The organism is Tenacibaculum sp., from assembly GCF_048269885.1.
Classification (GTDB): Bacteria; Bacteroidota; Bacteroidia; order Flavobacteriales; family Flavobacteriaceae; genus Polaribacter.
Genome location: NZ_JBLWTZ010000021.1, coordinates 1 through 56,241 on the forward strand (window position 1 = coordinate 1; position 56,241 = coordinate 56,241).

55 protein-coding genes are annotated in these 56,241 nt (G+C 32.1%); 31 read left to right on the forward strand and 24 right to left on the reverse strand.

Annotated features, from left to right (window positions below; translation table 11 throughout):
* Positions 1-457: 457 nt before the first annotated feature.
* From ACN0WY_RS14220 to ACN0WY_RS14250, 7 genes are all read right to left on the reverse strand, one after another.
* Positions 458-1,576 carry an energy transducer TonB gene (locus ACN0WY_RS14220; protein WP_417800787.1) on the reverse strand — a complete coding sequence of 373 codons (1,119 nt, stop codon included), beginning with the start codon at positions 1,574-1,576 and terminating at the stop codon, positions 458-460.
* Positions 1,577-1,722: 146 nt separating this feature from the next.
* Positions 1,723-2,385 (reverse strand): energy transducer TonB, encoded by a 663-nt coding sequence (locus tag ACN0WY_RS14225; RefSeq protein ID WP_417800788.1) that lies wholly within the window; start codon positions 2,383-2,385, stop codon positions 1,723-1,725.
* Positions 2,386-2,461: 76 nt separating this feature from the next.
* Complete coding sequence (locus ACN0WY_RS14230; RefSeq protein WP_417800789.1) at positions 2,462-3,130, reverse strand: energy transducer TonB; 669 nt, start codon at positions 3,128-3,130, stop codon at positions 2,462-2,464.
* Positions 3,131-3,327: 197 nt separating this feature from the next.
* Positions 3,328-4,257 (reverse strand): peptidylprolyl isomerase, encoded by a 930-nt coding sequence (locus ACN0WY_RS14235; RefSeq protein WP_330487120.1) that lies wholly within the window; start codon positions 4,255-4,257, stop codon positions 3,328-3,330.
* Between the two features lie 109 nt (positions 4,258-4,366).
* Positions 4,367-5,923 carry a hypothetical protein gene (locus tag ACN0WY_RS14240; RefSeq protein ID WP_417800790.1) on the reverse strand — a complete coding sequence of 519 codons (1,557 nt, stop codon included), beginning with the start codon at positions 5,921-5,923 and terminating at the stop codon, positions 4,367-4,369.
* Positions 5,913-7,499 (reverse strand): peptide chain release factor 3, encoded by a 1,587-nt coding sequence (locus ACN0WY_RS14245; RefSeq protein WP_330487118.1) that lies wholly within the window; start codon positions 7,497-7,499, stop codon positions 5,913-5,915. Before ACN0WY_RS14245 ends, ACN0WY_RS14240 begins: the two co-directional genes overlap by 11 nt.
* An 89-nt stretch (positions 7,500-7,588) precedes the next feature.
* On the reverse strand, positions 7,589-8,995 hold the full coding sequence (locus ACN0WY_RS14250; RefSeq protein WP_417800791.1) for a hypothetical protein: 1,407 nt from the start codon (positions 8,993-8,995) through the stop codon (positions 7,589-7,591).
* 154 nt (positions 8,996-9,149) lie between these two features.
* Between ACN0WY_RS14250 and idi the strand changes: the two genes are divergently transcribed.
* The 3 genes from idi to ACN0WY_RS14265 are packed head-to-tail and all read left to right on the forward strand — an operon-like array spanning position 9,150 to position 11,064.
* Complete coding sequence (gene idi, locus ACN0WY_RS14255) at positions 9,150-9,671, forward strand: isopentenyl-diphosphate Delta-isomerase (protein WP_417800792.1); 522 nt, start codon at positions 9,150-9,152, stop codon at positions 9,669-9,671.
* Between the two features lies 1 nt (position 9,672).
* A complete protein-coding gene (locus tag ACN0WY_RS14260; RefSeq protein ID WP_330487115.1) occupies positions 9,673-10,086 on the forward strand; it encodes a 6-pyruvoyl trahydropterin synthase family protein in 414 nt (137 codons plus the stop codon).
* Positions 10,087-10,089: 3 nt separating this feature from the next.
* Complete coding sequence (locus ACN0WY_RS14265) at positions 10,090-11,064, forward strand: type I phosphomannose isomerase catalytic subunit (RefSeq protein WP_417800793.1); 975 nt, start codon at positions 10,090-10,092, stop codon at positions 11,062-11,064.
* 79 nt (positions 11,065-11,143) lie between these two features.
* Here the strand turns inward: ACN0WY_RS14265 and ACN0WY_RS14270 are convergent, their stop codons facing one another.
* Entirely contained in the window at positions 11,144-11,497 is a 354-nt protein-coding gene (locus tag ACN0WY_RS14270; RefSeq protein WP_330487113.1) for a hypothetical protein, read from the reverse strand.
* Positions 11,498-11,987: 490 nt separating this feature from the next.
* Here ACN0WY_RS14270 and kdsB point away from each other — a divergent pair, with 490 nt between their 5' ends.
* The 5 genes from kdsB (at position 11,988) to ACN0WY_RS14295 (ending at position 14,649) form a co-directional block, all read left to right on the forward strand.
* Positions 11,988-12,728 (forward strand): 3-deoxy-manno-octulosonate cytidylyltransferase, encoded by a 741-nt coding sequence (gene kdsB, locus ACN0WY_RS14275; RefSeq protein ID WP_417800794.1) that lies wholly within the window; start codon positions 11,988-11,990, stop codon positions 12,726-12,728.
* Positions 12,715-13,401, forward strand: coding sequence for an HAD family hydrolase (locus ACN0WY_RS14280; protein ID WP_330487111.1), 687 nt, complete (start codon positions 12,715-12,717; stop codon positions 13,399-13,401). The genes kdsB and ACN0WY_RS14280 overlap by 14 nt, the downstream gene beginning before the upstream one ends.
* Positions 13,402-14,028, forward strand: coding sequence for a CatA-like O-acetyltransferase (locus tag ACN0WY_RS14285; protein ID WP_417800795.1), 627 nt, complete (start codon positions 13,402-13,404; stop codon positions 14,026-14,028).
* A gap of 22 nt (positions 14,029-14,050) precedes the next feature.
* Positions 14,051-14,317, forward strand: a complete 267-nt coding sequence (locus tag ACN0WY_RS14290) for a hypothetical protein (RefSeq protein WP_330487109.1) — start codon at positions 14,051-14,053, stop codon at positions 14,315-14,317.
* 134 nt (positions 14,318-14,451) lie between these two features.
* Positions 14,452-14,649 carry a hypothetical protein gene (locus ACN0WY_RS14295; RefSeq protein ID WP_047789135.1) on the forward strand — a complete coding sequence of 66 codons (198 nt, stop codon included), beginning with the start codon at positions 14,452-14,454 and terminating at the stop codon, positions 14,647-14,649.
* A 30-nt stretch (positions 14,650-14,679) separates the two neighbouring features.
* Here ACN0WY_RS14295 and ACN0WY_RS14300 read toward each other — a convergent pair whose 3' ends face one another.
* Genes ACN0WY_RS14300 through ACN0WY_RS14315 form a run of 4 tightly spaced genes read right to left on the reverse strand, consistent with a single transcriptional unit; the run spans position 14,680 to position 17,751 of the window.
* Positions 14,680-15,144: a hypothetical protein gene (locus ACN0WY_RS14300; protein WP_330487108.1), complete on the reverse strand. Its 465-nt coding sequence runs from the start codon at positions 15,142-15,144 to the stop codon at positions 14,680-14,682.
* Positions 15,141-15,677: a hypothetical protein gene (locus tag ACN0WY_RS14305; RefSeq protein WP_417800796.1), complete on the reverse strand. Its 537-nt coding sequence runs from the start codon at positions 15,675-15,677 to the stop codon at positions 15,141-15,143. The genes ACN0WY_RS14300 and ACN0WY_RS14305 overlap by 4 nt, the downstream gene beginning before the upstream one ends.
* 33 nt (positions 15,678-15,710) lie before the next feature.
* Positions 15,711-16,256, reverse strand: a complete 546-nt coding sequence (locus ACN0WY_RS14310; protein WP_330487106.1) for an RNA polymerase sigma factor — start codon at positions 16,254-16,256, stop codon at positions 15,711-15,713.
* Between the two features lie 55 nt (positions 16,257-16,311).
* Positions 16,312-17,751 carry a TonB-dependent receptor gene (locus ACN0WY_RS14315; RefSeq protein WP_330487105.1) on the reverse strand — a complete coding sequence of 480 codons (1,440 nt, stop codon included), beginning with the start codon at positions 17,749-17,751 and terminating at the stop codon, positions 16,312-16,314.
* Positions 17,752-17,832: 81 nt separating this feature from the next.
* Between ACN0WY_RS14315 and ACN0WY_RS14320 the strand changes: the two genes are divergently transcribed.
* The 3 genes from ACN0WY_RS14320 (at position 17,833) to ACN0WY_RS14330 (ending at position 20,102) form a co-directional block, all read left to right on the forward strand.
* Positions 17,833-18,609 carry an MBL fold metallo-hydrolase gene (locus ACN0WY_RS14320; protein ID WP_330487104.1) on the forward strand — a complete coding sequence of 259 codons (777 nt, stop codon included), beginning with the start codon at positions 17,833-17,835 and terminating at the stop codon, positions 18,607-18,609.
* Between the two features lie 95 nt (positions 18,610-18,704).
* Positions 18,705-19,463 (forward strand): peroxide stress protein YaaA, encoded by a 759-nt coding sequence (gene yaaA / locus ACN0WY_RS14325; RefSeq protein ID WP_330487103.1) that lies wholly within the window; start codon positions 18,705-18,707, stop codon positions 19,461-19,463.
* Positions 19,464-20,102: a SanA/YdcF family protein gene (locus ACN0WY_RS14330; RefSeq protein WP_330487102.1), complete on the forward strand. Its 639-nt coding sequence runs from the start codon at positions 19,464-19,466 to the stop codon at positions 20,100-20,102.
* Positions 20,103-20,105: 3 nt separating this feature from the next.
* Here the strand turns inward: ACN0WY_RS14330 and ACN0WY_RS14335 are convergent, their stop codons facing one another.
* Together ACN0WY_RS14335 and ACN0WY_RS14340 are read right to left on the reverse strand one after the other, a co-directional pair.
* Positions 20,106-21,530, reverse strand: a complete 1,425-nt coding sequence (locus tag ACN0WY_RS14335; RefSeq protein WP_417800797.1) for an L-serine ammonia-lyase — start codon at positions 21,528-21,530, stop codon at positions 20,106-20,108.
* Between the two features lie 90 nt (positions 21,531-21,620).
* On the reverse strand, positions 21,621-21,962 hold the full coding sequence (locus ACN0WY_RS14340; RefSeq protein ID WP_330487100.1) for a DUF2853 family protein: 342 nt from the start codon (positions 21,960-21,962) through the stop codon (positions 21,621-21,623).
* A gap of 194 nt (positions 21,963-22,156) precedes the next feature.
* On the opposite strand from ACN0WY_RS14340, the gene ACN0WY_RS14345 reads away from it, so the two are divergent.
* From ACN0WY_RS14345 to ACN0WY_RS14360, 4 genes are all read left to right on the forward strand, one after another.
* Positions 22,157-23,527 (forward strand): tetratricopeptide repeat protein, encoded by a 1,371-nt coding sequence (locus tag ACN0WY_RS14345; protein ID WP_417800798.1) that lies wholly within the window; start codon positions 22,157-22,159, stop codon positions 23,525-23,527.
* A 351-nt stretch (positions 23,528-23,878) separates the two neighbouring features.
* Positions 23,879-24,862, forward strand: a complete 984-nt coding sequence (gene pfkA, locus ACN0WY_RS14350) for a 6-phosphofructokinase (protein WP_330487098.1) — start codon at positions 23,879-23,881, stop codon at positions 24,860-24,862.
* 23 nt (positions 24,863-24,885) lie between these two features.
* A complete protein-coding gene (gene gap, locus ACN0WY_RS14355; RefSeq protein ID WP_330487097.1) occupies positions 24,886-25,878 on the forward strand; it encodes a type I glyceraldehyde-3-phosphate dehydrogenase in 993 nt (330 codons plus the stop codon).
* Between the two features lie 221 nt (positions 25,879-26,099).
* A complete protein-coding gene (locus tag ACN0WY_RS14360; protein ID WP_330487096.1) occupies positions 26,100-26,462 on the forward strand; it encodes a methylglyoxal synthase in 363 nt (120 codons plus the stop codon).
* 107 nt (positions 26,463-26,569) lie between these two features.
* Here the strand turns inward: ACN0WY_RS14360 and ACN0WY_RS14365 are convergent, their stop codons facing one another.
* From ACN0WY_RS14365 to ACN0WY_RS14375, 3 genes are all read right to left on the reverse strand, one after another.
* On the reverse strand, positions 26,570-27,055 hold the full coding sequence (locus tag ACN0WY_RS14365) for a hypothetical protein (protein ID WP_330487095.1): 486 nt from the start codon (positions 27,053-27,055) through the stop codon (positions 26,570-26,572).
* Between the two features lie 89 nt (positions 27,056-27,144).
* Complete coding sequence (locus tag ACN0WY_RS14370) at positions 27,145-27,525, reverse strand: RidA family protein (RefSeq protein ID WP_330487094.1); 381 nt, start codon at positions 27,523-27,525, stop codon at positions 27,145-27,147.
* Between the two features lie 54 nt (positions 27,526-27,579).
* A complete protein-coding gene (locus ACN0WY_RS14375) occupies positions 27,580-30,282 on the reverse strand; it encodes a putative LPS assembly protein LptD (RefSeq protein WP_417800799.1) in 2,703 nt (900 codons plus the stop codon).
* Between the two features lie 94 nt (positions 30,283-30,376).
* Here ACN0WY_RS14375 and ACN0WY_RS14380 point away from each other — a divergent pair, with 94 nt between their 5' ends.
* From ACN0WY_RS14380 to ACN0WY_RS14440, 13 genes are all read left to right on the forward strand, one after another.
* Positions 30,377-31,567 carry an N-acetylmuramoyl-L-alanine amidase family protein gene (locus ACN0WY_RS14380; RefSeq protein WP_417800800.1) on the forward strand — a complete coding sequence of 397 codons (1,191 nt, stop codon included), beginning with the start codon at positions 30,377-30,379 and terminating at the stop codon, positions 31,565-31,567.
* 65 nt (positions 31,568-31,632) lie between these two features.
* Positions 31,633-32,598 (forward strand): MlaD family protein, encoded by a 966-nt coding sequence (locus tag ACN0WY_RS14385; RefSeq protein WP_330487091.1) that lies wholly within the window; start codon positions 31,633-31,635, stop codon positions 32,596-32,598.
* 45 nt (positions 32,599-32,643) lie between these two features.
* The gene (locus tag ACN0WY_RS14390; protein WP_417800801.1) at positions 32,644-33,963 is read left to right on the forward strand and encodes a 4Fe-4S dicluster domain-containing protein; all 1,320 of its coding nucleotides are present in this window, start codon (positions 32,644-32,646) and stop codon (positions 33,961-33,963) included.
* A gap of 98 nt (positions 33,964-34,061) precedes the next feature.
* Positions 34,062-34,841: a (Fe-S)-binding protein gene (locus tag ACN0WY_RS14395; protein ID WP_099216248.1), complete on the forward strand. Its 780-nt coding sequence runs from the start codon at positions 34,062-34,064 to the stop codon at positions 34,839-34,841.
* Between the two features lie 98 nt (positions 34,842-34,939).
* Positions 34,940-35,344 (forward strand): hypothetical protein, encoded by a 405-nt coding sequence (locus tag ACN0WY_RS14400; RefSeq protein ID WP_330487089.1) that lies wholly within the window; start codon positions 34,940-34,942, stop codon positions 35,342-35,344.
* Between the two features lie 81 nt (positions 35,345-35,425).
* Positions 35,426-36,379 (forward strand): 1,4-dihydroxy-2-naphthoate octaprenyltransferase, encoded by a 954-nt coding sequence (menA, locus tag ACN0WY_RS14405; RefSeq protein WP_417800813.1) that lies wholly within the window; start codon positions 35,426-35,428, stop codon positions 36,377-36,379.
* A gap of 22 nt (positions 36,380-36,401) precedes the next feature.
* Positions 36,402-37,220 (forward strand): DUF4349 domain-containing protein, encoded by an 819-nt coding sequence (locus tag ACN0WY_RS14410; RefSeq protein WP_417800802.1) that lies wholly within the window; start codon positions 36,402-36,404, stop codon positions 37,218-37,220.
* Positions 37,221-37,224: 4 nt separating this feature from the next.
* Positions 37,225-37,902 (forward strand): metal-dependent hydrolase, encoded by a 678-nt coding sequence (locus tag ACN0WY_RS14415; RefSeq protein ID WP_417800803.1) that lies wholly within the window; start codon positions 37,225-37,227, stop codon positions 37,900-37,902.
* Positions 37,903-37,930: 28 nt separating this feature from the next.
* Positions 37,931-38,449: an SRPBCC family protein gene (locus ACN0WY_RS14420; protein ID WP_330487086.1), complete on the forward strand. Its 519-nt coding sequence runs from the start codon at positions 37,931-37,933 to the stop codon at positions 38,447-38,449.
* Positions 38,450-38,460: 11 nt separating this feature from the next.
* Positions 38,461-39,498 carry an o-succinylbenzoate synthase gene (locus ACN0WY_RS14425; RefSeq protein ID WP_417800804.1) on the forward strand — a complete coding sequence of 346 codons (1,038 nt, stop codon included), beginning with the start codon at positions 38,461-38,463 and terminating at the stop codon, positions 39,496-39,498.
* 2 nt (positions 39,499-39,500) lie between these two features.
* Positions 39,501-40,442: a CPBP family intramembrane glutamic endopeptidase gene (locus ACN0WY_RS14430; RefSeq protein ID WP_417800805.1), complete on the forward strand. Its 942-nt coding sequence runs from the start codon at positions 39,501-39,503 to the stop codon at positions 40,440-40,442.
* Between the two features lie 13 nt (positions 40,443-40,455).
* Positions 40,456-41,511 carry an AMP-binding protein gene (locus tag ACN0WY_RS14435; RefSeq protein ID WP_417800806.1) on the forward strand — a complete coding sequence of 352 codons (1,056 nt, stop codon included), beginning with the start codon at positions 40,456-40,458 and terminating at the stop codon, positions 41,509-41,511.
* A gap of 99 nt (positions 41,512-41,610) precedes the next feature.
* Complete coding sequence (locus tag ACN0WY_RS14440) at positions 41,611-43,386, forward strand: YfbK domain-containing protein (RefSeq protein ID WP_417800807.1); 1,776 nt, start codon at positions 41,611-41,613, stop codon at positions 43,384-43,386.
* Positions 43,387-43,418: 32 nt separating this feature from the next.
* Here ACN0WY_RS14440 and ACN0WY_RS14445 read toward each other — a convergent pair whose 3' ends face one another.
* Positions 43,419-44,021, reverse strand: coding sequence for a hypothetical protein (locus tag ACN0WY_RS14445; protein ID WP_330487081.1), 603 nt, complete (start codon positions 44,019-44,021; stop codon positions 43,419-43,421).
* Positions 44,022-44,164: 143 nt separating this feature from the next.
* Here ACN0WY_RS14445 and ACN0WY_RS14450 point away from each other — a divergent pair, with 143 nt between their 5' ends.
* Positions 44,165-44,992 carry a hypothetical protein gene (locus tag ACN0WY_RS14450; RefSeq protein WP_417800808.1) on the forward strand — a complete coding sequence of 276 codons (828 nt, stop codon included), beginning with the start codon at positions 44,165-44,167 and terminating at the stop codon, positions 44,990-44,992.
* Positions 44,993-45,138: 146 nt separating this feature from the next.
* Here ACN0WY_RS14450 and ACN0WY_RS14455 read toward each other — a convergent pair whose 3' ends face one another.
* From ACN0WY_RS14455 to ACN0WY_RS14470, 4 genes are read right to left on the reverse strand one after another with little or no spacing between them, the layout of a single operon-like run.
* Complete coding sequence (locus tag ACN0WY_RS14455) at positions 45,139-45,861, reverse strand: YebC/PmpR family DNA-binding transcriptional regulator (protein WP_330487080.1); 723 nt, start codon at positions 45,859-45,861, stop codon at positions 45,139-45,141.
* 57 nt (positions 45,862-45,918) lie between these two features.
* The gene (locus ACN0WY_RS14460) at positions 45,919-47,910 is read right to left on the reverse strand and encodes a DUF3352 domain-containing protein (RefSeq protein WP_330487079.1); all 1,992 of its coding nucleotides are present in this window, start codon (positions 47,908-47,910) and stop codon (positions 45,919-45,921) included.
* A gap of 15 nt (positions 47,911-47,925) precedes the next feature.
* Positions 47,926-49,569, reverse strand: coding sequence for an acyl-CoA carboxylase subunit beta (locus tag ACN0WY_RS14465; protein WP_417800809.1), 1,644 nt, complete (start codon positions 49,567-49,569; stop codon positions 47,926-47,928).
* Between the two features lie 58 nt (positions 49,570-49,627).
* Complete coding sequence (locus tag ACN0WY_RS14470) at positions 49,628-51,106, reverse strand: helix-turn-helix domain-containing protein (RefSeq protein ID WP_417800814.1); 1,479 nt, start codon at positions 51,104-51,106, stop codon at positions 49,628-49,630.
* A gap of 156 nt (positions 51,107-51,262) precedes the next feature.
* Between ACN0WY_RS14470 and aceB the strand changes: the two genes are divergently transcribed.
* Both aceB and ACN0WY_RS14480 read left to right on the forward strand, forming a co-directional pair.
* The gene (aceB, locus tag ACN0WY_RS14475; protein WP_417800810.1) at positions 51,263-52,858 is read left to right on the forward strand and encodes a malate synthase A; all 1,596 of its coding nucleotides are present in this window, start codon (positions 51,263-51,265) and stop codon (positions 52,856-52,858) included.
* A gap of 175 nt (positions 52,859-53,033) precedes the next feature.
* The gene (locus tag ACN0WY_RS14480; protein ID WP_417800811.1) at positions 53,034-54,665 is read left to right on the forward strand and encodes an isocitrate lyase; all 1,632 of its coding nucleotides are present in this window, start codon (positions 53,034-53,036) and stop codon (positions 54,663-54,665) included.
* Between the two features lie 179 nt (positions 54,666-54,844).
* Here ACN0WY_RS14480 and ACN0WY_RS14485 read toward each other — a convergent pair whose 3' ends face one another.
* Together ACN0WY_RS14485 and ACN0WY_RS14490 are read right to left on the reverse strand one after the other, a co-directional pair.
* On the reverse strand, positions 54,845-55,222 hold the full coding sequence (locus ACN0WY_RS14485) for a cupin domain-containing protein (RefSeq protein ID WP_330487075.1): 378 nt from the start codon (positions 55,220-55,222) through the stop codon (positions 54,845-54,847).
* 11 nt (positions 55,223-55,233) lie between these two features.
* The gene (locus ACN0WY_RS14490; protein ID WP_417800812.1) at positions 55,234-56,193 is read right to left on the reverse strand and encodes a bifunctional helix-turn-helix transcriptional regulator/GNAT family N-acetyltransferase; all 960 of its coding nucleotides are present in this window, start codon (positions 56,191-56,193) and stop codon (positions 55,234-55,236) included.
* Between the last annotated feature and the right edge of the window lie 48 nt (positions 56,194-56,241).

Below are 56,241 nucleotides of genomic sequence, written 5' to 3' on the forward strand. Positions count from 1 at the left end.
GAAGGAAATCTCAGAGGAAGAAGCTAAAGAAAAAGAAGAAGTAGTACGCAAAGCGAATGAAAAACTTAGCGAGCTTGATAAAAAAATTCAAGAACAAAAAGAGAAAATCAAAAAAGATAAAGAGGCTTTAAAGAAGATTTTATTTCCAGAAGAGAAGTAGTAGTAACTTAAATAAGAATAAGTATAAAAGAGAAGAGATAGCAGTTAAAGTGTTATCTCTCTTTTTTGTTTTAAAAAGATACATCGCAAAGTGCTCTTCCTAGTTAAGGAAGTTTTTTTATCAACGAGAATAGATAAGTATTTTATGTTGAAGCGCAAATACACAAGAGCATGCAGTTTGGATTATGTAAATCAGAGAGGAACTTTGTAAAAAGGGATTTGCAAAGATATTTGTAGAAAAAAAAAGCTTCTAATTTTAATTAGAAGCTTTTTTATATAAACACTATAAGAGTTGTTATTATTCGTGTAATTTAAAGTTAACAGGAATGTAGTATTCAACATTTGCTGTTTTTCCATTATGCTCTCCAGGAATGAATTTTGGTAGTTTAGAAACCATTCTTTTAGCTTCTTCTTCTAATAATTGACCATTTTCAGGACCTTTCATTTTAATATTAGTTACCTCTCCTTTTTTGTCAATTATAAAACGTACCCAAACTCTACCTTCAATGTTTTGTTGAGCAGCTGCCGCTGGATAATTGAAGTTTCTTTGAATATGGCTAACCATTCTTTCATTAAAACATGTTAATTTTTGCATATCAGGAACTTTCGTACAAGCTTTAAACTGAGGAATACTCTGTACCTCTATAAACTTTACAAAATCAGTAATAACTTTTTCCTTTACCACATTAGAACTTTTCTTAGCAACAACTTTTTTCTTAACTGTAGAACTGTTATTAGTTGCTCCTGGTGCTTTAAATGTAATAGGAACTCCATATTTAACCTTAACTGTTTTCCCATTGTGTTTACCAGGGATAAACTTAGGAAGGTTATTGATAATTCTGCTAGCCTCTTTTTCTAAAGATTCACCACCTTTAGGACCACGCATTAAGATATCTTGAACATCACCTTGCTCATTTATAGTAAATTGTACCAATACTCTTCCTTGTATACCAGCATCAATAGCTTCTTGAGGATAGTTGAAGTTTTTAATGATGTGTTTAGTCATATTTGTTTCAAAACACTTCGCTTGCTTAATTAAAGGAACGTTGTTACATTTACTAAACAATGGAATTTCTTCAACTAAGTTAAAAGGAACTTTCTCAATAGTAGAAGAATTATCTTCCAATTCTAATTTACCAATTAACAAAGATTTCTTTTTAATATCAGCTACCTTTTGAGAAGAATTGATTCCTCCAATTGCAGAAACTGCTTCTTTGTTCTTACGAACAACACGCCTTCTGGTCGAAACTTCAATAGATAGTTGTTTTTTTGCACCATTATCGGTGTCTTCAATTGCACATTTTGTGATACTGTTTGGATCGGCGATTTGTTCATCTGGAGTAGTACATACTTCCTGTCCTACAGCCGCTAAAGAAAGTAGCATAGTCGCTACTACTAAGGGGAATTTTTTAATCATGTGTGCTCTATTTTAAGTGTTTGGTTTAGTTAATTAAACGTTAACTAACGCTGTAAATATAAATAAAAAATAGAATATAACAAATTTATTCTGTTATTCAGTTTACTAGAAAGTATTTTACCACTAAAAAAACTAATAAACACCTCTTATGGAACCCTAAAAATTATAGGCAAAGCATATTTAACATTAACAGCATTCCCTTTATGACTACCTGGAATAAATTGAGGGAGAGCAGCAATTAATCTATGAGCTTCCTCTTTTAAAAGAGCACTGTTTTCTGGCCCTTTTTTCTTTATATCAACTACATTTCCTTCTTTATTAATGGTAAATTGGACTAAAATTTTACCTTCAATTTTCTTACGTAAAGCTTCTTTAGGATAATCAAAATTTCTAACAATATGTTTTATCATTTCTCTTTCAAAACATTTTGATTGGTGTATGATTGGAATTTTTTTACAGTCATCAAACAAAGGAATTTGTTCCACTAGGTGAAAAGGAACTTTATCTAAACTAGTTAAAATATCTTCTTCGATTGTTAGTTTTTCAACAAGAGAGTTTTTGTTTTTAATTTGTTCAACCTCATTTGATTTTGTTGAAATACTATTAACTTTTCTAAGTTTACGGTGTCTTTTTCTTGTTGAAAGTTCTTTAATTTTAGTATTTTCAAGAGCTTCTTTTACATCGTCTATAGAGCATTTTGTAATGCTAATTGTATTCAAGTCTTGAATATTTTCATTAGGAGTTTCACATTTTTCTTGTGAATAAGAAAAAGATATTGAAAGAAAAAAAAGAATTAAGATAAGTCTCATTTGTATACTTTAAGGAAGAATTATTTGATGGTTGGCAAAAATAGAATTATCTAAAATTTAGCTAGGCTCTCTTATATTAATTTAATATTAAATTTATAGGAAAAGAATATGTTACGTCAACAGGAATCCCCTTTTCTTTCCCAGATTCTAACTGAGGTAACTTATTAATAATTCGACTAATTTCGTTAGTAATAACTTCACTTGGTTTTGAGCTTACCACTTGAATGTTTTTAGGAGCTCCGTATACATCTATAGTAAATTGAATTAAAATTCTACCATGTATGCCTTCTTCAGAAAATACTTCTGGATAATAGTTTTTTGAAAAATGTTTTTGCATGCTGTCTTTAAAACATTTTTTAGCCTTTTCATTAGAACTTTTTTTACACTTAGGAAATAAAGGAACTTGTTCAACAACAGAGAATAAAACTTCTTTAGTTTGAGTCTTTAAAGAGTTTTTGATCGCTAAATCATTGTTGGTTGTGATGATCGTAACTTTAGAAGAAGCACTCAAACTCGATTGATTTTTTTGAGGAGCTTTTCTTATTTTTTTTATTCTGTTTCTTGCAGTTAGTGTTTGGGTAGTTCTTTCTCTTGAATTTTGTTTTTCGTTAACAATATCACATTTATTTACATTTATAATATTTAAATCAATACGATTATCTTCAGGTGTAGTACAAACTTCTTGTGCGTTTAAAGCATTAAAGGAAAGTAGGAGTGACGCAAAAAAAAGTAAAGTTGTTTTCATAAGGCTTAAGAGGTTGTTTGGTGTTGTAAAAATCACCTTTTTTTGCGTTCATCTTCTTAAGGAATCATGATAAATCTATTAAATAAAATAGTCTTTAATGTTATGAATATTAATTTAACATTAAGCAAAATTAGATTAAAAATAAAGCCTTCATAATTTATGAAGGCTTTATTAATTATATAATATATTGTATGTTATTACTTTACATTCATTAACTCAACATCAAAGATTAACGTTGCGTTTGGAGGAATTACTCCACCTGCACCTTGAGCACCATATGCTAAGTCAGATGGAATAACTAAACGAGCTTTGTCTCCAACTTTTAATAGTTGAATACCCTCATCCCATCCAGGAATTACTTGCCCAACACCAATAGCAAAATCAATAGGTTGTTTACGTTTGTATGAAGAATCAAATACAGTTCCATCTAATAACTGACCTTTGTAGTGTACAGAAACCATAGCTCCTTTAGTAGCTTGTTTCCCATCTCCGTTTTGTAAGATCTTATAACGTAAACCGCTTGGAGTCTCATCGTACCCAGCAGCTACTTGATCTAATAATTCTTTTTGTTTAGCTTTTGCTTCAGCTTCACGTTTTTCACGAGCTCCTTCAAAAGTTCTAAAAGCTTCTACTGCATTAAAAGCTTCAGCAGCATCACCAACACGGATAATTTCTACGTCCATAGTATCGTCTTGAGCAATCGCATCAACAACATCTTGTCCTTCTACAACACTACCAAAAACAGTATGCTTACCGTCTAACCAAGGAGTAGCAACATGTGTAATGAAAAATTGAGAACCGTTTGTTCCAGGCCCTGCATTAGCCATTGATAATTTTCCTGGAGCATCGTGTTTTAATTCAGGGTGAATTTCATCATCAAATTTATAACCAGGATTTCCTGTTCCAGTTCCTTGTGGGCAACCACCTTGAACCATAAAATCGGCAATTACACGGTGAAACTTTAATCCATTGTAATAAGGAGTTCCTTGTGGTTTTGCTGAGTTTTCTAAATTTCCTTCTGCTAAAGCAACAAAGTTACCTACAGTTCCAGGAGTTTTTTCATATTCCAAGTTTACTAAAATATCACCTTTTGGAGTGGTGAACTTTGCATAAATTCCGTTATCCATTTTTCTCTTGTTTATTTATATATGTATGATTCCAGTGTCCAAAATTTAAGGGAAAAAAGAATCTTTTATTAAAATAGCTAAATCATTGTTTTTCTTAGCAATGACAAAGTTAGTTTTTTACTGATAAAGTTGAAAGGTTAAAGCTTAAACCTATGTTAATATTGTTTGAGTTAACATTCCCAAAAGGAGAATAATATCTACCTCCAGATGCAATTATAGAAACTTGATTTACGATATCATAACTCAATCCAAGTGTAGGGCGAATTATAATTCCTTCGTCAGTATCTACGCCAGCACCTCCACCAGCACCTGCCATAACTTCTATAAATCCACGTATTTTATTGTTAAAAAAATAAGGACTGTATACGCCACCACCCACTAATCCGTGAGCATACCCACCTGAACGGCCATCGTATGCAAAACCAGCTTCTCCAGCAATATATAACGAGTGATTTAAGTCATAGTTAACTTTAAAACCAATTAATTGCAAGTCAATTTTAGTAGCGTTATAAACATCATCGGTTTTTGCTACATCAATATAGCTTTGGTTTTGTATTTCAAAACGTAACCCTTTTGTAAGATAAGTACTGTTCTCTTCGGAAGATGTTCCGCCATTTAACCCGAAGTATTTTAAACCAAATCCGAAAGTATACGCTTCTAAATCACCAGCAATGGCACGATAATATCCACCATGACCACTAATGGCAATGTTTTTAAATAGTTTTAAGTCAAATCCTGCGGAAGGGTAGATCATCAATCCGCCTTCAGGAGCTACACGACCACCAGCAGCACCAATACCTAGTTTTCCGAAGAGATTAATGTACTTTGATTGATATGGATGATACCCTGCACCTACAAATAAATCCATAAAGCCAGCGCGTAGCCCTCTGTAAATTGCATCGGTGTGAGCAAATAGAAAAGTATTTTCATTCAAATATTTCTGATATTCAAAACCTAGTACATACAATATTTCATTTAAATCATCACCATTGTCTTTTTTGGAGCTTCCGATAGGTTTAAAGAAGTCAAAACGAATTTGCTGCGCATTTTTAACAACTGGTTTACTCCAAAAATTATCAGGAGAAAGGTTGTCTGCTACAAATTTTTGATGTGCTTTATCATAATCAGTAAAACGTAAAATACTTGGTATCTCTACAAAGAAAGAAACGGAGTTACTTTTTATTTCTCCTGATAAAAAATTAAGATGACTGTATTGTATTCCGAAGGAGTAATCGTTCTTTTTATATTGCAACCCTATATTGGGATTGATAAATCCACCGTCATTTACCAAGTAACGATACCCACCACCGCCACCAAAATGGAAGTTAGCATCTATATATAAGTTCTTGTGTAGTTGTTTGTTGATTCCTAATTCAGCTCCTAAAGTAAACAACCCTCCTTGGTCTCCAGTTACAGCGAAATGAAATCCAGCACCACCATATAGCCAATCGTTAATAGGAACTTGATAATGCAAACCGGTTAAACCCATTGTTGGTTTTAAACTAGGAAATTCATCCGAAGGCATTTCAACAGGAATAAAATTCAAACGAACCTTATTGTGCAACTCTTTTCCTTGTAAATTAGATAAACTCTCTTGACTGTGTGTTGAAAGAAAAGAGAAAATAGAGAAAAGAGAAAAGAGTATGTAGTTTTTTTTAGAACTCACTTGTGAAATGTAATTTTACGGTTGGATATTTTTGTTGCGTCATTTGAATAGTAAACGGAGAATCGGCTAAAAAAACTAGTTGTCCTTGTTTGTCCTTAGCTAAATAACGTTGTTTTACACGTTTAAACTCTTTGAATTCCTCATTCTTAGGGTCTTCTGGTTCTACCCAACAAGCTTTGTGTACCGCAATATTTTCATACGAACATTTAGCACCGTACTCATGTTCTAAACGGTATTGAATTACTTCATATTGTAGGGCTCCAACAGTACCAATAATTTTACGTCCGTTCATTTCTAAGGTAAATAATTGGGCAACTCCCTCATCCATTAATTGGTCTAGTCCTTTGTAGAGTTGTTTAGCCTTCATAGGGTCAGCGTTATTCACATAACGGAAATGTTCTGGTGAGAAGCTAGGAATTCCTTTAAAGTTTAATTGTTCTCCTTCGGTTAAGGTATCACCAATTTTAAAGTTTCCAGTATCGTGTAGTCCCACAATATCTCCAGGGAAAGATTCTTCTACAATTTCTTTCTTCTCAGCAAAGAAGGCATTCGGACTAGAGAATTTTACTTTTTTACCATTACGAACGTGAAGATAAGGTGTATTTCTTTTAAAAGTACCCGATACAATTTTTACGAAAGCTAAACGATCACGGTGTTTAGGATCCATGTTTGCATGAATCTTAAATACAAATCCAGTTAGTTTTTCTTCTTTAGAGTCAACCAAGCGTTCTTCTGCTTTTTTAGGTTGAGGATTAGGAGCGATATCAATAAAACAATCTAATAATTCTTTCACTCCAAAGTTGTTTAGAGCAGAACCAAAGAAAACAGGTTGTAAATCTCCATTAATATAAGCTTGTTGATCAAAATCTGGATATACTTCATTTACCAACTCTAATTCCTCACGAAGTGTATTCGCAGAATTTTCTCCAACAATTTTATCTAGCTCAGGGTTATCTATATCATCAAATTCAACACCCTCTGAGATGGTTTGTTTATGATCTCCAGAAAAAATATTTAATTTCTTTTCCCAAATATTATAGATTCCTTTAAAATCATATCCCATCCCAATAGGAAAACTTAATGGAGTTACTTTTAATCCGAGTTTTTGCTCAACTTCATCTAATAAATCAAAGGCATCTTTACCTTCACGATCTAACTTGTTGATAAAAACAATCATTGGAATTTTTCGCATGCGACAAACCTCTACTAATTTTTCGGTTTGTTCCTCAACTCCTTTAGCAACATCAATTACGACAATAACACTATCTACCGCAGTTAACGTTCTAAAAGTATCTTCTGCAAAATCCTTGTGACCTGGAGTGTCAAGAATATTTATTTTTTTGTTTTTGTAAATAAAAGCCAATACAGAAGTGGCGACAGAGATACCACGTTGGCGCTCAATTTCCATAAAATCGGAAGTTGCTCCTTTTTTAATTTTATTATTTTTAACCGCCCCGGCTTCTTGAATTGCCCCACCAAAAAGTAATAACTTTTCAGTTAAGGTTGTTTTACCAGCATCGGGATGTGATATAATTCCGAATGTACGTCTCTTCTGTATTTCTTCTAAAAAACTCATCTATAAATTTTAAGGTCGCAAAGATACATCGAAACCTTTAAAAGGTCAAGAAGGTTTTCAGAATCCTTTTTTTTACCCTATGAGAAAAACTACGCTAATTTTATAGGCGAATCTTTTAGTGCTTTCCAAAAATTAATAACTTCTAGAGGAGAATTCATTTCTTTATCTAAATTTTCTCTTTTGGTTTTTTGATACTTAGGAATTTCAATGTTTTTAAAATTTTCAAACTTAGCATTGCTACCGTTTTTTTCATCCTTACCTATTTCCCAAATAACATTTGTAGCAACACCATTATCTACAATTCTACAATAATAAGTTTTGTTGGTAACTAAAGTTTGCCCTACTACATAACTATGTTCAGTCATGAATTTCTTAGCTTGAACAGCGTTGTTACTATCAGTTATAATTTCATCGTAAGTTTTTTGCGCATGTTCAATAAAATCATTGGCTGTTTTAGCTACTGTTCCTATTTGGGGTTTTCCATAGCTAGATTCACTTGCAGACTGCCATTCACCATTGCTCTTTTTATTTTTTGGATCAACATTTGCCATTTCTTGATACAGACTTAGTTGTAGTGAAGCACCTAGCATAAAAACGGTAAAGCCTGCTTTGGCATACTCTTTTTGCTGTAGTGCACCTAGCATACCTTCTGCACCTGAAAGAAAGGTTTGATCATACTTTTGTAATAACTTAAAAAGAGCTTGGCGATCTTCTTTATCCTTAATATTACTTTGTTGCAAAGCAGGCACATATTCGTTCTTAATTTTTTGAACTAAATTAGTTATGGCACCGCTAATTGAATCAATTTTACTTTGTTGTATTTCTTGTTTAACTATTTTGGTAATTTGAGCGTATACCTCGTCAAAATAATCAGGAATTTTTGGTGGGAAAATCTCGTCTAAAATAGCATTAGCAATAGCTCCTCCTATAGCGCTTAGCATTCCAGAAGCAATACCTTTTCCAATAGAAACAGCAATACTTGTAACATTGAGTTTTAATGATAAGGAATCTAAATTAGAGTATAGCTTTGAAGGTGTTGTAAATTCATACTCTTGCAGTATGAGGCTACGATCGTTATTAAGCCCTATATTTTTGATTAAAAAGTATAAAATAGCTTTGTTAGTGGTAAGTTCATATACAAGAGTTCGTTTAGGGAAACTTTGAAATGCTTCTGATAGAAAAGTCATTCTACTACTCACGGTTACTTCGTTAGGTAGTAACGGGTATTCGTCGATAATACCTCTTTTAAGACAATTCATATTTGGTTCTAATTCTTTTGGAATACTAGGAACATCTTCTGGTTTAGCCACTTTAATTTCTGTCGTTAAGTTCTCTTCATCAATAGAAATTGATGGTGCACCAGGGAGTCTTTTTTGAATAAGAGTATTAACTTTTACAGTGTAATATTCTTTAGGTGTTTTTGGCTGTAAGTTACCATAAACTAATAAAATATCAGGATTGATAGCACTTAGCCTTTTTTGAGTTAATTGAATCATTTTAATTAAATTTTGCAGTGAATTAATTTAATTTTTCTAAGCTAAGAAAACTAAACAACAAGTTTTTTAATTTAGGTATAAGCGTTATGTTTTTATGCATAAACTGATTAAAATTAACTGATTTTCGTAAGTTTGCTTTTCATAAATTTTCTGTATGAAAGAGCAAGTAATTTTAGTTGACCAGCAAGACAACCCTATAGGGTTAATGGAAAAAATAGAAGCACATGAAAAAGCGTTATTGCATAGAGCGTTTTCGGTATTTGTTTTTAATAATAAAAACGAGTTAATGCTACAACAGCGAGCTGCTGAAAAATACCATTCTCCTATGTTATGGACGAATACTTGTTGTTCACATCAAAGAGATGGGGAAACAAATATTGAAGCAGGGAAACGTAGATTACAAGAAGAAATGGGGTTTTCGTGTGAATTGGAAGAAGTATTTTCTTTTATTTATAAAGCTCCGTTTGATAATGGTTTAACAGAACATGAATACGACCATGTAATGCTTGGTAGGTTTAACGACGAACCTATTGTAAACCCAGAGGAAGTAGCTTCATACAAGTGGATGCCTTTAGAAGAGGTTAAAAATGATATAGAAAGTCATCCAGAAAAGTATACAGCTTGGTTTAAAATAATTTTTAAAGAGTCTTACAGTAAAATAGCTAAGTTCATTTAATATGCCTAAAGTAACAGTTCACAGAAAAGCACATTTTAACGCTGCCCATAGGTTATTTAATCCTAAATGGTCTGATGAGAAAAATTATGAGGTTTTTGGAAAGTGCAGCAATCCTAATTATCATGGTCATAACTATGAGTTAATTGTTTCATTAACGGGTGAGATAGATCAAGAAACGGGATATGTATACGATTTAGGTAAGTTGAAAGATTTAATTAAGTTAAAAGTTGAAGATGCTTTAGATCATAAAAATTTAAACATTGAAGTAGAGGACTTTAAAGACGTTAATCCAACAGTAGAAAACATATCAGTGGTAATTTATAATAAGTTACGTGTAAGTATTCCAGAAAAATTAGACTTAGAAGTTACATTATACGAAACCCCAAGAAACTACGTAACTTATAGAGGTACATAATTTATGATAAACCAATTACTACGATTTACCCCAATTTTAAAACAAAAAATTTGGGGAGGAAAAAAACTGAACCAACTACTTCATAAAAATTCTGATGGATCCAATATTGGTGAAAGTTGGGAGATTTCTGATGTAGATGGAGATGAATCTGTTGTGAGTAATGCTAATCTAAAAGGAAGAACATTAAGAAGTCTTTTAAAAGAGCACAAGCACGATTTAGTAGGTACCTATGTCTATAACACTTTTGGAGAACAGTTTCCATTATTAATAAAGTTTATAGATGCTAAAGAAGTTTTAAGTATTCAAGTACATCCTGATGACAATTTAGCGGGGCTTCAAGAGTCTTTTGGAAAGACAGAGATGTGGTATGTAATGCAAGCCGATGACGAAGCGAATATTATTATAGGCTTTAAAGAAAACTCCAATAAAGAGGAATACATACAGCACCTTAATAGCAAAACTCTCTTAAATATTTTAAATGTAGATGAGGTAGCTAAAGGAGATGTTTATTTTGTACCACCAGGAAGGGTACACGCCATTGGTGCTGGTTTATTAATTGCAGAAATTCAGCAAACTTCAGACATAACTTATCGCATTTATGATTGGGATAGGAAAGATATAGACGGTAATTACCGAGAACTTCATACAAAAAAAGCCTTAGAAGCGATTGATTTCTCTGCGAAGAACTCCTATAAAACTGCGTATAAAAAACAAAAAAACATAGCGAATCAGGTAGTTACTTGTCCTTATTTTACAACAAACATACTTCCTGTAAAAGGAAAGACGAGGGTAGATTTATCTAAAAAAGATTGTTTTATAATTTACATGTGTGTAGAAGGAGAGGTAACATTTTTTTACAAAAACCAACAGGAGGTTGTAAGAAAAGGAGAAACAATTTTAGTACCAGCATGTATTGATGGAGTAGAAATTTTATCAGAACAGCACTCTTCTGAGTTATTAGAAACATATATAAAATAAGCTTAAGAGAAAATCTCCTAAGCTTATAACAAACTAAACGACTGCTCAATCGATTTTTAAAATCAATTTCACAAAATAATTAAGATGCTTTTTTAATGGTATAGCCAAAAGTAGCTGTACAGATAATATTTTGCTTCTTTTCATCTTTTTTAGATACCGTTATATTGAAAACAATCTCAGTATCACTCAATTTTTTGATATTATTTTTAATAATAAGCTTATCATTAAGGTAGGCGTTATGTAACAGATCAAATTCGATGCTGTTAAAACTAACATTAGAAGAATCTGGATAAAAGCTTAAAGAAGTATTTGCGCTAGATTCAATTTTATCGTATAAAACTGACGTTTTTAGCACCTTGTTTTTGCTAAGGTGTTTTTTGTTAACTATGAATTGATTTGGCTGACTGTTTAATGTAATGTTTAACGTTTTCATAATAAGTTTAAGGATTAAGTATTAGTAATTCCGGGTCTCTGTAAAATGGATTTTGCACTGAGTACATTACAGTTGAGGCTAAGTGTTTTCTAATAGAGTTTCGATACTTAAAAGTGTTCATAATGTTTAAAATTTAAAATATTAGTAAATAAAAAAGGTGCTTTTTTTAAAAAGCACCTTTGGTTAAATTTATATTAAAATTGATTATTTAAAATCGATGTTTAAATCTGTTTTTTAGAGTGCTTTTAGGTACGTATACATACTGTTTGTGCATGCGGGCAACACACATAATCGAATTGATCGTGTTAAAAATAAACGTGTATGTGCCTAAAAGCGCCTTCATAGAGAACCAAAAGTAGTAAAAGTTTTTAATAATGAAACAAAACTTAAAAATATTTATTGTTAAAGTTTTATCAATGTGAGTTTTATAAGTGCTTTATAATAGTAGTATAAATACGTATCTTTGATACGTAAACACTTATGATTATTTATGAAGATAATAGCCATGATTCCTGCACGATATAGTGCATCACGTTTTCCAGGCAAATTGATGAAAGATTTAGGAGGGAAACCTGTAATTGTACGAACTTATGAAGCAGCAGTAAAAGCTAGTTTATTTGATGAAGTATATGTAGTAACCGATTCGGAAGTAATTTACAATACTATAGATAAGATAGGGGGTAAGGTACTAATGAGTAAAAAAGAACACGAATGCGGTTCTGATAGAATAGCAGAAGCAGTGGAAAGTTTAGAGGTAGATATTGTGGTAAATGTACAAGGAGATGAGCCATTTATAGACACAGTGTCGCTATCAAAATTGATTAGTGTTTTTAAATCTGATAGTAAAAAAGAAATTGATTTAGCATCACTGAAAGTAAGAATGACGAATGCTGAGGATATTCAAAACCCCAATAACGTTAAGGTAATTACAGATATAAATAATTTTGCTATTTACTTTTCGAGAAGTGTCATTCCCTATCATAGAGATAAAGAAATAACAGTCAGTTACTATAAGCATAAAGGAGTTTATGCTTTTAGAAAAGAAGCATTGATCGATTTTTACCATACCCCTATGACACCTATAGAGGCTGCTGAAAAAATTGAATGTATTCGTTACTTAGAAGTAGGAAAAAGAATAAAAATGATAGAAACCTCGGTGGAGAGTATCGGTATAGATACCCCTGAAGATTTAGAAAAAGCCATAAAACAACTTGAAAATGAAAAACATTAAAATTATATCCTTTGACGCTGATGATACACTTTGGGTAAACGAAACTTATTTTCGTGATGCTGAAGATGATTTTGCACGATTGCTGTCTGATTACGAAACAGAGAATAAAATTCATCAAGAACTGTTTAAAAAAGAGATAGAAAACCTTAAAATTTATGGCTATGGAGTAAAAGGGTTTATGTTGTCAATGGTAGAATGCGCTCTTGAAATTTCTAACTATAAAATCAGCCCTAAAAAAATGGAATCGATTCTTGAAATAGGAAAAGAAATGTTAGAAAAACCAATTGAATTGTTAGACGGTGTTGAAGAAGTGTTGCAAGAATTGCATGGAAAATACAAGCTAATTGTAGCGACCAAAGGAGATTTGTTAGATCAAGAACGTAAGCTAGCGAAATCAGGAATTTTAAAATATTTTCATCATACCGAAGTGATGAGTGAAAAAAAGAAAGCAGATTATAAAAAATTAGTAAAGCGCTTAGATATTAATCCTTCAGAATTTTTAATGATAGGAAATTCATTAAAATCAGATGTATTACCGTTGATAGAAATAGGAGCCGCTGCAATTCATGTTCCGTTTCACACAACATGGGCGCATGAGGAGGTTAATGAAGAACAAAAATCAGACGCTTATAAAACAGTGTCTAGTATTACAGATGTATTAAAAGTTTTATAGATGAAATACCTAGATATTGAGCACTGGAACAGGAAAGAATTATTTAAACATTTTCGAACTTTAGCAGATCCTACTTTTGGTTTAGTTGCAGATGTAACTGTATCTAAGGCTTATTTATCTGCAAAAGAAAAAAATCAGTCCTTTTTTGTTCGATACTTACATGCCTGTATGAAAGCTATTAATACAGTTGAAAATTTAAAATATAGATTAGAAGAGGATAAAATAGCTATTTATGAAACAATTAATGCTTCAGCAACGATTGCAAGACCAGATAATACCTTTGGGTTTTCGTATATAGATTATTCTGAAAATTTTGAGGAATTCAATTTTAACTTTCAAAAGGAAAAAGAACGAATTTTAAACTCTAATGAATTGTTTCCTCCTAAGTACTCTATAGGATGTGTACATTGTTCGGCCATTCCTTGGGTATGTTTTACAGGACACAAAGAACCTTTTTCAGGAAATAAAAATGATAGTGTACCTCAATTAGCCTTTGGTAAAATAAAGCAGCAAAATGAAGAAATGCTACTACCTGTAGCGATAAATGTAAACCATGCTTTGGTAGATGGGTATCATGTAGGACAGTTTTTTGAAAAATTTCAAGAAGAATTAGATAAAATCGATTAGTTTTGCATCAAAATTTATAATTATGGCAAGCATAAAAAATTTAAAGAAAGATATTAACTATACATTAGGAGACATTATTAGTATTTGTCACATCACTAAAGAGTTAAATCCAGAAGCAGATAAAGCAAAAGCAGATGCTATTGTAGATGAGGTTATTGTAACTTTTGATGATTTAATAGCAAAAGTAAATGCAAAAAATGTTGAAGATAAAAAAGCTCACTACAAATCAGTAAATGCTGAGTTAGAGTCAAGAGCTAATGCTTTGATAGAAAAAGTAAATAATTTATAAATAGTGTAAATTACATGTTTACAAAGCGAGACTTATTTAAGTCTCGCTTTTTTTTTGAAAAATTTTAACACTCACATTGGAATAAAATTTCGTAAATTACGTTCAGTATTTAATAATAGATAACCCCAATAAATATGGCAAGAGCTATGTATGAGTACACGAAAACTGTACTTCAAAAAGTTAGTTTTAACGCTGATTTATTTTGTAAAGAGCTTGAAAAAGCACTAGGTAGATTATTACCTTATGAAATAGATGAACTAACTATTTGGCTAAAACAATTTACGGCTAATAAACCAGATTTATATGTTTGTTTAGCCTTAGTCGATAAGTAAAAAAAAAGGAAGCTTTTAAGCTTCCTTTTTTTATTTTCGATGTTTCTTTTTTTCACCCTTTAGCTTTTTGATAAGCTTTCGGTGAAATTCGTGTTCAGCAACCTCTAAGGTGAGGATTTTTTTATCTGATAAAAAGATAGAAAGTTTATCATAAAAATTAGTCTTAGTTTCGTATCGTTCTTTTGAAACTAACTTAATTTTGTTGACAATTTCTTTAGATTCTTTATCGGTTAAGCTATCAATTCCTCCACAACTCAGTATTTTCTTTTTTATACTGTAGCGTTCTGCTTTATAAAGTTCAATCATTTTTTTGTCATATACATTGTATAGTGGCCAAAACTTATTGGCTTCTTCTTCTGTTAAGTTTAACTTTTCAGAAAGAAAAGCAACCTTAAAAGCTTTAACCTTTTCATAATTTCCTTTTCTTGTTTGTGCTTGAACAGAAAAGAAGGATATGAAAGCTATAAATAGTATAAGTAAATGTTTCTTCATCATTGTTCTATTTCGTTTATAAGTGTTGGTGTATCAACAGAATTTAAGTAATCTTCTAATGTTTCATCACTAATAGAGGCGAGTATATCTTCGTCTAGTTCAGAAGTGTTTAATGTTGCCGCAAGCTCACTATTGTCAATATCACCATATCCATTTTCATACCAAGATTCTATATCAGTAGTGGTTATATCTTCAAAAGTAATTTTTTGGGTGTTAAAATAATTAATACCGATGAAAAGTAAAACGGAAGCCGCAGCAGCTAGAGGAATGTACTGTAAAACTCTTTTACGTAATGAAATTACTTTTGGTTCAGTAGTTTGCTCTTTAATTAATTTCGATTGAATTTGAGCTTCAATTGTGTCAAAATAATCATCAGGAGTATTGAATGTTTTCTTTTTAGGTAAACTATCTATAAAAATAGAGGTGTTAATTCTTTCTTCAACTTCTTCAAAATAGTTTTGAGGAACTGAAAAACCACAATTTTTACCAGCTTTTTGGTTTATGAAATTTATAGTATGTTTTATTTTTTCATTCATTACCCTAGTAAGACTATTGTTTTTGTAAAAGGTTTAATTATAGTTCTTTATAAAATGTTCTATTTTTTTTGCAGCTATGTGATACGAGGCTTTTAAAGCACCAACAGATGTTTCAAGAACTTCAGAAATCTCCTCATATTTCATTTCGTCAAAGTACTTCATATTAAATACCAATTGTTGTTTTTGAGGTAATGTAGCTATTGCTTTTTGTAAAATAAGCTGAATCTCATCACCAGAAAACCAATAATCGCTATCAAGGGTAGAAGTGAGTTGTAGTTGATAGTCGGAAATATGGATGTTTTTTTCTTTCGCTTTTTTGTTGATGAAAGTTATAGATTCGTTAGTAGCAATTCTATACATCCAAGAAAACAGCTTACTATCTCTTTTAAAATAATCAATATTTTTAAAAATCTTTACAAAGGTATTTTGTAAAACATCATCAGCATCTTCATGAGAAATCACTATTTTTCGTATATGCCAATACAATCGCTCTTTATATTGCGATACAAGACTTTTAAAAGCAATCTCTTTAGTGGTAGGTTGCTGTAATTGATCTATAAGTGTAATTTCGTCAATCAACTAAAACTGTTTAGTTGTTAGACTCTAAAGATAATAAAAGGTTTAAAAAGATTAATTAATTTCTTTTTGTGCAGCCAAATAAACGTTTTTCTTTGATGGTTTCAGATACTCCTTTTGGCAACATCTCTTCCCAACCATCTTCTCCGTTTTTAATCATTTTTAAAACTTTTCTAGAGAATATATGTAAAATGTCAGGATTAAAGTCTTTAATATCAATTAATCGACCATTATTTTTAAAGAATTTATAAAGCTCTTTCATCCTAGGGTGAACTTTTAGGTTTTCACTAGTAATGTACTCGCCAGTTTCCTCATTTTTATAAGGATACATATATACCTTTAAGTCTCTGTAAAAAAGTTTACCAAAAGCTTCTAAAATACCACCACTTAAATCACGGTAGTACTTTTCATCAAAAATTTGAATCAAGTTGTAAACTCCCATAGCAAGCCCCATTCGTTCTTTAGTATACTCGCTAAAGTACTCTACAAGTTTAAAGTACTCTTGATAATTGGTAATCATAACATTTAAACCAAGAGAACATAGTAGTTCAGCTCTGTCTAAGAAATCGCGCTCGTTAATTTCTCCTTCAGCACGAAGATTACTTAAGGTAATTTCAAAAATTATTTTTGTTTTTTTAGGATCTACTTTATTCTCGTTATAGAAAGATTGTTTAGCACGCTCAAACATATCCATGTTAACCTTTGTTACAGGTCTGTAACTTCCACGAAGAGCCAAAATATTCTTTTTGTAAAGTACTTGTGCTGGTAGTAAATTATTACCGTCAGGACCAAACATTACAGCATTTGTCATTCCGTTTTTAACAAGCTGTAAACTCATTAAACGGTTGTCAACATACATAAAACGAGGTCCAGAGAAATTAATCATGTCAATTTCTAAGCGATCCTTGTCAATATTATCATAAAAAGATTTTAATAAATCTTTCGGATTATCATTTAAGTAATAAGCGCCATAAATTAAGTTTACACCTAAAACACCTAATGTTTCTTGTTGTTGACGCGCATCCGTTTCTTTAAAACGAAGGTGTAAAACAATTTCATTGTAATCTTCTAATGGATCTAATTGAAAACGAATACCAACCCAACCATGTCCTTTAAATTTCTTGGTAAAGTTAATAGTTGCTACCGTATTAGCATAACTAAAAAATAATTTATCAGGATGTTTTTGGCGGTCAAGTCGCTCCTCAATTAAGTCCATTTCATGCTTCAACATCTTTTTTAATCGGGGCTCAGTAACATAACGATTGTCTTTTTCAATTCCATAAATGGCATCAGAGAAGTCTTTGTCATAAGCACTCATTGCTTTTGCTATTGTACCAGAGGCTCCACCAGCTCTAAAAAAATTACGAACAGTTTCTTGACCAGCCCCAATTTCTGCAAAAGTTCCATATATATGAGCGTTTAAGTTAATCTTTAACGATTTCATTTTGGTAGTTGGTACAGTACTTATCTTTTGATCTCCTTTTAACGTAATTGCCATTTTGTTGTTTTTTGTTACGTAGTACAAATGTACTGAAATTACAAACGAACAGACAATTTTTGTTGTATTTTTGTGGTGGAAATGAAGAAAAAAAATCAAGTAAAAATAACTTTTTTAGGAACAGGAACTTCTACTGGAGTTCCAATGATTACAAGTAAACATCCTGTAGCTTTGTCTAAAAACCCCAAAGACAAAAGATTACGATCTTCGGTGTTAGTTTCATGGAAGGATGCTAATTATGTGATTGATTGTGGACCCGATTTTCGTCAGCAAATGATGCGTGAAGAAGTGGCATCAATCAACGGGATTTTATTTACCCATGAGCACGCAGATCATATTGCAGGCTTAGATGAAATACGTCCGTACTGCTTTCAAATAGGACCTGTACCTATATATTTAACAGAAAGAGTACTAGGGGTTTTACAAAAGCGATACGATTATATTTTTGCTACCGAAAATAGATATCCAAGTGCACCGAGTGTGGCTCCAACCATTATTTCACATAACGAAAGTTTTGAGTTAGCAGGAGTAAAGGTCAGGCCAATTGAAGTAATGCATGGTAACTTACCTATTCTCGGATATCGCTTTAATAATGTCGCATATATAACCGATATTAAAACGATTTCAGAAAATGAAAAAGAAAAGCTAAAAAATCTTGATGTTTTAATTGTTACAGGTTTGCGAAGAGAACCCCATAAAACACATTTTAATTTAGAAGAATCGTTAAGTTTTATAGAAGAGATAAAACCGAAAAAAGCATATCTAACGCACATAAGTGAACTTTTAGGGTTACATGAAGAGGTAGAAAAGGAATTACCAGAAAATGTGTTTTTAGCTTATGATGGACTACAGGTGTAGTATTAAAAATATCAATACTACAATCAATATAAATTACCTGAAGTAATTGATGATTTTAAAATAGCTTCTTATTTTTACTTTCAAATATTTATAGCATGAAAATTATTATATCGCCAGCAAAATCGTTAGACTTTGAAAGCAAAGCGACTACCGATGTGTATACACAACCTAGATTCCTAGAACAATCTGAAAAACTGAATAAAAAGCTAAAAACACTATCTAGAAAAAAATTGAGTGAATTAATGAAGATCTCTGATGAATTAGCTAGTTTAAATTATGATAGAAATCAAGATTGGCAACCCCCTTTTTCTTTAAACAATGCAAAACAAGCTGTCTTTGCTTTTACAGGTGAAGTATACAGGGGGATAGATGCTAACTCTATAGCAGAAGATAAAATTTCAGTTTTACAAGAGAAGTTAAGAATTTTATCAGGATTATATGGTTTGTTAAAACCGTTAGATTTAATTCAGCCCTATCGTTTAGAAATGGGAACTAAATTAAAAGTAGGAAGAAGAGAAAACTTATATAAGTTTTGGGATACTACATTGGCCGAGTCGTTAAATGAAGAATTAGGAGAAGGTGAATTGTTAATTAATTTAGCAAGTACCGAGTATTTTAAAGCACTTCCTAAAAAAGTATTGCAAGTACCGATGATAACTCCTGTTTTTAAAGATTTAAAAAACGGACAGTACAAAACTATTATGACATTTGCTAAGAAGGCACGTGGATTGATGGTACGTTATATTATAGATAATAATGTGGAAACTTTAGAAGAGTTAAAAGGTTTTGATGTGGATGGATATGGTTTTTCTGAAGAAATGTCTACTGAAACAGAATTAGTATTCACACGATAAATGAAACGAAAAAAAGTTGCTATTCTTTTTCTTTTAAGCTGTTTGTTAATTATTGCTTCTATTTATGTTTCAAATAAAGTAATAATTAATCATGCAGAAGGAAAACTATTTAACTCTACAGAAAACATCCCCAAAAATAAAGTAGGGCTGTTATTAGGTACAGCAAAGTATTTGTCTGATGGTAGAGTCAATTTGTACTACCAGTTTCGATTGAATGCAATAGTAGAACTGTATAAAGCTAAAAAAATTGATTTCATTTTAGTAAGTGGTGATAATGGGAGTAAAGGATATGATGAGCCAACTGATTTTAAAAATGATTTGATTGAAGCAGGAATTCCTGAGGATACAATTTTTTTAGATTATGCAGGTTTTAGAACCTTAGATTCGGTAGTACGGGTGAAAGAAGTTTTTGGTCAAACCTCTATAACTATAATATCTCAACAATTTCATAATGAAAGAGCCTTGTACTTGGCAAACCATTTTGGTGTTGATGCAATTGGATATAACGCCAGAGGGGTTTCTGGAAAAAAAGCTATAAAAGTTCAATTAAGAGAATATTTAGCAAGAGTAAAAGTATTTGTAGATATTCTCTTAAATGTCAATCCTAAGTTTTTAGGAGAACCTATTGAAATAAAATAACCCTTAACAATCCGCTAAACGAACTGTAACAGCTAAGCCACCTTCAGAAGTTTCTTTATAATTTCTATTCATATCTTTAGCTGTTTCCCACATTGTATCAATTACTTTATCTAAAGGAACTTTAGATTCTTTAGGGTTGGTTTCTAAGGCTAATTCAGCAGCATTAATGGCTTTAATAGCTCCCATAGCATTACGCTCAATACATGGCACTTGTACCAACCCTCCAATAGGATCACAAGTAAGTCCTAAGTGATGTTCCATGGCAATTTCAGCAGCAACTAAACATTGTGACGGGGTTCCGCCTAATAATTCTGTTAATGCCGCCGCCGCCATAGCAGAGGATACCCCAATTTCAGCTTGACATCCCCCCATAGCCGCAGAAATTGTAGCGTTTTTCTTAAAAATACTTCCTATTTCTCCAGCAACTAGCAAGAACTTTTTAACATGCTCAAAAGTAGCGTTGTGGTTTTCTATTACTAGGTAATACATAATTACGGCAGGAATTACTCCAGCACTTCCATTGGTGGGAGCAGTAACGACTCTACCCAAAGAGGCATTTACTTCGTTAACAGACAAAGCTAAGCAGCTTACCCATTTTAAAATTTCACGGAATTTTACTTCCGTACTCCTAATAGCGGTAATCCACTCTTGTTGGTTGGTATATTCTGCTTCTTTTATAAGTCTTTGGTGTGTTTCAAATGCACGACGTTTTACATTCAATCCACCAGGTAAAATTCCTTGAGTATGACAACCAATATACATGCATTCTAACATAGTACTCCATATGCGATGTAACTCTTTGTCGATATCTTCAGCAGAATTAATTACAAGTTCATTTTGGTAAACAATATCAGAAATGTTTACACTTTCCTTTTCACAATACGCTTCGAGTTCGGTAGCCCTGTTGATAGGAAAGGGGAAGTTTTGTTTGTTAATTTCAATACCTTCAGCAAGGTGGTCATCTTCCTGTACAATAAAACCTCCACCAATAGAATAGTATGTTTCTGTAGAAATTTCTACACCATTTGAATAGCCTCTAAAGGTCATGCCATTAGCATGAAAAGGTAAAAATTCTTTATTAAATTTTACAGAACCATTGGCAAAAACAATATTTCTTTCGTTATTAAAAAATAAAAATTCTTTGGTTTGAATATCGCTAATTATAACATCAATGGTTTCAATAGGAATATATTCAGGGTCAGCACCACTTAAACCTAATAAAACAGCTAAGTCTGTTGCATGCCCTTTACCAGTTAGTGAAAGTGAACCATACAAGTCTACTTTTATTTCTTCAATTAAAAGAAATTCATTGGTCTCTTTTAATTTTTGTATCCATTGTTGAGCCGCTCTCCAAGGGCCTAAGGTATGAGAACTAGAAGGTCCCACCCCAATTTTAAGCATGTCAAAAACGCTGATAAATTGCGACATAAATATAAGTTGTTTGTTGGTGGCTAAAATAAAAAAATCCTGTATTTAAAACTTAAATACAGGACTTATATTTTCTTAAAAAGAGAGCGACTACATTCCGTAAACAGACTCCTTATCAAATTTCTTAACTAACATGTAGTATACAACTGCACGATACTTATTTCTTTCAGACTTTCCAATTCTCTCCATCACTTCTCCAATAGCCTTATCTAATTCAGGTCCATCAGCTAAACCTAATTTTTTCATTAAAAAGTTCTTCTTAACTGTTTCTAGTTCTTTAGGGTCGCTACCAGATACTGTTTCTGCATCATTTTTATAAATAGAAGGCCCTAGTCCTTTTGTAACAGCAGTTAATAACTCAGTGTTAGAACGAATATCTCTGTCGTCCATAAATTTTTTATAAAGTGCTACTTTCTCGTCAAATTTACTCATGATTTTTTGTTTAAAATTAGATATTAATTTTTTGTTCTTTCAAATATAGAAAAATAATTAACTCTTTCAAATATCTAAGTGTTAATAAGAAAGAGAGGTAGCTATTGTTAATTAAATTGTTGAAAAGAAATGAACACCTGAGTAAATGGGTATTATTCTTGTAGTAACTTTATATAAATTCAAATCTGTAGCCTATGTCAATATCAAAATTTGAATCCATGTTGAAAACCAACGAGGTATATTTTTTCGATGCTGTAGAGTTTGAAACAATTATAGAGCATTATTTAAATATAGGTAAGCAGTCGTTGGCAAAAAAAGCGGTGCAGTTAGGTTTGGAGCAGCATCCGTCTTCAATTCAATTGAAGTTAATGAAAGTAGAAATTTTAATTTTTGAAGATGAATTGCATGAAGCAATTAAGATGTTGTCTAACATCGAAGCCGTAGAACCCCATAATGATGAAGTATTCATTCAAAAAGCAATTATTTTATCTAAAAAGAAACAGCACATAGAGGCAATTGCTATTTTACAAGAATCTTTACAGTATATAGAAGACCCATCCGATATTTGGTCAATGATAGGGATGGAGTACTTATACCTTGATGATTTTGAAAATGCACGTTTGAATTTTGCAAAGTGTATTGAGGTAGATTACGAAGATTATTCTTCGTTATACAATATTGTGTATTGTTTTGATATGGAAGACAGTCATGAAGATGCAATAAAATTTTTAAACTCTTATTTAGATAAAAATCCATATTGCGAAGTAGCGTGGCATCAACTAGGAAGACAGTATTTTGAGTTAGGAATGTTTAAAGAAGCGTTAACAGCTTTTGACTATGCGGTATTAATTGATGATAGTTTTATAGGAGGGTATTTAGAGAAAGCAAAATCATTAGAAGAGTTAAAGCGTTATGAAGAAGCTATAGAAAATTATTTGGTAACCCTTGAACTAGATGATCCAACCGCTTACGCCTACATAAGAATAGGAGAATGTTATGAGAAACTTGAGAATACTCAAACCGCAATTCATTTTTATAAAAAAGCCGTACATGAAGATCCTCTTTTAGATAGAGGTTGGATTTTGCTAACAAACGCTTGTTATAACCAAGAAAATTATCAAAAAGCACTGTATTATATCAATAAAGCGATTCATATAGATGAAGCAAACGTTTTGTACTGGAGACGTTATGGAGACATCAACTTGAAGCTTAATTTTTACGAAGAGTCCGTTAAAGCTTTTAAAACGTGCTTGTCATTAGGCGATAGAGAAATTGAAATCTATGTGGCATTAGCAGATTTATTATTGTTTTTAGGTGAATTTAATGAAGCACTTAAGACATTAATTCAAGCGAAAAAAACATATAAGGAGTTTGCAGAAATTGAATACAGGCTTTGTGGGTTATTTATGATTCTTGGAAAAGAAGAGTATAGTGTAACACATTTAAATAATGCTTTGGCTATCGATTTCGAATACCATACAATTGTAAAAGAGTTGTATCCTTCTGTTTTTGAAAACAAAAGAATACAACAAATCATATCTAGTTACAACAAAGCCATTCAGTAACTACTTACGAAATTGCTATCAAAATTAATTGTTGGGAATTATTACTAAATCTTCTAATTAAGAACACAAATAAAATTTGTGGTTCTTATTTTTTCTTTGCAAACTTATGTCTGCTAATTTTTTAGTGCTTCACAAGTTAACTCTTAAGTATGAAAGTAATTAATTACAAGGAGAATAAAACCTTGTAATACGACTGTAATTAGAAGAAAGAGAATTATGTACTTTGTTGAGTGATGTAGGTTGCAAGTAACCGACCAAAAGGAAACGTTAAATTTCAATTAAAAAGTAAAAATGAAATCATTGTTTTTTGTTTAAAAATGACTAAAATTGAGTAAATTTGATATTCGTTTTATGAGAAAAATAAAAAAAATAGCAGTGATGACTTCTGGAGGGGATGCTCCAGGAATGAATGCGGCTATACGATCTGTTGTAAGAACTTGTGCTTATTATCGAACAGATTGTATGGGAATATATAGAGGGTATCAAGGATTGATTGAAGGAGATTTAATTCCGTTAACCGCTAGAAGTGTAAATAATATCATTCACAAAGGAGGTACTATTTTAAAGTCGGCTCGTTCAAAAGAGTTTAGAACAAAAGAAGGGAGGCAAAAAGCCTATGAAAGTCTAAAAAAGAACAATGTAGATGCGTTGGTGGTGATTGGAGGAGATGGCTCTTTTACTGGAGGAGTGATTTTTAATAAAGAGTTCAATTTTCCTATCATAGGAATTCCGGGAACCATAGATAATGATATCTCTGGAACAAGTCATACACTTGGTTACGATACAGCGTTAAATACAGCTGTAGAGGCAATTGATAAAATTAGAGATACAGCGTCTTCTCACAATCGACTTTTCTTTGTCGAGGTTATGGGACGTGATGCAGGGTTTATAGCATTAAATGCAGGGGTTGGTGCAGGAGCGGAAGAGATTTTAATACCAGAAGAAGATTTAGGATTAGAAAGAATGTTAGAGTCTCTAAAGAAAAGTAGAAGATCAGGAAAATCATCTAGTATAGTAGTAGTTTCTGAAGGAGATAAAACCGGTAAAAATGTATTTGAATTAGCTGATTACGTAGAAAAAAACTTACCTGAATACGAAGTGAGAGTTTCAGTATTAGGGCACATGCAAAGAGGAGGCTCTCCGTCATGTTTTGATAGGGTTTTAGCAAGTAGGTTAGGAGTAAGTGCTGTAGAACTATTACTTGATGGAAAAACAAATTTAATGGTGGGGTTGAAAGATAATAAAGTAACTGCTACCGATTTAGAAAAAGCAATCAAAGGGCAACATAATATTGATACCGAACTATTAAGAGTATCAGATATTATGACCACTTAAATACGAATATAAAATTTTAAATAATGATAAAAATAGGAATTAACGGATTTGGAAGGATTGGTCGATTGGCATTCCGTTCTGCAATGAAAAGAGACAACATTCAAGTTGTGGCTATTAACGATTTGTTAGATGTAGATTATTTAGCCTATTTATTGAAGTATGATTCTGTTCATGGACGATTTGAAGGAGTTGTTGAAGTCAAAGACGGAAACTTAGTAGTAAATGGACAAACAATAAGAATTACTGCTGAAAGAAATCCTGAAAACTTAAAATGGAATGAAGCAGGGGCAGAATATGTAATCGAATCTACAGGTTTTTTTACCGATAAAGATAAAGCAGCAATGCATATTACTGGAGGGGCAAAAAAAGTAGTTATTTCAGCACCTTCAAAAGATGCTAATATGTATGTGATGGGAGTAAATCATAAAGATTTAACAGCTGATGAAATTATTTTTTCAAATGCTTCATGTACCACAAACTGTTTAGGGCCATTAACTAAAGTAATTCACGATAATTTTGGATTGAAAGAGGGGTTGATGACTACAGTGCATGCAGCCACATCAACACAAAACACCGTCGATGGACCGAATAAAAAATGGAGAAGAGGGCGTTCAGTAGTAAATAATATTATTCCTACTTCAACAGGTGCAGCAAAAGCTGTAACAAAGGTTATTCCAGAATTAGAAGGGAAATTAACAGGAATGGCAGTTAGAGTTCCTGTGGCAGATGTTTCTTTAGTAGATTTAACGTTTAGAACAGAAAAAGCGACTTCGTTAAAAGAAATTTTAGCAAGCTTACAAGAGGCTTCTGAAGGTGAATTTAAAGGAATTATAGGATATACTGAAGATGAGGTGGTATCACAAGATTTTGTGTCAGAAACGAGAACTTCAGTAATTGATGCCGATGCTTGTTTAGAATTAAATGAAAACTTTTTTAAAGTAATATCTTGGTACGATAACGAGTTTGGTTACGCAACTAAGATTGTAGACTTATTAGAGTATTCGGCTTCTTTATAAAAGCATAAATATTTTATCCGTAGTGCATTTTGAAACAACAATATTATAGATGATTGTCAGTTCGAGTGATTTTGAGGTACGAAAAATCGTATCGAGAACTAATTTAACAATCAAAATTCTTTTTCTCGATACAAATTTCACTCATTGCAATCGTGAAATTCACTCGAATTGACAGAATTATATCAAAAAGCACAGCTGGTAATATTTTTTTAACACTATTTATGGAAATAGCAATTATAGCACATGATGGAATGAAAGCTGAAATGGTTCAGTTTTTAAATGAACACAAAGAAGTCTTACGTCAAAAAAGTGTTCAATTAATAGCTACAGGAACAACTGGAGAAAAAGCAGAAAAAGCAGGTTTTGAAGTAATAAAATTTTTATCAGGACCTATTGGAGGCGATGCGCAAATTGCAGGCAGGGTAGCAGAAGGAAAATGTCAAATGGTTTTGTTTTTTAGAGATCCGTTAGCAAAGCATCCACATGAACCAGATATATCTATGCTAATGCGTTTGTGTGATGTACACGATGTGCCGTTAGCTACAAATCCATCTACAGCAGAATTGTTGATAAAAGCAATATAAAAATTATAAATAAAAAAGAGAAACACAATTGTTTCTCTTTTTTGATTGATAAAAATGTTTGGCTATAGTGTTCGTGTACCCTTTAATTACCGAATTGGTTACACGTTTTATTCGTATTCGAAACTGGTCCAAAGTCTCGATTTGACAACTTTTTTTTTGTATTTTCCAGGGATAACCTCAATTTTTTCAATTGCTTCCCTAAATAAGTTGTCTATTTCATTTGTCTGTGGATAGGACTTTACTTTGATGTTTTGAATTTCTGCATTTTCAGTTACAGTTAAATAGACATAAACGCTCCCTTTAAATTCAATTTCAAAACTCAGTTTTTCATTTATCAATTCGTTTAGTCTGTTTTCAGAACAGTCAATTCGTTCTTTTTCAGATAAGTCTTTTTTACAATCATTTTCGAATGGCAATTCAGTTAGAATTGCATAATGATAAATACCTTCTTTTTTCTGTTTATATGGCTTGACTTTATACCCTTTTTCAGCAGAATCGTCTGCGTCTAAAAAATGACCTTTTGGAATTTGCCCAATTGCAAAAACTGGTAATAACATTAAAAAAGTAAGAATATTCCATTTGTTTTTCTTCATCTTATTATTTTAGTCAAATGTGTTATACAAGTTAAAATACTTGTTGTTTTAATACTGATACCGCCAACGAAGTGGTTAGTTTTTTTAAGCTATTTAATAGCTATCATGCTAATTTCAACATTGACAAACTTAGGTAAGTTAGCAACCTCTACTGTTTCACGAGCAGGAGCAGTGGTATCATCAAAATACTCACCATAAACAGCATTAATTTTTGAAAAGTTATGCATGTCTGAAATAAAAATAGAAGTTTTAATAACGTTTTCAAAAGTCATACCAGCCGCAGCTAATACTTCTTTCATGTTTTGCATTACCTGTTGAGTTTCTGCTTCGATAGAGTCTAAAACTAACTCTCCAGTTTCAGGGTTGATAGCTATTTGTCCAGAAGTATACAAAGTATTTCCACTAAGTACTGCTTGGTTGTATGGACCAATTGGAGCGGGAGCTTTACTTGTAGTGATTATTTTTTTCATATCTATTTAAGTTTTAAAATTAAAAAAAATCATTTTAGCCAACAGCCAACAGCCTTAAAACAACACTCTGTCCGGGGGTTTGTTCTTATCCCATTTTAAATCGCTTAGCACTGAAGATTTTACCCCAATAAAGAAGTTATAAGACGAGTTAACACCAAAAGGAGTCCAATTAAAATTAAATCGCCAACTGTCTAAATCTCTTGAAAAATTAAGTCTGGTATAGGTAAAAGCGTTGTCTTTAATATCATAACCAGAAGAAAAGCCTATTTTCCATTTAGGAGATAATTCTACATTACCACTAAACATCAATGCATTGTTATTAATTCTACTGTTTAAACCATTGTTTGTATAGGTCATACTATAGACTAAATTAAGAGTCCAAGGAATTTTAGCTCTATAGAGTTCGGTTTCTTTAGTTTCGCTTTCGCCTTTTTTGTTATTTCTATTATTTGGGAAACCGTTAGTCGGACCTATATTTTCTCCAAAAACATCTGGGGTGTCTTGCGCACCATTTCCATTTTTACTATCGGAGTCGTCTTTATCATCCTTGTTTTTTTCAAAATCCTTACTAGAAATAGAATAATTTGCTGTTACTCCTAAATTAGTCATTCTAAAAAGACTACTGTTAAATTTATTAATTCTTACCCCTTTACTGTTTACTTGATATGGATCTAAATCGGCACGCATATTTAAAGCTAGTTTGTCTTTAAAAAAACGTGTGCCAGCACTAACGTTTACAGTACTCCAACGTAAACTATCAGCGGCAAAATTGTAGTTCGTACTAAAGTTTAAATTGTTAAGAATTATAACTTTTTTATCTTCTTCGTCACTGTCAGGTTCTTTCGGAGCTACTTTAGCTTCTAAAACATTTTTTACAGAAATACCAATAGAATTTGAAATTCCACTTCCTGGAACCGAATAAATACCACCTTCAAAAGGAGAGTAGGTTAATAAGTCATTTGGATCAGAACTTTGACGAACTGTTAAGTTGTAATCATCTGCAAAATCAGGGCGGTATTGATAAGAAATAGCAGGGGTAATCGTATGGCGTATGGCTTTTAAACGCCCTTTATTGACAGGGAATATTCCATAGATCGTCGTAGACAAAGAAACCGCTAAATTATATTCATTATAGCGAGTAAAACCACTAATAGTGTCATTAACAGCAGCACCAAGATTATCATCTTTGTTTACCGCAGTTGGGTCGTATCGTTTTTTTATTCGATCAAAGTACCAAACATCCTTATAGTTTACATTAGGTGATAACGTAAAGTATTTTAAAGCTTTTAAACTTGTACTGCTACTTAAGTTGTGTTGAACTCCTTTTTTAGCAGTTTTAAACATTTTAGAAGTAAAAAACTCATCATCAGTAGTATTGATCTGATATTGACCTTGCATATTATAGTTAAGGCCTATTCGCTGAAAGGCATTCTTTTTAACCCCACCTTTTCCTTCAAACGGATAAATACGATCCATGTTAAGTTGTAAAGAAGGGAGTGTCATGGTAATAGACTCGGTGTTGGTATTTTGTGAGTGAGTTGCTGTTACACTCACATTAAAAGGAGTACCAACAAATTTCTTGTAGTAAGAAATAGAAGAACTCAAGGTGTTGTTTAAAAATTGAGAACTATTAAATTCGTTTAAAGATTGGCGATAATACTTACTACTTCCTAAGTTAACAGAAGCGGAAAAACGGGAGTTCGGACTCGATTTAGCATCTTGGCTATGACTCCATCTGAGATTGAAGTTGGAAGATTTTTGATAATCACTTAAACCACGTATCCCTTGAACAAGATTTTCAAAACGTATACTAAAGTTTCCACTAAATTTATAACGAACATAATAGTTAGAAGTAGCATTTAACCCCCAACTACCATTGGTATATAAATCACCTAATACCGTTAAATCAAAATAATCACTTAAAGCAAAGTAGTACCCTCCATTTTGCATAAAAAAGCCTTGATTGTTACTTTCCCCCCAAGAAGGAATGATAAAACCTGAGGTTCTCTTATCCGTTAAAGGAAAATAAGCAAAAGGTAAATAAACAGGTGTAGGAACATCTGCCAATACTAAATTGCTACCACCAACAATAATTTTTTTACCAGGAACTAGCTTAGCTTTGTTTGTTTGAATATAATAATCTGGAATTTTCTTTTTTGAAGTGGTAAAACGCAACCTCCGCATGTATATAGTTGAGTCGTTTACACGTTTTGTTTTTTCTCCGTAGGTAATAATTCCAGCTTGATCTGTTTTAACACCGTAAACCAGTGCCTTCTTAGTTTTAAAATTAAACAGAATAGAGTCTTGTTCAGATTCTTGTCCACCTTGTTTAAACTGAGGTCTTTGATGATACCCAGTGCTATCCTTTATACCTTTAGCATATACCATATTGTTTTTGTAATCTAGAATAATTATCCCTGCTTTTAAATCAATATCAGTATAGGTTACTTGGGCTTTATTGTATAAGGTAATTGTTTTGTCTTTGGCATTTTGTATGGTGTAATCTTCAGCATCGTGCGTAATTATACCATCAATTACTTCTTTCGGTTTAATAGAATCGTTAGCAATGGTATCTCTTTTTCTATGAACAAGAGCATTGTTTTTTAAACCTATTAAGGTGTCTTTAGGACTAGTGAATATAGAGTCTTTACTAGGTTTTTGAGGAGTAATACCTTTCTTGCCAAATTCTTGCGCAGTACTTAATTGAAAACAAAAAAGATAGAAAGCTAAAAGTATGTAAGTTGGATTTGCTCGCAATATTATTAATACTATTTTTGTGTTATATTTAAAAACTTTGGCGTGTTATTTGAATGCCTATATTTTAAAAACCAAAAATAGTTAAATTTTATTGATGCAATTCTTAAATTTCCGTAAATATAATATCTCAAAATTAAGCTTAATCATTCTAACCTCTATAACTATTTTGTATGGGGGAATATTATCGGTTTCAGCGCAAAAAAAATACACAGTTGTTCTTGATGCAGGCCATGGAGGAAAAGACCCAGGGAACTTAGGGAGTGGTTTTAGAGAAAAAAACATAGCTTTAAGAGTTGCGCTAGATGTAGGTAAGGAGTTGTTAACCTCTAAAGATATTGAAGTAGTTTACACTCGTAAAAAAGATGTTTTTGTAGAGCTGCATAATCGTGCTAAAATAGCCAATGATAAGAAAGCAGATTTATTTGTATCCATCCACTGTGATGCCTTTAGAAGGTCAGATCCGCATGGAGCGAGTACTTTTGTGTTAGGATTAAGTGGAAATAAAGAAAACTTAGAAATAGCTAAAAAAGAGAACTCGGTAATTTTATTAGAGGATAATTATAAGCAGAACTACGATTACGATCCGAATTCACCAGAATCAGTAATAGGACTATCAGTACTACAAGAAGAAAACCTTGAAAATAGTTTAGGAATCGCAGGCTTGGTTCAAAATAATTTTGTAGCCATAAAAAGAAATAATAGAAAGGTAAAACAAGCAAACTTTTTAGTGTTAAGAGAAACGGTTATGCCCAGTGTTTTAATAGAGTTGGGTTTTTTAACGAATAAGAATGAGGGAAAATTTCTAAACTCTAGAAGTGGTCAAATAAAAATGGCGAAGTCAATCGCTCAAGCAATAAGAAAATATTTTGAGCGATTAAAGTTAAATACAATTAGTGAAACACTAACAGTGAATGCACCGTTAGTAGAAAAAGAGATTTCTAAACCTGTTATAAAAAAAGAAACGCCTAAGCAAGTTGTTAAAAAAGAAACGCCCCCAAAGAAAAAAACTACAGAATCCAAACCTGTATCAACAGACGTTGTATTTAGAATACAAATAGCCGCCTCTAGAAAAAAACTTTCTACAAGTAGTTTTAAAGGGTTAGAAAATGTTGAGTCTTTATTTATAGATGATTACTACAAATATTACTACGGAAATTCACCAAGTTTATCTGGAATAAAGAAGGTGTTACCAGAGGTAAGAAGGAAAGGGTATAAAGATGCTTGGGTAGTCGCTTTTAAAAATGGAAAACGAATTTCGATAAAAGAAGCACTGAAAAACCGTTAATTTAGAGGTATTCTATATTTATACTCCCAAAATTATTATTATTTTCGCTCGTATAAATATATTCTATGTCTAAAGAACTAAAAACAGGAATTGTTGCTGTCGTTGTTATTGCACTATTTATTTGGGGTTATAACTTCTTAAAAGGACAAGATTTGTTCAGTGCTAATGCAAGACACTTTTTTGTAGAGTACAATAATATTAATGGTTTGAATGAAGCGAGCTCAGTCACTATTAATGGCTTAAAAGTAGGGAAGGTGGATGAAATTAGATTCAATGAAAATCCAGATAAAAAGGGAAATTTAATTGTTAAAATTTCATTAGATACCGACTTTAACTTCTCAAAAAACAGTATTGCTAAGATTTACTCAGCTAGCTTAATGGGAGGTCAAAATTTAGCAATTATTCCTAAATATGATGGAGAAGTAGCCAAGTCAGGAGATTATTTAAAAGGAGAGGTTGAGTCAGATATATTTTCATCAGTAGGTGAAAAATTAAACCCAATTCAAGCAAAACTAGAAAATGTGTTGGTAGGAGCCGATTCTTTATTAATTGGATTCAATCAAGTATTAGACGAAAAATCGCGTCAGAGTTTAAACAGAAGTATTTTAGGTTTGGAAGTAACTATTTCTGATGTTCGTAAAACATTATCTTCTGTAAATTCATTATTAGCAGATAATAAAGGAAACTTAAATGCTACCTTGGCTAATGCCAAAAAGATAACAGACAATTTTTCTAAAGTATCAGATGATTTAGCAAAGGCTAACTTAGGAGAATCCGTTAAAAAATTAGAAGCAACTTTAGCAAATGTAAATGGGTTGTTAGCTAATATGAAATCAGGAAAAGGAACTTTAGGAAAGTTAATGACTGATGAAAAAATGTATACTAATCTTACCAATGCTTCAAAAGAATTAGAAGAATTGTTAAGAGAAATGAAGCTAAACCCAAAACGTTTTGTACACTTCTCATTATTTGGGAAAAAAGCAAAGCCGTATAACGAAGAGAATAATACCAAAAATGTAAGTAATAAATAAGCTTACATTTTTATAAATCTAACAAAACTTAATAATTAAAGAACGATGGAGAAATACGTACCAAACATTTTTTTTGCACTTATTTTAATTGCAGGTATCGGGTATTTTGTAATGAATGTTCGTAAGTTAATACGAAACATCAAATTAGGGAAGGATATTGATAGAACGGATAGAAAGCCTGAACGATGGAAAAATATGGCAAAAATCGCTTTAGGGCAATATAAAATGGTACGACGTCCAGTTTCAGGTATCTTACATATAGTTGTATATGTTGGGTTCATTTTAATCAATATCGAAATGTTAGAAATCGTTATTGATGGATTATTTGGTACACATCGTGTTTTTCAACCAATTATTGGAGATGCTTTATACGGGTTCTTGATAGGAAATTTTGAAGTGTTAGCATTACTAGTTTTTGTAGCTGTAACAATTTTTTGGTTCCGTAGAAATATAGAGAAAGTAAAACGTTTTTGGAACAAAGAAATGGAAGGTTGGCCAAAGAATGATGGTAATATTATTTTATATTTTGAAATGGTATTAATGACTTTGTTCTTGGTAATGAATGCGACAGATGTACATTTTCAAGAAGCAGGAGTAGGAAATGTAGTTTCTCAATTTATTGCACCTTGGTTTGATGGTTTTTCTAATGAATCATTACATACCATTGAAAAAACAGCTTGGTGGTTGCATATTGTAGGAATTTTAATTTTCTTAAACTATTTATACTATTCTAAGCACTTACATATTTTATTAGCTTTCCCTAACACGTTTTTTGCAAACTTAAACCCTAAAGGACAGTTTAATAATTTAGAAGCGGTAACGAAGGAAGTAAAAATGATGATGGATCCAGATGTTGACCCATATGCTATGCCAGAAGAAGGAGAGGATGAAGGAGAACCAGAAAAATTTGGAGCTTCAGATGTAACTGATTTAAACTGGGTACAGTTAATGAATGCTTACACTTGTACTGAGTGTGGACGTTGTACATCATCTTGTCCTGCCAACCTAACTGGTAAAGAATTATCACCACGTGCTATTATGATGAAAACACGTGACCGTTTAGAAGAAGTAGGAAAGAATATTGATGAAAATGGAGGAGAGTTTAAAGATGACGGTAAGCAATTATTAAACGATTACATCACTCCAGAAGAACTATGGGCGTGTACAAGTTGTAATGCCTGTGTACAAGAATGTCCTATTGGTATCGATCCTTTATCTATTATTATGGAGATGCGTCGTTATTTAGTAATGGAAGAATCAGCAGCTCCACAAGAGTTAAATATGATGATGACCAATATTGAAAATAACGGAGCACCTTGGCAGTATAGTCAAATGGATAGATTAAACTGGAAAGACGAAGAGTAGTAGTTTTTAACTATTTTATTCCGTAAAAATTAAAAAGTAACCTCTGTTTGAGGTTGTAAACAAAAAAAAACAGTTCAACAATTAAACGATAAAGAATTATGAACGTACCAACAATGGCAGATATGATGGCTCAAGGAAAACAACCAGAAGTGTTGTTTTGGGTAGGAGCTGCAGGAAGTTATGATGATAGAGCAAAAAAAATAACAAGAGCTTTCGTAAAAATATTACAACAAGCTGGGGTTGATTTTGCAGTATTAGGTACCGAAGAAAGTTCAACAGGAGACGCAGCAAAGCGTGCCGGAAACGAGTTTTTATTTCAAATGCAAGCAGTTACTAATATAGAAGTATTAAATGCCTACGAAGTAAAAACGATTGTAACTTGCGATCCACATTCATTTAATACCTTAAAAAATGAATATCCTGGATTAGGAGGGAAATATAAAGTGTATCACCACACTCAGTATATTAGTAAGTTAATTAAAGAAGGGCGTTTAACTATTGAAGACGAAAATTTAAACGGTAAGCGTTTAACGTATCACGACCCATGTTACTTAGGACGTGCAAATGATGTATATGAAAGTCCACGTGAATTAATTCGTCGTTTAGGAGTAAAGATGACTGAGATGAAACGTCATAAGTCAACAGCATTATGTTGTGGAGCAGGAGGAGCACAAATGTTTAAAGAACCAGAAAAAGGAGATAAGGATATAAATGTGTTAAGAACAGAAGATGCGTTAGAAACAAATCCGCAAATTATTGCTACTGGATGTCCTTACTGTAATACCATGATGACCGATGGTGTAAAATTCAAAGAAAAAGAATCGCAAATACAAGTAAAAGACATTGCAGAGTTAATTGCGGAAGCAAATAACCTATAGTAAAGAGATATAAAGTTTTCTTAAAAGTGTGTTACGAGAGTAGCACACTTTTTTCTTTGTAGTAAGTTTGTTGAAAAATAATTCAAAAACAAAAAAGAATGAGATACCTTTTTACCTTTTTATGCTTAGTGCTTTTAACATCCTGTGATGATACCGATTTTTCTCTTGATGGAAATGGAAACTTGGCAACAATAACATTTAATATTACGAGTACAAGTAATGACAACAATGGAAGAATTAAAACTGTTTTTTTAGAATCAGGTTTTTTTAAGTACGATAATACTACAACAACTAATGTTTTTCCTTATAAGAAATCATACACAGATGAAATTAATTTTGCTGCTAACTTAGCTTTTGAATACGAAGATAAAGCCACAGACAATTTTAGTGTCTATACACTAACAATGGAAATCTTTAGAGATAATGTTTTAGTAGATAAAAGAGAATATTTTATAGATAAACCAGGAACAAAAGTAGGTTTTGATGCAGTAGTAAATAAATAAACAACTCATATACTTTAAGATAAAAGGAAAGCGTAGCTTTCCTTTTTTTATGCGTAAATAACTATCTTTGAAAATCATACTATCTCAATGAAAAACTACATAAAAGCAGCACGTTTACGTACCTTACCATTATCCGTTTCAGGAATTATTGTTGGAGCCTTTTTAGGATTAAATGAATCTTTTTTGAAAGTGTCTTCAACTCTTTTTGATACAACTATTTGTGTAGGAAGAAAAAATATATTGGAGTCTTCTATTTTTTGGTTAGCAATTTTAACCACTATTGGTTTTCAAGTATTATCTAACTTTGCCAATGATTACGGAGATGGAATAAAAGGTACAGATAATGAAAGGGAAGGAGAAGCACGAATGGTGGCTTCAGGAGCAATTACTCCAAAGCAAATGAAAAACGCAATGATTGTAACAGGAGTCATTACGACTATTATAGCATTGCTACTGATTTATGTTTCCTTTGGTAAAGACAATTTTTTGTATTCAGTAATTTTCTTCGGATTAGGAATCGCTTCAATTGTTGCTGCTATAAAATATACCGTTGGGAAATCTGCTTATGGTTATAGTGGATTTGGAGATATTTTCGTTTTTATCTTTTTCGGATTGTTAGCAGTCGTTGGAACCTATTTTTTATATACAAAACAATTGAACTTTATCATTTTTTTACCAGCAATTACAGTTGGATTGTTGAGTACAGCGGTATTGAACTTAAACAATATGCGAGATAGAGAGAATGATGCGGTATCAGGAAAAAATACGCTTGTGGTAAAAATGGGAGCAGAATCTGCAAAAATGTATCATTACTTTTTAATTGTAGCGTCTTTTATAGTTGCATTATTGTACACGGTAATCAAGTTTAAATCACCATATCAATTCTTATTTATTATAGCTTATATTCCTCTACTAAAACACCTATTTTTTGTCTATAAAAATAAAGAAGAAGCTCTATTAGATGGAGAGTTAAAAAAAGTAGCTCTTAGTACCTTTTTATTTTCAATTTTATTCGGATTAGGTCAAATTTTGTAACTTCCCAAGAAAATTTAACACTATGAGAACTATTTTAGTCTTTTTCGGAATGTTTCTATTATTTATTAGCTGTAATAGTAAAGGAGCGAACCCAACCTCTTATGGAGAGCTTAAAACTTCAGGAAATTTTGATATTACTAAAGAAATTGTAGAAGCATCAGAAGTTGCATCAGAGAATAAAGAAGTAACAATAGAAAGAAAACTTATTAAAACAGGAGATATTTCATTTGAGACAGATGATTTATTAGAGACAAGAAATCATATAGAGCAAGCAGTAAAAAAATATAACGGATACATTTCTGCTGATAACGAGTACAAATCTTCTCAAAATATTACTTCAAATTTAACGGTTCGAATTCCTTCAGAAAGTTTTGATACTTTTTTAAATGAGATTTCATCAAAAGTAGCAAGGTTTGATAATAAGAATATCTCTGTTAACGATGTAACAGAGCAATTTTTGGATGTACAAGCACGTTTGAAAGTAAAAAAAGAAGTAGAACAACGATATAACGAAATACTAAATAAAGCTAGTTCGGTAAAAGAAATTTTAGAAGTTGAAAGAGAACTAGCCAATGTAAGATCTGACATTGAATCGATGGAAGGACGTTTGAAGTATTTACAAAATCAAGTGTCGTTTTCAACCTTATCAATTCGATTTTATAAAAAAGAAGTAAGTAACACTTATTCCAAAAGTTTTGGAAGACGTATAGCTGATGCTTTTGGTAATGGAGTAGACAATATAAAATGGTTCTTTATCGGTTTGATAAATATTTGGCCATTTATACTTTTAATAGTTTTATTAATTATATTCATAAAGAAACGAATTAAACGAAAAGAATAGATACATGAAAATCACTTTTTACGGTCACGCATGTTTTGGTATTGAAATTAACGGAACATACATATTAGTCGACCCTTTTATTACAGGAAACCCATTAGCTACTAATATAGACGTAGATCAAGTAAAAGCAGATTATATATTAGTTACACATGCGCATCAAGATCATGTATTGGATGTAGAGCACATTGCAGAAAGAACAGGAGCTACAATTATTTCAAACTTTGAAATTGTAACATATTATGCTGCTAAAGATTTAAAAGGACATGCCGTGAACCATGGAGGTACATATAAAAACGAGGTGTTTTCAGCCAAATATGTCAACGCTATTCACACTTCTTCATTTGCTGATGGAAGTTATGGAGGGCAACCGGGTGGTTTTGTAATAACAGCAGGAGAAAAGTCCTTGTACATATCTGGAGATACAGCGGTAACAATGGATATGCAATTAATACCGATGTCTACAAACTTAACAGCCTCTATTTTTCCTTTAGGAGATAATTTTACCATGGGAGTTGATGATGCTATTATAGCAAGTGATTTAGTGATTTGTAATAAGGTCATAGGATGTCATTTTAATACCTTTCCTCCAATCGAAATAGATGTAGAAGAAGCTAAAGAAAAGTTTGCTCAAGCAAAAAAAGAATTGGTAATTTTAGAAATCGGACAAACAATAACTATTTAAGTAAACCTTTTATTTAGGTATTATATACATGAAAAAAATTAAAATAATTTTAGGAGTAATAACAGTTTTAATTCTTGCTTTTTTCCTAACAGGACTCATAGTAAAAGAAGTTGTATATGTGAATGAGGTAACAATTAATAAGCCAGTGAATGAAGTTTTTATAGATTTTCAAGATAAAGAACTGATGAAAGAATGGATGCCAGAAGTAAAATCAATAGAAATTTTAAAAGAACAGCCCAATAAAATTGGAAGTAAATATAAAGTAGTTGTTGAAAATCAAGGTAAATTGATAACTATGACAGAAGAAGTATTAGCGTATAAAGAAAATGAACAACTTACTCTTCACTTTGATGCAGAAAATATGCTAAAAACAGATGATTATACATTTATTTCAGAAGGAAACTCAACTAAAATAGTACAAACTACTACCTGTACTAGTGAATCGTATGTAATGAGCTGTTTATTTCCATATTTTAAAGGAGCATTGAAAAAAATGAGTCAGCAATATTTAGAAAATTTTAAAAAAGCTTCTGAAGCTCATAATTAAAACACGAACAATTGATAAAAGCTACCTACCATAAATACTTACTGAATTTTAAACAGGCAAGTGGTACCTCTCGTGGAGTTTTAAGAACCAAGGAAACTTGGTTTCTAATTTTAGAAAATGAAGGAAAGAAAGGTTTTGGAGAATGCGGTTTATTCAGAGGTTTAAGTGCTGATGATAAACCCGATTATGAAGAGAAATTACAGTGGGTGTGTAACAATATTAATTCTGGCTTAGAGAAATTATTACTTGAACTCAACGAGTTTCCGTCGATACAATTTGGATTAGAACAAGCATTTTTATCCATAGAAAACCAAACACCATTTGAATTATTTCCATCTAAGTTTACCGAAGGAAAGCAACAAATTTCTATAAACGGATTAATTTGGATGGGAGATAAAGCCTTTATGCAACAACAAATAAAAGATAAGTTGCAACAAGGTTTTACTACGATAAAGATGAAAATTGGAGCGATAGATTTTGATACAGAAATAGCCTTGTTACAATCAATACGAAAAGAATTTTCAGCCAAAGAAATTGAACTTCGTGTAGATGCTAACGGAGCTTTTTTACCCCAAAATGCTTTAGAAAAATTACAAAAATTATCTGAGTTAGAATTACACTCTATAGAGCAACCTATAAAACAAGGACAATGGCAAGAAATGGCAAGTTTATGTGAAAAAACACCCTTGCCAATTGCGCTAGATGAAGAATTGATAGGCGTTTTCTCTTCCAAAGAAAAAGAAAACTGTATAGCTACAATCCAACCTCAGTATATTATTTTAAAACCTAGTTTGGTTGGTGGGTTTAAAGGTAGTAAGGAATGGATTCAAATAGCATCCAGCCATAACGCAGGTAATTGGATAACCAGTGCCTTGGAAAGTAACATAGGGTTAAATGCAATCGCACAATGGACGTACACATTAAATAATCCATTACCACAAGGGTTAGGAACAGGAAGCTTGTTTACCAACAATTTTGAAAGTCCGTTGGAAGTTTTGAATGGAAGTTTGAGGTATAACACAAATAAAAACTGGAACGTTAATATTTAATTATGAATTTTATACAACAAGCCTATAAAGGACAAAATCAGTGGTATGTATACCTACTAGTTATTTTTATAGTTTTATTGGGGTGGCAATTTATTGGTGTAATTCCTCTGGCAATAACAGCAGTTTTACATTCTGAAAATACGAGTGAATTTTTAAGAGCGGCAGATGATAGTTTTATGAGTCTGGGAATAAATAAAAATTTATTTTTGTTTATGATGGTGGTCATGTTTGCTTTTGGATTAGCTTCGTTATTTTTAGGAGTAAAGTACATTCATAAAAGAGCTGTTAAAACAATTATTACCAGTAGAGATAAAATAGATTGGAGTCGTTTTTGGTTTGGTTTCTGTGTATGGGGAATACTATCTGTACTAGTAGTATCTTCTGATATTCTTTTAGCTCCTGAAAATTATACATGGAATTTTAAACCTCTTCCTTTTTTCACTTTAGTAATAGTATCATTTTTGTTTTTACCCATTCAAACAAGTTTTGAAGAATTACTTTTTAGAGGGTATTTTATGCAAGGACTTGGTACTTGGTTTAAAAACAGATGGGTTCCATTAATAGTAACCTCAGTAGCTTTTGGATTACTACATGGAGCTAATCCAGAAGTAGAGAAGCTAGGATATATTTCAATGGTATTTTATATAGGAACAGGTTTCTTCTTCGGAATTACAACCTTAATGGATGAAGGAACTGAGTTAGCATTAGGGTTACATGCTATTAACAATATTGTAGCAGCATTCTTAGTAACAACTGATTGGACCGTTTTTCAAACGGATGCTTTATTTGTTGATACTTCAGATCTTTCGGTAGGGATAGAGATGTTTTTACCAGTATTTGTTTTATATCCTTTGATGTTACTACTGTTCTCAAAAAAATATGGTTGGAAAAATTGGAAAGAAAAACTAGTTGGTAACATAGAGAAACCAGTAATAACAAAATAGCTCTCCCAACAAAGTGGACAATCTAAATTTTCATAATAGTTTTCAGTTAAATGGTATATCTTTTTCTTCGGAAGATGAATTATTAATTTTTTCGAAGACTATAAACGATTCCGTATATCAATTTTTATCAGATTGGTTTAATACTGATGATTTTGTTGTAGTGCAAACTTCAGGCTCTACAGGAAAGCCTAAACCAATTTCGTTAAAAAAAGAGTTAATGCTCAACTCTGCAAAAGCCACTGGAACTTTTTTCAATCTAAAAGAAAATACGACAGCTTTATTATGTTTATCAACCGATTATATTGCTGGGAAAATGATGTTAGTGCGTGCATTAAGCTTAGGTTGGAGTATAGATATGACGGCTCCAACATCTAAAGTTGAAATTCAAAAAGAGTATGATTTTTCCGCGATGGTACCTTTGCAGTTGAGAAGTTCTTTGTCTAATATTCATAAAATAAAGAAACTTATTGTAGGAGGAGGTGTTGTAGCAAAAGATATAATGGAAGCTATTCAAAATAAATCAACTGAAATTTATGCTACGTATGGAATGACAGAAACAATTACACATATTGCTGTTAAAAAGTTAAACAATATCATTTCGAACGATAGTGAAAAACCTCACTACAAGACACTTCCTAACGTACAACTCTCTCAAGACAATCGAAATTGTTTGGTAATTGAGGCACCAAAAGTAGCTCAAGAAAAAATTATAACAAACGATGTAGTTCGGTTGGTTTCTGAAACTGAATTTGACTGGTTGGGACGTTATGACAATGTGATTAACTCTGGAGGTGTAAAGCTACATCCAGAGAAAATAGAAGAAAAACTTTCTAAGATTGTAACCAGCCGCTTTTTTGTTATTGGTATTCCAGATAAGAGGCTAGGAGAGAAGTTAGTTTTGATAGTAGAAGGAGAGAAAAATGACGCCATTTCGAACGAAGTAAGAAATCTATTGGGGCTTACCAAGTATGAAATTCCGAAAGCAATTTATTTTGTAGATAAATTCATAGAAACGGAGACACAAAAAATCCAACGTAAAAAAACACTCGCTAAAATTTTACCTCACTAAAAAGTATCGTTTACTTTTCTAATAAGCTTGTTTACTCATTTAAGGTTTTATAAAAATATAACGTTAGCTAGTTTTATGTAAACTTTAAAACGAAAAGCTATGTTTAAAAAACTATTTTATGTAATGCTATTGTTGAGTTCAATAGCACTTGCAGCGCAACAAAGAACAATTACAGGTGTAGTTTCAGATGAATCAGGTCCGTTACCAGGAGTGACTATTGTGGTAAAAGGAACAACCAATGGAACTGAAACTGATTTTGATGGTAAATACTCTATACCAGCCACACAAGGTGATGTTTTGGTATTTTCTTTTGTAGGGATGAAAACAGTACAAAAGAATGTAGGAGAAATTTCTGTGATTAATGTAGTTATGAAGGCTGATAATGTTTTAGAAGAAGTTGTAGTAGCAGCCTACGGTATTTCAAAAAGGAGAAAATTATCGGTCTCAAAAGCTGTTAGAATTAGAGGACATAATCAAATTGAAAATAGAGATTCGTATGCAGCAAGAAATGAAAATATTTTTAAAAGCCCTGTTAACTCTCCCTTGTCTACATTTTCTATTGATGTTGATAAAGCTTCTTACAGTAATGTAAGAAGAATGATTAATAGCGGTCAAAAAGTACCAAAAGAAGCAGTTAAGATTGAAGAAATGATTAATTACTTTGATTATAACTACCCACAACCTACAGGAAAACATCCTTTTTCAATTACTACAGAGATTGTTACGACTCCATGGAATAAAGATACTCAGTTGGTAAGAATTGGGTTAAAAGGAAAAGAATATGAACAAGAGAATTTACCGGCTTCTAATTTGACTTTTTTAATAGATGTTTCGGGGTCTATGTCAGATCAAAACAAGCTACCATTGTTAAAGTCAGCTTTTAAGTTATTAGTAAATCAGCTGAGAGAAAAAGATAAAGTAGCAATTGTTGTGTACGCAGGAGCAGCAGGGGTAGTTTTAAAACCTACACCAGGAAGTGAAAAAGAAACGATACTTGAAGCCTTGAATCAATTAGAAGCAGGAGGTTCAACAGCAGGAGGGGAAGGAATTGAGTTAGCGTATAAACTAGCAAAAGAAAATTATATACAAGATGGAAATAACCGTGTTATTTTAGCTACAGACGGTGATTTTAATGTAGGAGCTTCAAGTAATGTAGCAATGGAAGAGTTAATAGAAGAGAAAAGAAAATCAGGAGTTTTTCTATCAGTGTTAGGTTTTGGTTATGGAAACTATCAAGATGATAAATTAGAAATTTTAGCAGCTAAAGGGAATGGAAACCATGCGTATATCGACACGATGCAAGAAGCACAAAAAGTATTTGGTAAAGAATTTGGAGGAACTTTATATACCATTGCAAAGGATGTGAAAATTCAAGTAGAATTCAATCCAAAGAAAGTACAAGCGTACCGTTTAATAGGATATGAAAATAGATTATTAAATGATGAAGACTTTGTAGACGATACAAAAGATGCAGGAGAGTTAGGTAGTGGTCATACAGTAACCGCATTGTATGAGGTAATTCCTGTAGGAGTAAAAAGTAAATTTCTAAAAAAACTACCTAAATTAAAGTATACTCAAAATAAACAATTAGATAGTTTTAATGATGAATTATTAACCGTGAAGTTTAGGTACAAATTACCAAAAGGCAACAAGAGTATAGAGTTGGTAAAAATGGTTAAAAATGAAGTATTGGCACCAACGAATGATATGAATTTTATTTCAGCAGTAGCTTTATTTGGAATGCAATTAAGTAAATCAAAATTTAAAAATAATTCAAAAATTGAAGATGTACTTAGTTTGACAGAGGGAGAAATAGGAGAGGATAAAGATGGTTATAAAGCAGAGTTCGTTAGATTAGTGAAAATGTATAATTAAGAATTAAAAAACAGGGTTAAATGCCCTGTTTTTTACCTGTCAACATCTAAAAAATCGTTAGTGTCAAAAGCTTTTTTATAATCAGTTAAACTCATTCCGAATCGTTCGGCGTTATAGTTTTTCTCTTTGTCTATCTTATAAAGTTTACTTTTTCTGCTTATTTCCATAGAGTTGGCTACAAAGAAAATAGAATCGGCGGTAACGTTTGTTACTTTTACGGTAGAGTAGGCTTTGTCGGATGACTTGTATTCAACAATATCATTAACTTGAGGGGAATTAATATAGGTAACAACATTTTTGTCATGCTGTTGTGCTGAGTAGATTCCAAAGAGAATTATAGCTCCCATTAATAAAGAACCTATCCAATGTGTAAAAGGTGTTTTAGCATTTCGTTTTACGTTGTCGTGAGCTAGTTTTAACTGTTCGCTCATATTTTTACGTTCGTACGTAGCTTTACAATGATTACATTCAGAGACTCCTTTTTTACCTATAGGAAAAATAGGGATCCAATAAATGTAAAAGTATTTACCAAAAATACTAATGGTGTGAGCGTTTTGCTGTTCGCAGTGATTACATTTTACACCGCTAACTTTTTCGCTGTGTAAATGCGCACCTTTGGTTCCGTAGAATATCATGATTATGAGAGGTTTGGTTGAGATAAATATATAAAAATATTGAGAAAGAGTTTTTAATTTAAAGTTTTCTTATTTAAGAGCTATTTGTCTTGTAAATTCACAAAAAAATATTTTATTTAGATTCTGAATTAGAAAAGGATTTTATGGAAAATACATTACAGTCACTAAGTAGTACTATAAGAGAGAGGATTAAAAGCCCATTTACAGGGGCTTATATAATTAGTTTTATTTGTTGGCATTGGCAAAAAATTGCAGTTTTATTAGTTTCGAATAGTTCGATTGAAGAGAGATTAATTTGTGTAACAGAAGATTTTAAATTTGTTGATACTTTTATTATACCATTATTAATTTCGTTAGTTGGAATTTTCTTCTTTCAATTAGTAAATTTTGGAGTAGAGTATTTAGTTTCTAAAATTAAAGTTTCTCGTAAAAAAGTACAATTAGATATTATAAGAGAAGAATTACTTTTAAAAGAGGATCATGCTAAGATTGAAGGTAGAATAAATGAATCGAAAACAAAACATGTTGATTTAGACAGATTAACAGGGGAGATAAAGATTCTTAGAGAAGAAAACGATTCTCTTAAAGTGGATTTAACAGATTTAAGAAAGGAGAAAGAAATTTTCTTGATTGAAAGAGATAAAAATGATATTAAAACTCAAAATTCATTAAAAACTCAAAATGAAAAGGTAGTAGTATTGGAAAAAAAAATAGCAGAATTCAGAAATTTCGAGGACTATTTAAGGAGATATTTTAGGTTTAAAGAAGAAGACTCAAAAAATATAAAGACTTTAAAGTTACTTAGAGCTTATTTAGTTGATGAAGATAGAACTTTTTATAATGAAGAAATAGATGAGTTAGAGAGGTATGGTTTTGTTTCTTTTGAAGATGGGGTGAAAAGAACTACTCCGAAGGGTAATCATTTTGCAACATTTTATAATTTAGAGTATCCTTATGTTTTAAAGAAATAAAAAAAGAAATACATTTATTCAAAATAGAAAAGTATAAACAAATACAAAAGGTAGTATTTAAAAATTGCGTAAATAACAAAGGGGTGGGATTTAAATCCCACCCCTTTGTTATTTAGTATAATTTGAAAATTACAGTTTATTTAAACTTACTCTTCCATTGAATGATAAACGTTGTTTACGTCATCGTCTTCTTCCAATCTTTCTAAAAGTTTGTTTACTTCTTCTTTTTGTTCGTCAGAAATGGCAGTAGTGGTCGTAGGTATACGTTCAAATTCAGAAGAAAGAATTTCAATATTATTTTCTTCTAAATATTTTTGAATAGCACCAAATTGTTCAAACGGAGCATACAGCATTACCGAACTATCTTCTTCGTCGGCAAAAACTTCTTCTACTTCAAAGTCAATCATTTCCATTTCAAACTCTTCTAAATCCATTCCTAATGAATCTTCTTTTACTTTAAAGTTAACCACATGGTCAAACATAAAAGCAACTGAACCAGAGGTCCCTAAATTTCCATTACACTTGTTAAAAGCAGCACGTACATTGGCTACTGTACGGTTGTTGTTGTTAGTAGCGGTTTCTACTAAAACAGCAATTCCATGAGGTGCATATCCTTCAAATAATACTTCTTTATAGTTTTCAGTATTTTTATCAGATGCCTTTTTAATGGCGCGCTCAACATTGTCTTTTGGCATGTTGGCAGCCTTCGCATTTTGAATTACTACACGCAAACGAGAGTTGGTCTCAGGGTTGGGACCACCTTCTTTAACTGCCATAACGATATCTTTACCAATACGAGTAAAGGTTTTAGCCATAGCTGACCAACGTTTCATCTTTCTTGCTTTCCTAAATTCGAATGCTCTTCCCATGTGTATTCTGTTTTAATTTTGCTTGGCAAATGTAACTAATGCTATAAAATATTGCAATTAAAAATGTTTTTTGAAAATTACATCACCTGTTTGTTCATCATAAGCTTTCCAAGTTCCACTTTGCTTATCATTTTTATAATGTCCTTTGACTTTTATATTTCCGTTTTCATAGTAAGATTTATAAGAGCCATCTTTTAAACCATCATCTAAGTCCACCTCAAACTTTAGTTTTCCGTTTTTATAATACTCCTTGTACGATTTAGCGCTTAAATCTGAAGGGTGTATTGGAGGTGTTTTGAAAAATGATGTAGAATTTTGAGTATTTGTTGAGTCTTTATAAGGAGCTAACTCTAGCAGTAACTTTTCTCTTAATTCTTTGTCTTTTTGAGAATTTACATCAATATTTTTAGGATCTTCAAAAACAAGAGAAATATTGCTTTCAAATAAGTCGTCAGAAGCAATTAGCTGCATTCCAATTTGTGAAAAGCAAGTTATATATGGTTTGTTTTTTTGAAGTTCACGTCGAGTTTTATTGTCAACTAAACTTAAAAGGTCTTTGTAGGAATTTGGAGTGTTTACATAAGCAAATACACTAGATTTTTTCTCAAAATGATAATTAAAATCATCGAATTTTTCAGAGCTTTCTAGGGTGTATCCTATTAAGTGGTTGTTAATAATTTCTTTAATGGTATTTGGACTAGTACTAAAAACTACAAAATCATCAATAATGGTAAAGTAAGGCTTCTCCATTTTAGAAAACATGTTTCCTGCTAACATTTTAAAGAATCCTTTTAAATCAAAAAAGTTAATAGGATACCCTCTATAATCGATTTGTTTGTATTTTAAAGGGGTGTTTTCTTTAATCTTAGAAAGAATAAGCTGGAGGTTTTCTTTTGTATTATCAATGTCATCAACCTTAATAATAGCAGCGATATCTTTTTTGTTTTTCGAAAGTTCAGTATTAAAGTGAATTAAAGCTATTTCACTACCAATCCAACTATAAATATTTTCAGATACACTTATATCTAATTTATCCTCAATCATAGCGAGCTGATCAGTATACATTTTAAATTCAGCTGGATTTTCTTGTTGGAGTTTTTCTAGATTGCTATTGAAGGTTTTAAAGTCATCAAAAGCAAAACTAAGGTATAAAGAGGTATTTTTGGGTGCTACTTTAGCAACACTACGCTTGCCAACTCCAGATTTTTGTAATACTTTTAAGTAGGTTTGCGAGTTGCTATCAACATTTGTAAAACCTGTAGCTTGAACGATAACTCCTTCTATAATTGATATATCTAAACCAGAGTAGAAGAATGCTTCTTTATTTAAGAAATCTAAATTACTTGAACTGGTAAAACAGTTGAGATAGTCTTTTAGGTATTTATGTTGTAAGTACATATTAAAAAAGCCATCAGTATCTGTTTTTCTTTTTATTTCTAAAAAGTTGAGATCACGACCAATAATAGGGTTTAAGTATTGGTCTATTGATTGTTCAACCAAAAGGTGAGTATAAGAAGCAACGACCTGATTTTTAATAAAGGAAAGATGTAAGGTTTCTCTTGTCTGCTTATTATACAGTTCTATAATTTCATGCTTTTTGTATACGCGTTTGGTTACTTTATAGTCTTCACCTGCTAAATTACTAATAGCCCTTTTTAAAAAGATGAGTTTAGAAAATTTTTGTAAATCAGCAATATATAATAATCCGTATTTCTTTGGGCTAAATACATGTACAGAGATCACCAGATTACGTTCTCCGATAAAGTCGAAAATTTCCTTTTTTGCTTTAAAAGTTTCATCTAAACTATGGAGACCTTCAGATAGTTTATTGATTTGTTGATTGGATTGAAGATGCGTCCAAATTTCACTTGAGCTTATTTCATCCCAAGTGTCAATAGGTCTTTCTGTATCAACTATAAAAACAGCATTGTCAGGAACTAAGTAAATAGATTTGATATTGTCATTTTCAGATAAGGTGAAAATATAAACCTGATAGATTACAAAACCAATTACAAGGGCAATAATACCCCAAAATACTTTTCTCTTCATGCTGCTTTCTATGTTTTAAACTTGTAACACTCCTAGGTTGAAAGGCTTTTCAATAGGAGCGTGGTCAGCTGCTTCTATTCCCATAGAAATCCAAGTTCTGGTATCTAGTGGGTTAATCACAGCATCAGTCCAAATTCTTGCAGCAGCATAATAAGGAGATATTTGATTATCGTATCTCGATTTTATTTTGTCAAATAATTCAGCTTCTTTTTCAGGAGTAATTTCTTCTCCCTTTTTCTTTAAGGCAGCTGTTTCAATTTGTAATAATACTTTGGCAGCAGAGGCTCCACTCATCACAGCTAATTCAGCACTAGGCCAAGCGACAATTAAACGAGGGTCGTAGGCTTTCCCACACATAGCGTAATTTCCTGCTCCGTAAGAGTTACCTATAACCACCGTAAATTTAGGAACTACAGAGTTACTAACAGCATTTACCATTTTGGCTCCGTCTTTAATGATTCCACTATGTTCAGATTTACTTCCTACCATAAATCCAGTAACATCTTGTAAGAACACTAACGGAATTTTCTTTTGGTTACAGTTGGCAATAAATCGAGTAGCTTTATCAGCAGAATCGTTATAAATCACCCCTCCAAACTGCATTTCGCTAGGTTTTGTTTTGGCTCCTTTCGATTTTACAATTTTACGTTGATTGGCAACAATACCAACAGCCCACCCATCAATACGAGCGTATCCAGTAATAATGGTTTGACCGTAACCTGCCTTATATTCTTCAAATTCAGAATGATCTACCAAACGCTTGATGATTTCCATCATATCGTATTGTTCATTACGAGCTTTTGGTAAAATTCCGAAAATATCATCTTCATTTTCTTTTGGAGGGAACGCTTCTTTACGGTTAAAACCAGCTTTGTCGTAATCTCCAATCTTGTCTAGCAAGTTTTTTATGGTGTCTAAAGCGTCTTTATCATCTTTTGCTTTGTAATCGGTAACCCCAGATACTTCACAATGTGTGGTAGCTCCACCCAACGTTTCGTTATCGATACTTTCTCCAATAGCAGCCTTAACTAAATAACTACCAGCTAAGAAAATACTTCCTGTTTTGTCTACAATAAGTGCTTCATCACTCATAATAGGCAAGTAGGCACCACCAGCAACACAACTTCCCATAACCGCAGCAATTTGTGTGATTCCCATGCTACTCATTACCGCATTGTTTCTAAAAATTCTTCCGAAGTGTTCTTTATCAGGAAAAATTTCATCTTGCATTGGTAAGTACACTCCAGCAGAATCTACCAAATAGATAATAGGAAGTTTGTTTTCAATAGCTATTTCTTGTGCTCTTAAATTTTTCTTTCCTGTTATAGGGAACCAAGCTCCTGCTTTTACGGTAGCATCGTTAGCAACAACAATGCACTGTTTACCGCTAACATAGCCCATTTTCACAACCACACCTCCAGAAGGACATCCACCGTGTTCTTGATACATGCCTTCACCGGCAAAGGCAGCAATTTCGATGGACTTAGATTTGTCGTCTAATAAATAATCAATACGTTCACGAGCAGTTAATTTTCCTTTCTCATGATGCTTATCAATACGTTTTTGTCCGCCGCCTAATTTTACTTTGGCTAAGCGTTGACGTAAATCAGATGCTAAAAGTTTATTGTGGTCTTCGTTTTTGTTGAAGTTAAGATCCATGGTAAGTTATTTGTTTGCGTGTGCTAAAATAAGAAAAACAACGTACAAAACAAGGTGTTTAGGTATACGATTGAATGATGTTTTCAACAGTGTTTTCTATTTCTTTATTTCTAGATTGTTTTAGTAAAATATAAGGTTCTGCTACGCGTTCGTTACAATTTTGTACTGCGCATGTTTCGCAAGTAACACCTACTGTTTTTTTAGTGAAAGTATCTTCATCAAAAAAATGAAGTTTTCTTTTTAAGTGTGGAGAAAGTAACATACCTATGCTAACACTACGATTAATTTTTTCTTTAAAAGGATCGGCAGTAGCCGCAGAAAGTACTAAATATTCTTTTTGAGAATTTTCGTACGACGAAATTTGAATTCCGTAAGCCGATTTTTTATCTTTTGAAACTTCTAAATCCTGAATTGTTTTAATGGCAATCCATCTTCTGCAATAATGTTCATTGTTACGATTGGCGTGTGGAGATTGTTGCTGTGTAATATGTAACTCTTTTGAAAGCCGATGTACAGGAGAACCTTCTTTATGTGTAAAGCGTAAAAAGAACAGGTTCTTAATGTTAAAATGTCTTGGTAAAATGTTCGTTAAACGTTGATAAAACGTTTCGTCAGAACAATTATAACTTCTAATAATTTTGTGCAATTGTATAGGTTGCCAGGTTTCTAAAGAAAAAAGTTGTGTTAGTTTTTGAATTAAATCATCTTTCGGAATAATTAAAGCACCAGCAAAGTATGAGGCAATAAAATTATTTAATACTTCATCAAAGCTCTCAAATTTTATCCATGGAAACGTGTATAACCTATCTTCAATTTGTAAATAATTATAAGCTAGTTCTTTAGCGAAAATAAATGTTTTCTGCGCTTCGTTTATGTCATTATAGATAAGAAGTGTTTTATTCTTTGGAATATAGATGTTTCTGAGTTCAGATAGCTTTTGATGCCTAGATAGCTCTTCGCTATCAATCGTATAACCGTATTCTTCGATTAAAATTTCTTCTAAGTCATTTGAAGTAATAGGTTTGTTTGGATTTATTTGATAGGCCTTAATAAAATCGGTAACCTTCGTTTCAATATCTTCAAAATAGTTGTTGTGTGCTTCTTGGTACGAACGTAAGGCAGCAAGAAAAAAGCTTTCTCTTGTTAAATTGTAGTTTTGCGAAATCTTAATAATGGTACTGATAAACGCATTTACTTTGGCTGGGGCGTTCGCAATAATATCAATCAGGTTATTTTCTTGAATACCAAATAGATCAAGAGGAATTTCTTTTAAAATTTTCGATTGTAAAATTTCACCAATTGGTGCTAAGTTTTTATCTAACTTCAAAGAAACTAAATGGTCGTAAGGCACTTCTAGCTTCTCAGAAAGAATAACAATTTTATCAGTTTTTGGGTACTTTTTTCCTTTCTCAATTTCATTTAAATACGATTTTGATAATCCTGTTAATTTAGCTAACCCAAAGAGAGATAGGTTTTTATCTGTGCGTATTTGCTTAAGCTTTAATCCGAAAACTAATCTGATATATTCTTCTTCCAAGATGTTTTTATTAAAAGATTCGTAATTCAAAGGTATAAAAATTAGCGAATTAATAAAAATTTGTAAATTTTATATTTTTAGCGAACGTTCGCTTTTTTGTTTGAGTTCTTTTTTTTAATATTGAACTGTCAATCAATACATAAAAAATAAAATAGTATGAATCAAGATGTTTTAGCAAAAGAAATTCAATGTGTAGGTTTTGATCAAGCCAAGTATAAAAGTGTTTTGACCAATGAAGCCAAAACATTTTTAATACAGCTTCAAGAAAAGTTTAACAGCCAAAGACTACAATTATTAGCAGAAAGAGAAATCGAACAAGCTTATTTTGATGCAGGAAACAATCCAACATTTCCTTTAGAAACCAAAGAGATAAGAGAGAGCGATTGGGTATGTGATCCACTGCCTAAAGATTTGTTGGATAGGAGAGTAGAAATTACTGGACCAGTAGAACGCAAAATGATTATCAATGCATTGAATTCAGGAGCAAAAACATTTATGGCAGATTTTGAAGACAGTAATTCACCCACCATTCAAAATATTTTAGATGGGCAAGTAAACCTACGAGATGCAGTAAATAAAACAATTTCATTTTACAATGCAGCAAAAGATAAAAGTTATGAGTTGAAAGACAAAGTGGCTACCTTGTTAGTAAGACCAAGAGGGTTGCATTTAAATGAAAAACATTTGTTGATTGATGGCGTAGAAATGTCGGGTTCTTTGGTTGATTTTGGTTTGTATTTCTTCCATAATATCAAAACCTTGCAAAAGCAGGGAAGTGCAACTTATTTTTATTTACCTAAACTAGAACATTACAAAGAAGCTCGTTGGTGGAATGATGTTTTTGTATTTGCACAAGAGTATATGGGAGTGCCACAAAAAACAATCAAAGCAACGGTGTTAATTGAAACCATCACGGCAAGTTTTCAGTTAGATGAAATTATTTATGAGTTAAAGGATCATATGGCTGGCTTAAACTGTGGTCGTTGGGATTATATTTTCTCATACATTAAAAAGTTCAGAAATCATACTGGTTTTATTGTGCCAAACCGTTCACAAGTAACCATGAGTAGCCCATTTATGAAAGCGTATTCGTTACGAGTTATTCAATCGTGTCACAAACGAGGGGTACATGCTATGGGAGGAATGGCTGCGCAAATTCCAGTAAAGAATAACGAAGCGTTAAATAAAGAAGCTTTTGCAAAGGTGAAGAATGATAAGGAGCAAGAAGTTAGGAATGGTCATGATGGAACTTGGGTGGCACATCCTGGTTTGGTAGCAATTGCAATGGAGGTTTTTAATGCAACAATGCCTAATGCGAATCAGACAGATAAAAAGTTGAAAGGTTTAACAATTACCGAAAAAGATTTAGTTGAATTACCAGAAGGGACTATTACCGAACAAGGAATACGAGAAAATATCAACGTTGGAATTCTGTATATAGAATCTTGGTTAATGGGACAAGGAGCCGCTGCCTTGTATAACTTGATGGAAGATGCAGCAACTGCTGAAATTTCTCGAACACAGGTATGGCAATGGTTGCATAAAAGCGTAATGCTTGAAGATGGTAGAACATTTACGGAAGGCATGTATGAGCAATTTAAAAAAGAAGAACTCAAAAAAATAAAAAGTTATGTAGGTGAAGACAGGTATAACAACGGAAAATTTGAATTAGCCGTTCAATTATTTGACGAGTTAATTTTAAACAAAGAATTTGTTGAGTTTTTAACCTTACCAGCATATAAATATTTATAGAGTAAGCTATTTAGGTGTAAGCTTAGAAGGTATTTGTAGAGAAAAGCATTTTAAATTAAAGACTAAACTTAAAATATTTAAATCTCGATTATCGAGAAAAAGCCCCCAAAAATGCGGCAACATTTAAGAGGGCAAGCTATCAATAAAAATTAATAACCTTATCAATTACAAAATTATGAAAAATTTAGCACACGCTAATTATAGTTCTGCTTTACAAACTGTAAAAGAATTAAAGAAAAAGTACGGGACAACTTGGAACTCAGTTTCTCCAGAAAATGCTGCTAGAATGGTAGCGCAAAACCGTTTTAAAACTGGTTTAGATATCGCCAGATATACCGCTACAATCATGCGAGAAGATATGGCAGCTTACGATGCAGATTCATCTAATTATACACAATCATTGGGGTGCTGGCACGGATTCGTGGCACAGCAGAAAATGATTGCAGTAAAAAAACATCACAAAACAACGAGTAAACGATATTTATACCTTTCAGGATGGATGGTAGCTGCATTGCGTTCAGAGTTTGGACCGTTACCAGACCAATCAATGCATGAAAAAACAGCCGTACCGTCTTTGATTGAAGAAATTTATGATTTTCTGCGTCAAGCAGATGCTATTGAATTAAACGATTTATTTAGAAGGTTAGAAAACGGAGAAGATGTACAGAGTGAAATTGATAATTTCGAAACACATATAGTTCCAATTATTGCGGATATTGATGCAGGCTTTGGAAATGAAGAAGCTACGTATTTGTTAGCTAAAAAAATGATTCAGGCTGGCGCATGTGCTATTCAGATAGAGAATCAAGTTTCAGATGCTAAACAATGCGGACATCAAGATGGTAAAGTAACCGTGCCACATGAAGATTTTATAGCAAAGCTTAATGCAATTCGATACGCCTTTTTAGAGTTAGGAGTAGAGGATGGGGTTATTGTAGCAAGAACCGATTCGGAAGGAGCGGGATTAACTCAAAAATTACCCGTAAGTCAAGAACCGGGAGATTTAGCCTCTCAATACTTAGCATTTATAGAAGCGGAAGAAATTACAATTGATGAAGCAAGAGAAGATGATGTACTACTAAAACGTGATGGAAAATTAGTACGTCCTGTACGTTTAGCAAACGGTTTGTATAAGTTTAGAGAAGGAACAAATATTGATAGGGTAGTACTAGATTGTATTACAAGCTTACAAAATGGAGCCGATTTGTTATGGATTGAAACGCCTACGCCTCATGTAGGGCAAATAGCAAATATGGTAAATAGAGTAAGAGCTGTAGTACCAAATGCGAAATTGGTATACAACAATTCACCATCGTTTAACTGGACGTTAAACTTCCGTAATCAAGCATATGATGAAATGGCAATACAAGGATATGATGTTTCAATGTATGACAGAAATAATTTAATGGATGTGGCTTACGATGGTTCACAGCTTTGTCAATTAGCGGATGAGAAAATTCGTACATTCCAAATAGATGGAGCAAGGGAAGCAGGTATTTTTCATCATTTAATCACCTTACCAACATATCATACAACAGCACTACATATGAACGATTTAACAGAAGGTTATTTTGGTGAAGATGGAATGTTAGCGTATGTAAGAGGAGTACAACGACAAGAAATTAGAAAAGGAGTATCGTGCGTAAAACATCAGCGTATGGCAGGTTCAGATTTAGGAGACGATCACAAAACATTTTTCGCAGGAGATAAAGCGTTAAAAGCCGGAGGAGAAAAGAATACGTCTAATCAGTTTGAAGGAGGAGCAAAAGACAAAAGACTAGAAGAAGAAAGTGCAGTAGCTGTATAAAAAAATCTTAGTTGTTTGTAAACTTCCCGTTATGTTTGGTTTGTTTCAATTGTTTGTTTACATAGCGGGAATTTTACTTGCCAATTTAACAGTATAAATTTATAATTAGCAGTTGTAAATTTTATTTTGAAGTAGTAGCTCTCTTTTTTAAGAGAGCTTTTTCATTTTTAATAATAGCTTTAATATTTTTGAGTATCAATAGATTTCGTAATAGGAGTTATTAGATCACCAGTATGTTTGGTAGATTTAGTTTCAATAAGCATAATTAAACAATCTTCCGAAGAGCTAACTCTGTGATTTACACCTTTGGGAACCACAAATAAATCGCCTTTTTTCATCCTAAAACTTGGTTGGTTCTCTAGTTCCATTAAAAGGTTTCCGCTAATAATATAAAAAAGCTCGTCTTCATTTTTGTGATTATGCCATGGGATGTCTTCTCCTTTAATTTTGGCGAGTTTAACATATTCATTGTTAACCTCAGAAATTATTTTAGGAGAAAAATATTCTTTTAACTTTTCAGCTTCCTGTAGGATGTTAATTGTTAGAGTTGTATCCATATCGTAAATTATCAAGACTTTGTTTTCAGTTCCATTTTAATGTTACAACGTTCGTAAGGACAACCTTCTTCCACAGGAATTTCTAAAAAACCAAATTTTCTATAAATGTAAATAGCGTTTTCAAGTTTTGTATTTGAGTATAAAACCAATTTATCAAACTGCTTGTCTTTTGCAAAATCAATACAATGCTGCATGAGCTGTTGTCCTATTTTGTAACCTCTGTGTTTTGGTGAAACAGCCATTTTTGTTAATTCATAAACATTAGGTTCGTTCATCGGCATTAAAGCAACAGTACCCACAACTTCATTATTTAATTTAGCAAAGAAAATGTGTCCCCCTTTGTCAATAATATACTTGTGAGGATTGCTTAAAACTTCCTCATCATAAGGTTCTACATAGAAAAATGTTTGTAACCATTCTATATTCAATTCATAAAAAGAAGTACTATACTCTTCTTTAAATGTGGTAATTGTTACTGCGTTTTGTGTCGTATTCATTTTTATGTGTTCTATAATAGCTTCGCTGAAAGATTTTTCATTGAACTTAGTCTCTAGTTCATTTATAAGTTCGGTTAGTGATTCAGACTTAATGTTTGTGTACTTTTTAATGATGTGTTCAATACTGTTCCAAATAGGAGTCACATTCTCTATGAGTTCCTTTCCTTTGTTAGAAACAAAAACAACTTTTTTTCGCTTGTCCAATTTGTTTTCTTTGAAGCTAATGAGTCCCTTTTTGTAAAGTTTATTAATAGCTTGCGTTGTAGCAGGCTGCGATGTATTTAAACTGTTGGTAATTTCAGTATTGGTAACACCATTTTTGTTTTTTATAATTTTAAAAGTAGGGAATAGGTAAGGGTCAAAATCAATATTAAACTCATTGTACACCAATTGTGTTTCACGCATCATGTATTCGCTAGTTCTTTTTAATCTAGAGCCTAACCCAATTTCTCCTAATCCTTTAAGTGCATCCATGTATTATTATATAAGTGCTTATATAAATACAAATGTATATATTTTTTT

Excerpts from the sequence above, each read along its gene's own strand:
- ACN0WY_RS14220 (WP_417800787.1), bottom strand. The coding sequence starts at position 1,576 with ATGATTAAAAAATTCCCCTTAGTAGTAGCGACTATGCTACTTTCTTTA.
- ACN0WY_RS14225 (WP_417800788.1), bottom strand. The coding sequence starts at position 2,385 with ATGAGACTTATCTTAATTCTTTTTTTTCTTTCAATATCTTTTTCTTAT.
- ACN0WY_RS14230 (WP_417800789.1), bottom strand. The coding sequence starts at position 3,130 with ATGAAAACAACTTTACTTTTTTTTGCGTCACTCCTACTTTCCTTTAAT.
- ACN0WY_RS14235 (WP_330487120.1), bottom strand. The coding sequence starts at position 4,257 with ATGGATAACGGAATTTATGCAAAGTTCACCACTCCAAAAGGTGATATT.
- ACN0WY_RS14245 (WP_330487118.1), bottom strand. The coding sequence starts at position 7,499 with ATGAGTTTTTTAGAAGAAATACAGAAGAGACGTACATTCGGAATTATA.
- ACN0WY_RS14250 (WP_417800791.1), bottom strand. The coding sequence starts at position 8,995 with ATGATTCAATTAACTCAAAAAAGGCTAAGTGCTATCAATCCTGATATT.
- idi (WP_417800792.1), top strand. The coding sequence starts at position 9,150 with ATGAAAGAGCAAGTAATTTTAGTTGACCAGCAAGACAACCCTATAGGG.
- ACN0WY_RS14260 (WP_330487115.1), top strand. The coding sequence starts at position 9,673 with ATGCCTAAAGTAACAGTTCACAGAAAAGCACATTTTAACGCTGCCCAT.
- ACN0WY_RS14265 (WP_417800793.1), top strand. The coding sequence starts at position 10,090 with ATGATAAACCAATTACTACGATTTACCCCAATTTTAAAACAAAAAATT.
- ACN0WY_RS14270 (WP_330487113.1), bottom strand. The coding sequence starts at position 11,497 with ATGAAAACGTTAAACATTACATTAAACAGTCAGCCAAATCAATTCATA.
- kdsB (WP_417800794.1), top strand. The coding sequence starts at position 11,988 with ATGAAGATAATAGCCATGATTCCTGCACGATATAGTGCATCACGTTTT.
- ACN0WY_RS14280 (WP_330487111.1), top strand. The coding sequence starts at position 12,715 with ATGAAAAACATTAAAATTATATCCTTTGACGCTGATGATACACTTTGG.
- ACN0WY_RS14285 (WP_417800795.1), top strand. The coding sequence starts at position 13,402 with ATGAAATACCTAGATATTGAGCACTGGAACAGGAAAGAATTATTTAAA.
- ACN0WY_RS14290 (WP_330487109.1), top strand. The coding sequence starts at position 14,051 with ATGGCAAGCATAAAAAATTTAAAGAAAGATATTAACTATACATTAGGA.
- ACN0WY_RS14295 (WP_047789135.1), top strand. The coding sequence starts at position 14,452 with ATGGCAAGAGCTATGTATGAGTACACGAAAACTGTACTTCAAAAAGTT.
- ACN0WY_RS14300 (WP_330487108.1), bottom strand. The coding sequence starts at position 15,144 with ATGATGAAGAAACATTTACTTATACTATTTATAGCTTTCATATCCTTC.
- ACN0WY_RS14305 (WP_417800796.1), bottom strand. The coding sequence starts at position 15,677 with ATGAATGAAAAAATAAAACATACTATAAATTTCATAAACCAAAAAGCT.
- ACN0WY_RS14315 (WP_330487105.1), bottom strand. The coding sequence starts at position 17,751 with ATGGCAATTACGTTAAAAGGAGATCAAAAGATAAGTACTGTACCAACT.
- ACN0WY_RS14320 (WP_330487104.1), top strand. The coding sequence starts at position 17,833 with ATGAAGAAAAAAAATCAAGTAAAAATAACTTTTTTAGGAACAGGAACT.
- yaaA (WP_330487103.1), top strand. The coding sequence starts at position 18,705 with ATGAAAATTATTATATCGCCAGCAAAATCGTTAGACTTTGAAAGCAAA.
- ACN0WY_RS14330 (WP_330487102.1), top strand. The coding sequence starts at position 19,464 with ATGAAACGAAAAAAAGTTGCTATTCTTTTTCTTTTAAGCTGTTTGTTA.
- ACN0WY_RS14335 (WP_417800797.1), bottom strand. The coding sequence starts at position 21,530 with ATGTCGCAATTTATCAGCGTTTTTGACATGCTTAAAATTGGGGTGGGA.
- ACN0WY_RS14340 (WP_330487100.1), bottom strand. The coding sequence starts at position 21,962 with ATGAGTAAATTTGACGAGAAAGTAGCACTTTATAAAAAATTTATGGAC.
- ACN0WY_RS14345 (WP_417800798.1), top strand. The coding sequence starts at position 22,157 with ATGTCAATATCAAAATTTGAATCCATGTTGAAAACCAACGAGGTATAT.
- pfkA (WP_330487098.1), top strand. The coding sequence starts at position 23,879 with ATGAGAAAAATAAAAAAAATAGCAGTGATGACTTCTGGAGGGGATGCT.
- gap (WP_330487097.1), top strand. The coding sequence starts at position 24,886 with ATGATAAAAATAGGAATTAACGGATTTGGAAGGATTGGTCGATTGGCA.
- ACN0WY_RS14360 (WP_330487096.1), top strand. The coding sequence starts at position 26,100 with ATGGAAATAGCAATTATAGCACATGATGGAATGAAAGCTGAAATGGTT.
- ACN0WY_RS14365 (WP_330487095.1), bottom strand. The coding sequence starts at position 27,055 with ATGAAGAAAAACAAATGGAATATTCTTACTTTTTTAATGTTATTACCA.
- ACN0WY_RS14370 (WP_330487094.1), bottom strand. The coding sequence starts at position 27,525 with ATGAAAAAAATAATCACTACAAGTAAAGCTCCCGCTCCAATTGGTCCA.
- ACN0WY_RS14380 (WP_417800800.1), top strand. The coding sequence starts at position 30,377 with ATGCAATTCTTAAATTTCCGTAAATATAATATCTCAAAATTAAGCTTA.
- ACN0WY_RS14385 (WP_330487091.1), top strand. The coding sequence starts at position 31,633 with ATGTCTAAAGAACTAAAAACAGGAATTGTTGCTGTCGTTGTTATTGCA.
- ACN0WY_RS14390 (WP_417800801.1), top strand. The coding sequence starts at position 32,644 with ATGGAGAAATACGTACCAAACATTTTTTTTGCACTTATTTTAATTGCA.
- ACN0WY_RS14395 (WP_099216248.1), top strand. The coding sequence starts at position 34,062 with ATGAACGTACCAACAATGGCAGATATGATGGCTCAAGGAAAACAACCA.
- ACN0WY_RS14400 (WP_330487089.1), top strand. The coding sequence starts at position 34,940 with ATGAGATACCTTTTTACCTTTTTATGCTTAGTGCTTTTAACATCCTGT.
- ACN0WY_RS14410 (WP_417800802.1), top strand. The coding sequence starts at position 36,402 with ATGAGAACTATTTTAGTCTTTTTCGGAATGTTTCTATTATTTATTAGC.
- ACN0WY_RS14415 (WP_417800803.1), top strand. The coding sequence starts at position 37,225 with ATGAAAATCACTTTTTACGGTCACGCATGTTTTGGTATTGAAATTAAC.
- ACN0WY_RS14420 (WP_330487086.1), top strand. The coding sequence starts at position 37,931 with ATGAAAAAAATTAAAATAATTTTAGGAGTAATAACAGTTTTAATTCTT.
- ACN0WY_RS14430 (WP_417800805.1), top strand. The coding sequence starts at position 39,501 with ATGAATTTTATACAACAAGCCTATAAAGGACAAAATCAGTGGTATGTA.
- ACN0WY_RS14440 (WP_417800807.1), top strand. The coding sequence starts at position 41,611 with ATGTTTAAAAAACTATTTTATGTAATGCTATTGTTGAGTTCAATAGCA.
- ACN0WY_RS14445 (WP_330487081.1), bottom strand. The coding sequence starts at position 44,021 with ATGATATTCTACGGAACCAAAGGTGCGCATTTACACAGCGAAAAAGTT.
- ACN0WY_RS14450 (WP_417800808.1), top strand. The coding sequence starts at position 44,165 with ATGGAAAATACATTACAGTCACTAAGTAGTACTATAAGAGAGAGGATT.
- ACN0WY_RS14455 (WP_330487080.1), bottom strand. The coding sequence starts at position 45,861 with ATGGGAAGAGCATTCGAATTTAGGAAAGCAAGAAAGATGAAACGTTGG.
- ACN0WY_RS14460 (WP_330487079.1), bottom strand. The coding sequence starts at position 47,910 with ATGAAGAGAAAAGTATTTTGGGGTATTATTGCCCTTGTAATTGGTTTT.
- ACN0WY_RS14465 (WP_417800809.1), bottom strand. The coding sequence starts at position 49,569 with ATGGATCTTAACTTCAACAAAAACGAAGACCACAATAAACTTTTAGCA.
- aceB (WP_417800810.1), top strand. The coding sequence starts at position 51,263 with ATGAATCAAGATGTTTTAGCAAAAGAAATTCAATGTGTAGGTTTTGAT.
- ACN0WY_RS14480 (WP_417800811.1), top strand. The coding sequence starts at position 53,034 with ATGAAAAATTTAGCACACGCTAATTATAGTTCTGCTTTACAAACTGTA.
- ACN0WY_RS14485 (WP_330487075.1), bottom strand. The coding sequence starts at position 55,222 with ATGGATACAACTCTAACAATTAACATCCTACAGGAAGCTGAAAAGTTA.
- ACN0WY_RS14490 (WP_417800812.1), bottom strand. The coding sequence starts at position 56,193 with ATGGATGCACTTAAAGGATTAGGAGAAATTGGGTTAGGCTCTAGATTA.